Below are 55,026 nucleotides of genomic sequence, written 5' to 3' on the forward strand. Positions count from 1 at the left end.
CCCCGCGTGTCGCCGGCCGACGGCCATGCAGCCGCGACCTGCTCGCGGACCTCGCCGAGCGTCTGCGTGATGGCCTTGGTCTGCGCGATGATCGGCAGGAAATTGCCGTCCCCGCCCCACCGCGGCACCACGTGCTGGTGGAGGTGGGCCGCGATGCCCGCACCTCCCGTGACCCCCTGGTTCATGCCGAGGTTGAAGCCGGAGGGGTTGGAGACCTGGCGCAGCACGCGCATCGCGGTCTGCGTGAGGGCGGCGATCTCCGCGGTCTCCGCCTCGTCGATGTCCGTGTAGTCGGGGACGTGACGGTAGGGGCAGACGAGGAGGTGGCCGGCGTTGTACGGGAACAGGTTGAGCAGCACATAGGCGTAGGTGCCGCGGTGCACGATCAGCGATTCCTCATCGCCCAGTTGCGGCGCATGGCAGAACGGGCACGTCTTCTCCGACGTGACCTGCTCCTGCCCGCCCTTGATGTAGGCGAGGCGGTGCGGCGTCCAGAGGCGCTGGAAGGAGTCGGGCACGCCCGCGAGCTCGAAATCGTCCGTCACCGCCGCATCCCCCGGGTACGCGGCAGCCGCGCCGCTGTCCGGACCGCCCCCGTCAGCCATCAGAGTGTTGCCTCCCTGCTGCGGACCGCCTCCACGATCCGGCGGACGGCCTCGTCCACGGGAACCTGGTTGTCCTGGCTGCCGTCCCTGAAGCGGAAGGAGACGGCACCGGCTTCCTCGTCCTCGCCGCCCGCGATGAGGACGAACGGGACCTTCTCCTTGCTCGCCGTCCTGATCTTCTTCGGGAAACGGTCGGACCCGGCGTCGACCTGCGCGCGGATGCCCTCGGCCTTCAGCTTGTCGACGACGTCGAACAGGTAGTCGTTGAAGGCCTCGGCGACGGGGATCGCCAGCACCTGCACGGGTGCCAGCCAGGCCGGGAAAGCCCCGGCGTAGTGCTCCGTGAGCACACCCATGAAGCGCTCGATCGACCCGAAGAGCGCGCGGTGGATCATGACCGGACGCTGGCGCGAGCCGTCCGCCGCCTGGTACTCGAGTTCGAAGCGGTCGGGCAGGTTGAAGTCGAGCTGGATCGTCGACATCTGCCAGGTGCGGCCGATCGCGTCCCGTGCCTGCACGGAGATCTTCGGACCGTAGAACGCCGCTCCCCCGGGATCGGGCACGAGTTCGAGGCCCGAGGCCTCGGCGACCTCGGCGAGCGTGCGCGTGGCCTCGTCCCAGATCTCGTCCGAGCCGACGGACTTGTCGGGGTTGCGGGTGGACAGTTCCAGGTAGAAGTCCTCGAGCCCGTAGTCCTTGAGCAGGCCGAGCACGAAGTTCAGCGTGCCCGTGAGCTCGTCCTTCATCTGCTCGCGTGTGCAGTAGATGTGGGCGTCGTCCTGGGTCATGCCGCGCACACGTGTCAGGCCGTGGACCACACCGGACTTCTCGTACCGGTACACGGAACCGAACTCGAACAGGCGCAGCGGCAGTTCACGGTAGGAGCGGCCGCGGGACCGGAAGATGAGGTTGTGCATCGGGCAGTTCATGGGCTTGAGGTAGTAGTCCTGCCCGGGCTTGCGCACCGTGCCGTCCTCGTTGAGCTCCTCGTCCACGTGCATCGCGGGGAACATGCCGTCGCGGTACCAGTCGAGGTGGCCCGAGACCTCGTAGAGGTGGCCCTTGGTGATGTGGGGCGTGTAGACGAACTCGTACCCGGCGTCGGTGTGCCGCTGGCGGGAGTAGTCCTCCATCGCCTTGCGGATGACCCCACCCTTGGGGTGGAAGACCGGCAGGCCCGAACCCAGCTCGTCCGGGAAGGAGAAGAGGTCCAGCTCGGTGCCGAGACGGCGGTGGTCGCGGCGTTCGGCCTCGGCCAGGCGCTCCTGGTACGCCTTGAGGGCGTCCTTCGTGGGCCAGGCCGTGCCGTAGATGCGCTGCAGCTGCTTGTTCTTCTCGCTGCCGCGCCAGTACGCGGCCGCCGACCGCGTCAGCGCGTACGCGTTGGAGATGAGCTTGGTGTTCGGCAGGTGCGGACCGCGGCAGAGGTCCTTCCACACGACGTCCCCGGACTTGCGGTCCACGTTGTCGTAGATTGTCAGCTCGCCGGCGCCGACCTCCACCGACGCGCCGTCGTCGTCCGTGGCCCCGCCCTTGAGGCCGATCAGCTCGAGCTTGTACGGCTCGTCCTGCATCGCCTCGCGGGCCTCGTCCTCGGAGACCACCCGGCGCACGAAGCGCTGGTTCGCGTTGACGATCTTGAGCATCATCTTCTCGAGCTGCTTCAGCTCGTCGGGCGTGAACGGCTCCTCGACGTCGAAGTCGAAGTAGAAGCCGTCGGTGATGTACGGGCCGATGCCGAGCTTCGCACCGGGCCGCAGCTGCTGGACGGCCTGGGCCATGACGTGTGCGGCCGAGTGGCGCAGCACCTCGAGCCCCGCGGGGTCCTCGAGCGTGACGCCCTCGACGGATGCACCGTCGGCCACCGCCTGGTCGAGATCCTTCAGCTCGCCGTCCACGCGCATGACGACGACGTCGCGCCGCTCGCCGAACAGTTCCGTGCCGGTGGTGCCCGTGCTCGCCTGCTTCTCTTCGCCGTCGACGATGAGCTTCATGGGCTGGGGCGCTGACACGGGGTCTCCTCGGTGCTGGGGAAATAGGTGCCCGAACGGGCTCGACGGGCCCCGGTGAAGGCCGGGACCGCCGTCCTGATCGTATCGGGTGGTCGGAGGGCCGACCAACAAGCTCGCCGTCGCCCGACCCGCAGGGAACGGTCGGCGCCGGTCAGGGCTCCCGCCGGACCCTCAGCTCGAACTCGATGAACGCCGAGATCATGGCGCGGTAGGTCTGCTCCACGACGGTGGGGTCCACCCCCTGCTTCTCCGCGTAGTCCCGCACGTTCGTGATGACCCGCTCGACCCGCGCCGGGGCACGCACCGAGGCGTCGTCGTGCTTGAGGGTCCCCGCCCGGCGGACGAGCCGCTCCCGACGGGAGATGAGGGCCACGATCTGCTCGTCCACCTCGTCGATGGCCACCCGGACCGCCGCCAACTGCTTCGCATTCTGCTCTTCGTCTGCTTCAGCCATGGCGTGAGCCTACCGGTGCGAGGAATGGCACGGCGCTTGTCCGCGTTGACGAGTCTGCGGGCGCAAGGAGTCGTCCGCAGACCGAGACAGGGTACGGCGAACCCGTGCCCAGACCTGAGGAGCACCGTGGACTACACGCCAGAAGCCGGATCCATTACCATGTTCTCGACCTCGTGGTGCGGGTACTGCCGTCGCCTGAAGTCCCAGCTCGACGCCCAGGGCATCGGCTACAACGAGGTCAACATCGAGGAGACCGAAGGGACCGCCGAACTCGTGGCCTCCCTCAACGGCGGCAATCAGACCGTGCCCACCGTGATCTTCCCCGACGGGACCACCGCCACGAACCCCTCCCTGGCGGACGTCAGGACCAGGCTCGCCGCCTGACGATCGCCTCCCCGCGCCGCGGCAGTCCCCCATATGCTGGGAGCGGTGCGCCCGCGAGACGGGTCACCGCTCCCAGCGGAAGGACAGCGAGAACATGGTGCACAAAGTTCAGGGCGTCGTGGTGCGGGCGAAGGATGCCCCCGCCGCCATCGAGACCATCCTGGTGCCGGACCCGGGGCCCGGTGAGGCGCTCGTCGACATCCTGACGTGCGGCGTCTGCCATACCGACCTGCACTACAAGCAGGGCGGCATCAACGACGAGTTCCCGTTCCTGCTGGGCCACGAGGCCACCGGCGTCGTCAGTGCCGTGGGCGACGACGTGACCACCGTGGCACCCGGCGACCGGGTGATCCTCAACTGGCGGGCCGTCTGCGGCGAGTGCCGTGCCTGCCGCCGCGGCGAACCCCAGTACTGCTTCGACACGCACAACGCCACCCAGAAGATGACCCTCGAGGACGGCACGGTGCTGTCCCCCGCGCTCGGCATCGGTGCCTTTGCCGAGAAGACCCTCGTCGCGGCCGGCCAGTGCACCAAGGTGGACCCGGCTGCGGACGCCGCCGCCGTGGGCCTCCTCGGCTGCGGAGTCATGGCCGGCATCGGCGCCGCGATCAACACGGGCAACGTCTCCCGCGGCGACTCGGTCGCCGTGATCGGGTGCGGCGGCGTCGGGATCGCCGCCGTCGCCGGCTCGAGGCTCGCCGGGGCCACCACGATCATCGCGGTCGACATCGACGACCGGAAGCTCGAGCTCGCGAAGGGCCTCGGCGCCACCCATGTCCTCAACTCGAAGGACGAGGACCCCGTCGAGGCGATCCGCGCCCTGACCGGCGGCAACGGCGCCGATGTCGTGATCGACGCCGTCGGCCGCCCGGAGACCTACAAGCAGGCGTTCTACGCGCGCGACCTCGCCGGCACCGTGGTGCTCGTCGGCGTCCCCACGCCGGACATGACCGTCGACCTGCCGCTGCTCGACGTCTTCGGGCGCGGCGGTTCGCTGAAGTCCTCCTGGTACGGCGACTGCCTGCCGAGCCGCGACTTCCCGATGCTCGTCAGCCATTACCTGCAGGGCAACCTCGACCTCGACGCCTTCGTGACCGAGCGCATCCGCCTCGACCAGGTCGAGGAGGCCTTCGGCAGGATGCACGGCGGCGCCGTCCTCCGCTCGGTGGTGGAGCTCTGATGGCCGCGCGTGTCGAGCACCTCGTCACCTCGGGCACCTTCTCGCTCGACGGCGGCACGTGGGACGTCGACAACAACGTGTGGATCGTGGGTGACGACGACGAATGCGTGGTGATCGACGCACCGCACGACGCCGCGGCCATCCTCGACCGGATCAACGGCCGGACGGTCCGGGCGATCCTCCTGACCCACGCGCACGACGACCACATCCGGGCCGTTGCCGATCTGGTCGACGCCGTCCACGCACCGATCCACCTGCACACGGACGACAGGGAACTCTGGGACATGGTGTACCCCGCCCTGAGCCCCGACCGGTCGATCAGCGACGGCGACACCATCGACGTCGCCGGGGTGACCCTGACCGCGCTGCACACGCCCGGACACTCGCCCGGCTCGGTCTGCTACTACCTCGAGGAGGCCGGCACCGTCTTCACCGGCGACACGCTCTTCCAGGGCGGCCCGGGCGCGACCGGACGTTCGTACAGCGACTTCCCGACGATCATCGAGTCCATCCGCACCCGCCTGCTCACGCTGCCACCGGAGACCGTCGCCCGCACCGGGCACGGGGACAGCACGACGATCGGCGACGAGGCCCCGCACCTCCAGGAATGGATCGACCGCGGGCACTGACGACCGCCGGCGAGGCGGATTCCGGCACATCGAGGGCCCACGACGGCAGGGGATGCCGGCGGTGCGCCCTCGTGGGGTCACAGACCGGGCGCGACGGCACCGGGCGCACGAGGGCGCAGCTGGTCGGCGGTGCGCCGTCGTCGTCGCCGGGCCTCGAACGGGACGTCGCCCCCTGCGCGCCGCTGTCGGTTCTCAGGCGGTGCGCGTGGCCGCGGGGACGTCGAGCTGCACGACGGCGGCATAGGCCGCCAGGAGCGCCGCCTCGACGGCGTCGACCGTCACCCCGGACACGAGGTCCTGCGCGGCGCCCGCCGTCGCCGGCTCCCAGGCGAGGCCGAGGGCCGCATAGACGTCGGTGAGCACCGCCCGCAGGGGTGCGGCGTCCTCGACGACGACGACGGACGAGAACAGCCACGCCCCCGCGACGACGCGCTGGGCCGTACCGACGAGCTTGACCGCGGGTACGCCGCCGCTCCGTCCGTGGACGCTGAACTCGCCGGGGCAGTACTCCCCCGGCACCTCGCCCACGTGCGCGTCGACGCCGAGGTCGGCGAGTACCTGCGCGAAGAAGTCACCGAAGGCGGCGAAGCGCGCCCGGGTGCCCGCGACGGCGTCGTCGGCCGGTTCGACGTGGTCGACGATCAGGCAGCCCCGGTGGTACGCGGCGGCGCGACCGCCCGCCCTGCGGACGAGGGGCTCGAAGCCGTGCGCGGACGCGGACGCGCTCGCCGCGGGGAAGCCGGGCAGCCGCGCGTCCCGCTGCCCGAACGCCACGGTGGGGCTCGGACGATACAGGCGCAGGGTGGCCGGCCGGCTGCCGGCGGCGACCTCCCGCAGCAGGCCGATCCCCCGCTCGAGCTCCCGGGGGGCGTCGTCCGATGCGGGGTCGACGACGAGCGCCAGCCCGGCTGCGCCCTTCCACGGAGTGCTCATCCCCCCATCGTAGGCAGTGGGCGGCCCGCCGGCCGCAGCGCTCACGCAGTCCGCCGCCGGCGTCAGGGGAGGACATCCATCCACAGGTTGGTCTCGTGCCCGTGGTGGGTCGCGGAACGCGGCCGGAGGGCGACGTTCGTGCCGCCAGGCACGTCGAGGAGCCTCGTCCCCGCGCCCAGCAGGACCGGCTCGACGAACACCAGGACCTCGTGCAGGCGTCCGAGCGCGAGGCACTGCCGCGCGATGTCGGCACCGAGGACCGCGACGTACCTGTCCCCCGCGGCCTCCTCCGCCCGGTCCAGCCCGACGGCGACGTCGCTCACGTACCGGACACCGTCCGGTCCGCCGTCGGCGGGCGGGGAATGCGTCACCACGAACTGTGGCCCGGACCAGGTGCCGCCAAAGGCTCCTTCGGCGTCGGTCCCGCTGTTGGGATCGTCCCCGGTGAAGGTGCGGTTGCCGATCAGGAGGGCGCCGATCCGCCCTGCGAGCGCGTCGGCCTCCGGGTTGGGCTGGATGAACGGGGTGAGCCAGGACATGTCGCCGCCCGGTCCGGCGATGTAGCCGTCGAGGGACATGGAGGCGGAGTAGAGGACCCTGGCCATGGTGGACGCCTTTCGCCGATGTCCGGCGCAGCGGAGCGCGGGAGGGCACCAGTGTAGGTCCGGGGCAGCCGGGCGGGTGCAGCGCCCGGGCGCCTTCCACGCACCGACCCCTTGTCCGATCAGCGCCCTACCGGACCAGCGGCCTACCGCATCAGCGGCTTACCGGATCTGCGGGCTACCGGCGCAACCGGGACCGGATCGGTCGTGTCCGGACCGGCGGCTACCGTCCGCCGCCGATGTGGCGGCTGCGCTGCTCGACGCCCGGGATCCCGTAGGGGTAGTCGCTGAAGGTCGGCGTGCTGACCTCGCCGAGGCGGCCCAGTTCCTCGCTCGTCAGCTCGAGATCCGCGGACGCGAGGTTGTCGGCCAGCTGTTCCTGCGTGCGCGCCCCGAGGATCACCGACGTCACGGCGGGTTGCGCCGCCACCCAGGCCAGCGCCACGTGCGAGGCACTGATGCCGCGCTCACCGGCGATGCCCGTCACCGTGTCGATGATGCGCCAGGTCCTGTTCTGCGCGTTGCGCTTCTCCCAGGCCTCCATGCCGCGCTGCGGGTTCTCCCCCAGGCGGGTGGCGCCGGTCGGTTCGGTGTCACGGGTGTACTTGCCGGTCAGCCAGCCGCCGCCCAGCGGGGACCAGGGCAGCATGCCCATCCCGGCGTCGAGCACGGCCGGGACGATCTCCGCCTCGATCTCCCGCACGAGCAGCGAGTACTGCGGCTGCAGGGTGACGGGCAGCGAGTAGCCCCGCTGGCGGGCGATCTGGTACGCCTTCGTGAGCTGCCAGCCCGTGTAGTTGGAGAACCCGTAGTAGCCGATCCTGCCCTGCACCACGGCCTCGTCCAGGAAGCCGAGGGTTTCCTCGAGCGGTGTCACAGGATCCCATGAGTGGACCTGGTACAGGTCGATGTGGTCGACGCCGAGACGCGTCAGGGAGGCGTCGAGGGCGCGGCGGAGGTGGCGGCGGGAGAGTCCGAGGTCGTTGACGTCGTCGCCCATCGGGAACCGGCCCTTGGAGGCCAGGACCATGCGGTCCCGTTCCGCCGGGTTCTTCGCGAGCCACCGGCCGATGATCTCCTCCGAGGTGCCGGCGGTGTAGACGTCCGCGGTGTCGATCAGGTTGCCGCCCGCTGCTGCGTAGTCGGAGAGGATCGCGTGGGACGCCGCCTCGTCCGATTCCGCGCCGAAGGTCATCGTGCCGAGGGCCAGGTGGGACACCGAGGTGCCGCTGTTGCCGAGTTTGCGGTACTCCATGGGTTCTCCTTCGTCTTGCGCCCGGAGGCGCCGTCGTCGGGTGGGGTCGTGCTCGTACCGGCGGCACGAGAAGGGGCGCCGTCGACGGACGGCGCCCCTTGGTGCAGCGATCAGTCGCTGACCGTGACGCCCTTCCAGAAAGCGTAGTGACCGCGGATGGTCTCCGCCGCTTCTTTCGGGTCCGGGTAGGTCCAGGCGGCGTCCGCGTTCCGCTCGCCGTCGATCGCCAGGCTGTAGTAGCCGGCCGTGCCCTTCTAGGAGCAGACGGTCTGCTTGTCGGAGGGGACGAAGTACTCCTGCGCGATCGACTCCGGCGGGAAGTAGTGGTTCCCTTCGACCAGGACGGTGTCCGTCGACTCCGCGACGACCGTTCCCTTCCACACTGCTTTGGGCATGCTTCCTCCTCCTCGGTCCCACGGGCGCATGGGTGCGGTGACCGTTCCTGTTGGCGACGGCGGTCACAGGGGTGCAACGGCCGGGCGCGGCGGAGCATTCCGGCACGGACCGACGGCGTCAGAGTTTCCGGACGGTCAGGATCTGCTCCACGCGGCCGAAGGGTCCGTCGAGGTCGTGCACCACGCTCGAGGTGAGGCCCACCCCGTGCTCCCCGAAGGTCACGCGGGTGTCGAGGCCCAGCCATTCGCCGCGCGGCATGCGGTGGAGGTGGATCTGGAGGTCGACGTTGGGGTACATCCAGCTGTCGCCGCCGGGCGCCACGCGGGTCGCGATGCCGTTGGCGGCATCCATCATGCCGACCAGGCGCACGACGTCGGGGGCCGGCTCGCCGTCGACCATCGCGTGCGGATTCCGCATCCACACCTGCCCCCGCCCCGGGCGGTGTCCGGGGACGACGCGCACCTCGAGGGCCCTGATGAAGCCGCCCGGCCACGCCGTCATGCCCTCGTGCGGTCCGGCGTCCTCCGGTCCGGGGATCCGCGGGTCCTCGACGGCCGCCACGGCCGTGGTGTCCTGGGTGCCGAGCCGCCACGCCTTCGCGACGATCGCCGTCCGGCCGCCGGCCTCCATGCGGGCCTCCAGCAGTTCGATGGTCCGTCCGGGCCGCACGACGGCGGTCCTCACCTCGAACTCGCCGCCCGGGATCATGCCGAAGATGTCGAAACTGAGGCGGCCGAGCTGCATGCCCTCACGAGGCTCGCAGGCGAGCAGGCACTGCGTGAGGAGTCCGGAGATGGGAGCCATGTGCTGCTCCTCCGGGTTCCAGGCCCCCTGCGCGTGGATCGTCGACTCGAATCTCCCGCCGCCGAGGTCGCGGTAGAAAGAATCAGGCACGGGGAACTCCTTCGTCGGGGAAAGCGGGGCTGCGCCGGAGACTGCACCCGGTCACCAGGATCCGGGGCGGCGCACCCGCCCCATGCTAACGGAGCACCTCCGCCCCGGCTGCCCGCCGCGGACCCGTCCCGGTGGCGGTGCGCCGGGAGCCGGAATAGACTTCCGGCGGCCGGGGTTCTGATGATTGACCGGACCAACATCTCCCGTGGCCCGGCCGGGTCCCTCCAGTCGGCCCGGCACCCAGAAGAGCTCCCTCCCGTGGAGCGGCACCAGATCGAACCGAGCGGATCACCATGGCCCAGAGTCCCCCGTCCCGCGTCTCCGACGCGCTTCCCAGCCCGGACGCCGTCGCGCTGCCCGGCACGGCAGTGTCCCCGGACGCCGTCTCCCCCGTCCCCTCGCGCCCCTCCGCAGGCGTCTCCGGCGCACTCCCGGCCCGCGACAGGCTCGTCATCACGCTCCTGCTCATCTCGGCGTTCGTGGTCATCCTCAACGAGACCATCATGGGCGTGGCGATCCCGCGGCTCGTCGAGGACCTCGGCATCACCGTGGGTGCGGGCCAGTGGCTGAGCACCGCGTTCATGCTGACCATGGCCGTCGTGATCCCCGTGACCGGCTTCCTGCTCCAGCGCTTCAACACCCGGCCGGTGTTCATGGCCGCCATGAGCCTGTTCAGTCTCGGCACGCTCATCGCCGCGCTGGCGCCCGGCTTCGAGGTCCTCGTGGTCGGGCGGGTGGTCCAGGCCAGCGGCACCGCGATCATGATGCCCCTGCTCATGACCACGGTCATGACCCTCGTACCGCCCGCCTCGCGCGGCAAGATCATGGGCAACATCTCGATCGTCATCTCGGTGGCGCCCGCCCTCGGCCCCACCATCTCGGGTGCCATCCTCAGCGTGCTCGACTGGCGCTGGATGTTCTGGCTCGTCCTGCCCATCTCCCTCGCGGCCCTCGCCGTCGGGTCGGCGAAGATGCAGAACGTCACGACGCCGCGGAAGTCGGCGATCGACGTCGCCTCCGTCATCCTCTCCGCCCTCGCCTTCGGCGGCATCATCTACGGCCTCAGCCAGCTGGGTGAGGCCTCCACCGGCAGCGCCGTGCCCGCGTGGCTGCCGCTCGCCGTCGGCGTGGTCGGCCTCGGGCTCTTCGTGGCCCGCCAGCTCGTGCTGCAGCGCCGCGACGCCGCGCTGCTCGACCTCCGGGTGTTCACCTCGCGGAACTTCAGCATCTCCATCGTGGCGATCGCGGTGAGCATGATGGCGCTCTTCGGCACCATCATCCTGATCCCCATCTATGTCCAGACCGTGCTCGGGATGGACCCGCTGGTCTCGGGTCTGCTGCTCCTGCCCGGCGGCCTCGTCATGGGGCTCCTCGGTCCCGTCGTCGGCCGGATCTACGATCGGCGCGGCCCCCGCGTGCTCCTGGTCCCGGGCGCATTCCTCGTGAGCGCGGTGTTCTGGTCCATGACGCAGGTGACCGAGACGACTCCCGTCGGCCTGGTCCTCGTGGCGCATGTGCTCCTCAGCGTGGGCCTCGCCCTGATGTTCACGCCCCTGCTGACGTCCGCGCTCGGATCGGTCAAGCCGCACCTGTACTCCCACGGCAGCGCCGTCTTCGGGACCGCACAGCAACTGGCCGGAGCCGCCGGCACCGCACTGTTCATCTCGGTGATGACCATCCGGAGCACGTCCCTGCTCGGGGAGGGCGTGGCGCAGGATGCCGCGCTCGCCGGCGGTATCCGGGCGGCGTTCCTGTACGGCGCGGTGATCTTCCTGCTCGCCGTCGTCGCCTCCTTCTTCGTCCGTGCGCCGCAGGAGGCCGGGGACTCCCCGGCCCCCGTGCACTAGGAGCCGGAGGTCAGGACGCCGGCTGGCGGAGCTCGATGAAGCCGTCGGCGGTGACCCGGGTCTCGTAGACGGGCTGCGGCACGGCCGCGGGACCGCGGTGGTTCCTGCCGTCGTCGAGCCTGAACATGCTCTGGTGCCACGGGCAGGTGATGCACCCGTCCTCGATGGTGCCCTCCGCCAGGGGACCGCCGAGGTGGTTGCAGACGCTGTCCATCGCGGTCAGCCTCCCCTCGTGCCGCAGCAGGAGGATGGGCACGCCGTTCGCCTCGACCGTGTGGCGTCCGCCCTCGACGACGTCGGAGTCGCTCGCCACGCGCGTCCAGTCCGTCGGGGCCTCGTGCCAGGCGGTGCGGTTCACGTTCACTCCGTTCGCATACGCCAGGTGGCCGCCGAGGAACGCGCTGAACAGCATGGAGCCGAGGCCGCCCAGGCCGAGGACGACGCCGAGGGCGCGCCGGTCCTTCGCGCGCGCGACGGCGGAGGCGGTGTACAGCAGGACGGCGAGCGAATTCCCGGCCGCGTGGACGATGCCCACGCGGCGCTCCTTCTCCTGCGTGTCCGACCAGTCGTGCAGTCCCGTGACGGCCGTGGGGACGGCGGAGAGGATGCCGACCGTCACGAGGAGGTCTGCCGCCTTCCGCGAGTCCCTGCCTCCGGCGAGATCCAGGAACGAGGCCATGCTCCAGGCCCCGGACGGGACGACGATCAGCATCGGGTGCAGATGGTGGCCGATGGCGGTCCCGCTCAGCAGGTTCCGGATGGCCCGGGGATTCACGGCCTTCGCGACGACCGCCGCGACCGGGTCGGCGATCCTGTCCAGCGCCTTGGCCTGCTCGAGTCCGTCCAGCATCGCGTGCACGAGGTTCATCCGTTGCTCCTTCAGGTCCGGGACGGCGTCGCGCCGGTCCAGCGGGTGGCCGCGGTGCCGCCCGAACCTACCGTCGCAGCAGGCATCGCGCCTGACAACCAGACGCGACGCTGCCGCGATCCGCTTGGCGGGGGCGGGGATCGGTGCGAGAATCCCGGAACAGCGGGCGCGGGAGGGCCCGTCAGGGCGCTGAGCTGACCCGGCAGCACCGCGCCGGCGCGAATCCACCGCCTCCCTGTCCTTGTCCCGCCCCGCCGTCCCGCCCCCGCAAACCCGCCCCCGGAAGGAGCGCCCGTGCCCGCCGTCCCGCTGCACCTCTCCGGCCATCCGGACCTCGCGCTGTCCGCCGATTGCGGGAGCTGCTTCGCCCTCTGCTGCTCCGCGCTGGGCTTCGAGCGGTCGGCGGACTTCGGGCACGACAAGCCGGCCGGCCGGGCATGCCACAATCTCGCGGCCGACTTCTCCTGCACCATCCACTCCCGGCTGCGGGGCGAGGGCTACAAGGGCTGCACGGTGTTCGACTGCTTCGGTGCCGGACAGCACGTCGCCCAGGGCCTCTTCGGCGGGCGGAGCTGGACGGCGCACCCGGAGGTGCGGGCATCGATGTTCGCGGTGTTCCCGGTCGTCCGGCAGCTGCACGAGGTGCTGTGGTACCTCGACGAGGCACGGCAGCTCGGTCGGTCCTCGCCCGCCGTCCCGCGGGGCGCAGCCGCCGCCGTCGCCTCGCTGGTCACGGAGACGGCGGGCCTGGCACGGCTGGAACCTGCGCAGCTCGCCGCCATCGACCTCGCGGAGCTGCGCAGGCGGGTGGGCGAGGCACTGAAGGACGTGAGCGCCGCCGTCAGGACGGCCGCCGGCGGCAGGGGCGTGCCCCGGCGGTTCGTACCGGGCGCGGACCTCCTCGGCGCCGACCTGGCCGGGCAGGCGCTGCAGGGCGCGAACCTCCGTGGCTCCTACCTCATCGCCGCCGACCTCTCGGGCGCCGATCTCCGGTGGGTGGACCTGCTGGGCGCGGACCTGCGGGACGCCCGGCTGCACGGCGCCGACCTCTCGCGCGCACTGTTCCTCACCCCGATGCAGGTCGCGGCCGCCACGGGCGACCACCGGACACGCCTCCCCGGACGCATCGACCCGCCCGCGCACTGGCGGGCCTGACCGCTTCCAGGCTCCCGGGGCCGACGGTGCCGGGAGACACGTCCGCGGACCACCCGCCGGGTTGCCGGGGAAACCCTAAGTCGGCTTATGGTTGGGGCATGAGCTTCAACGACAACGCCCGGTTCGATCCGTCCCGCGTGAGCGACCGGCGTGGACGTGGCCGGGGCGCCGCCGTGGGCGGCGGAGTGGGCGGCGGCCTCCTCCTGATCCTCTCGCTGATCTTCGGACCAGGAGTCGTGGACCAGCTGGGGCTCACCGAAGGCAACGCCGTGCCGCAGGAACAGGGCAGCGATGCGGAGCCCGCGATCAATGCGTGCCTCACCGGCGTCCAGGCCAACGAGCAGCTCGACTGCCGCATCCTCGGCACCGCGGAGAGCCTCGACAGTTTCTGGGGCCCCTACCTCGACCAGTTCGGCGTGCGCTACACCCAGCCCGGGGTCGTCCTGTTCACCGGGCAGACCGATACCGGCTGCGGCACGGCCACGAGCGCCGTCGGCCCCTTCTACTGCCCCACCGACGAGCAGACCTACTACGACACCGCGTTCTTCGACGAGCTCGTCACCCAGTTCGGCTCGTCCAGCGGACCGCTGGCGCAGGAGTACGTCGTGGCCCACGAGTTCGGGCACCACATCCAGAACCTGATCGGTACGCTCGGGGCCGCGCAGCAGGACCCGCAGGGCCCGGAGTCCGGTGGAGTGCGCGTCGAGCTGCAGGCCGATTGCTTCGCCGGGATGTGGGCGGCGCACGCGATCTCGGTCCCCGACCCTGAATCCGGCGAGCCGTTCCTCCGCTCCTTCTCCGACACCGACCTCGGAGACGCCCTGTCCGCGGCCTCCTCCGTGGGTGACGACCGCATCCAGGAGTCGATGAGCGGCCTCGTCGACCCCGAGGGCTGGACCCACGGATCGAGCTCCCAGCGCCAGGCCTGGTTCTCGCAGGGCTACGAGACGGGCGACCTCGAATCCTGCGACACCTTCGCCGCGCGCGACCTCGACACCCCCTGAAGGACCTTCCCGTGACCGATCGGCTCGCCGTCGTCGTACCCGTCTTCAACGAACAGGACATCGCCCTCACGCTCGGGGCGCTCCACCGTCAGCTGGACAGGGCGGACCTGCACGTGTACGTGGTGGACAACGCGTCCACCGACGACACCGTGCAGCGGGTCCGGCGCTTCGCCGTCGCGCACCCGTCCCTCGGGATCACGGTCGTCACCGAGCTGCAGAAAGGCACCGGCGCCGCGTGCGACACCGGCTTCCGCCGGGCGATCGCGGACGGCTTCACGCTGATCGCGCGGACCGACGGCGACAGCGAACCCGAGGAGGACTGGAGCCGCCGCATCTCCGGACTGTTCGCCTCCCGGCCCGACGTGGCCCTGATCGGCGGGACGAGCGTCCCGCTGAGGGACAGGTACTACCGCCCGGGCGACGGCCTGCTCATGCCGGGCGCCCTCCGGCTCCTGCGCGTCCTCATCGCGGCGAAGCACCTCGATGCCGCGTACCTCCGCTTCGTCGCGGGTCACAACATGGCCGTGCGGGCGTCCGCGTACCTCGAGACCGGCGGGTTCGAGCGCACCTCGATCGACGAGCGCGACGAGGACATCGATTTCTCCGCCCGGGTGGCCCACCGGCTCGGCCTCACGGCGGTGCTCATCGACCCCCGGCTCCGCGTGGCCACCTCCATGCGACGCGTGCGGCGCTACGGGCTCAGCCTGATGGGCCTGCACCACCTCGTGCCGGCACTGCGTGGACGGCTCGTCCGCACCATCGACGTCCGTTAGCCCGCGCCGCTCGACCGGACCAGGATGACGGCCTCCTCGACCTCGGCCACGCGCCCCTGCCGGGCGCCCGAGACGAGGCGGACGGTCCTGCGGAACGCGGCGTCGTCGCCCTCTCCCGATCTGAACGCCGGCAGGTGTGCGAGGACCGCGGCGCGGCGCAGCCATGCGTCGTCCGCCGCCGCCCACCGGTCCAGGACCGCCTGCGCGCGGACGGCGTCCGATCCCGGCAGGCTGAGGATGAGGGGCCCGACGACGTCCACCGCGAGCGGGTCGACGAGTTCGGGCATGTGCGCCGATCGGAGGAAGCCCTCGATCCGGGTGAGGTCGGAGGACCGCAGGAGGCGGACGGAGGACTGCAGGAGCACGACGGCGGCGAGCCGGCGCTCGAACACGGGGCGGGACCACAGGTCGGAGGCGAGGGCGGTGACGCCGTCGTGCCCGAGGCCCGGGTAGCGGCGCCCGGCATTGCGGATGGTGCCGCGCACCGCGCCGACGGACGCGCCGTAGTACTCGAGGTGCGCACCGTACCGCTGCTCGAACTCCTCGGCCCGCTCCCACGAGCTCTCGTACTGGAGCGCCTCGTCGATGAAGCCGGCAGGGCCGCCTGCATCCTCGAGCATCAGGCGGGCATCCTGCGCAGCGTGAGGTAGGAGCCGACGGCGAGCAGTGCGGACACGAGGATGGCCCAGAGGGTCAGTCCCAGCGAGCCGGTGTCGAGGATCCACTGCCGCACCTCCGGCCAGGCCTGCTGCCACGTCACGAACGCGGTGAGGCCCACGATCACGAGACCGATGCCGATCAGGACGATGGTGAGCACCGCCGTGCCGTACCGCTTGTAGATCGTGGCCGACCAGAAGCCGAGGATGAAGAACAGCATGGTGAGGACGAAGTACGTGAGGCCGGCGGCGAGCGGTCCCCCCTCCCACACCCATGCCAGGTAGGCGAAGTAGCCGTTCATCCCGTAGCCCCCTGTGGACTGCTCGATCAGCCCGAGGAACGTGAACAGCAGGGACATGCCGAGCCCGCTGACCGCGGCGGCTGCGAGGGAGCCGAGGTAGAACTCCCTGCGTGTCAGGCTCAGCGCCTGGGAGAAGGGGAAGGTGAGAGTCATGGCCTGGATCCCGACCACGAGGAAGTACCACAGCGGCGCCTGCGATCCTCCTCCGGTCTTCACCCCGCTGACCCCTGCGCTCTGGAGCATCCAGTAGATGAGCATCGTGAGGACCCAGGCTCCGGCCAGGACGAGGGCAGGCACCCAGAGGAACGTCTGTGTGTTGACGAACTGCAGGCGCACCACGTTGCGCGTGCGGTCGCGCACTGCGGCAGGACGCGTGACACCGCCGGACTCGAGGGTGGTCATCGGAGGGTTCCTTCCTGTGATGCCGGGGCGAACGCGTCACGGCCGGGGGTTCTCTGCTGGGTGAGGCGGACGATGAGCTGCTGCAGGGAGACGGGCGCCAGGTCCAGTCCGTCCGCGGCGAACGCGGCGCGCTCACCGTCGTCGAGCCGACCCAGGAAGGTCACTGAGCTCACGCGGCCGAGGCTGTCCCGGTGGATGACCTCGCGGCCGCGGAGAGCCCTCTCGACAATGGCGGCGTCGCCGACCACGTTCGTGGCCTGGGCGCGGGCGTCCTCCGTGGACTCGTCCATGATGATGCGCCCGCCGTCGATGACGAGCACGCGCTCGATGAGGTTGGATACCTCTTCGATGAGATGGCTGGACAGGAGCACCGTCCGCGGATGCTCCGCGTAGTCGGTCAGCAGCCGGTCGTAGAAGGTCTGGCGTGCGACGGCGTCGAGACCGAGATACGGCTCGTCGAAGAAGGTGATCTCCGCGCGGGAGGCGAGGCCGATGATGACGCCGACGGCCGAGAGCTGTCCGCGGGAGAGCTTCTTGATGGTGCGCTTCAGCGGCAGCTGGAACTCCTCGACGAGGTCGTCGGCGAGATCCTGGTCCCACCGCGGGAAGAACAGCCGAGCGGACGCGAGGGCATGGCGCGGTGTCGCGTCGTCGGGGTACTTCTGGCTCTCGCGCACGAAGCACAGGCGGCTGAGCACGCCGGCGTTCTCGTAGGGGTCCTCGCCGAAGACGCGGACCTGCCCGCTCGTGGGCAGGTTCTGCGCGGTGAGGATGGACATGGCGGTGGTCTTCCCGGCACCGTTGCGGCCCAGGAAGCCGTAGATGGCGTCCCGCTGGATGTCGAAGCCGACGTCGTCGAGAGCGAGGACGTCCTTGTAGCGTTTCGTGAGGTGACGGACCTCGATGACAGAGTCCATGGTGTCCTTCGATTCGACTGACGTTACGGAGTCGCCGGTTCGGCACCGGCACGGATGAGGTTCGCGACGTCGTCGGGCCCGAGCCCGAGCCTGCGTGCCTCGATGAGGAGCGGCTGCACGTAGCGGAGCGCGAACTCGCGGCGCCGCTCCGCCAGGAGCAGATCCCGGGCGCCGGCCGCGACGAACATGCCGATCCCCCGGCGCTTGTAGAGCACGCCCTTTTCGACGAGCATGTTCACCCCCTTCGCCGCGGTGGCCGGGTTGATGCGGTGGAAGGCGGCGAGCTCGTTGGTGGACGGTGCCTGCGCCTCCTCGGCGAGGGAGCCGTCCACGATGGAGTCCTCGACCTGCTCGGCGATCTGCACGAACAGGGGTTTCCCTTCCTCGATCACCGTGACCTCCGCCCCTGCTGGTTAGTTACTTAAGTAGTGAACCCCCTTGGTAGGGCTGCGTCAAGCGTCAGTAGAGGAAGATGTCGAGCCACTCCCGGTTGTGCGCATGGACCAGGACGAGGAACAGCACGAAGTCGAACAGGAGATGCACGCAGATGATGTAGGAGAGCGATCGGGTCCGGGTGAAGATGAACGCCTGCAGGAGCGCGAACGGGAAGATGAACAGCGGCGCCCAGGCGTGGAACCCCAGCTCCCACAGGAAGGACGTGAAGAGCACGGCCTGCAGGACGTTGGCCTGTGCCATGGGCAGGTGCCGGCGCAGCAGGGCGAAGACGGTGCAGATGAAGAAGAGCTCGTCCCAGATGCCGAGCCCGTTGGTACCGATGAACAGGCGGGTGATCGTGGCCGGTTCCGACGCCGCCGGCCAGTTCGTGTAGACACCCGTGCCGAGCATGTACACCGGGAGCAGGGCGTACCCGATCACGACGACGACGGGCAGGTACCACTTCTCGGCACGCGTCCACGGCATGCCCGTGCGCACGGGGAACGTGATGGCGTGATCGCGGTAGGCGAAGCGGGAGACGGCGTAGGGCACGCCCACGGCGAGGATCATCGCGGTGCCCATGACCGCCATGTGCTCCGGACTGATGTCGGTGGTGATGGGGACGACGCTCATCACCGAGAGACCGAAGGCGACGAGCAGCAGGTCGCGGAAGAGGGCCCTGTTCATCACCGCCGCCGCTCCGAGCGCCACCACGAGGAGCGCATAGCCGACGAGCGGCTGGTGCAGCACGAACAGGACGGGGCCCGCGAGGGACACCAGGCCAGCCGGGACCAGTGCCGGTGACGGCAGGCTCCAGGCGCCCTGCTTCCAGGCCGCCTGCCGCGTCGCCTCCGTCCGCCCGGGGGCCGGGGGCCGTCCTCGCTGTGCCAACCGATCACGCTCCTGATCCCGGGGTGACCCCACTGCCCCTGCCCCGCCGGTGCGGGCGCTCCCCATTCTTTCGCCTGGCGTGCGGCCGGTCCACTGCCGCCGACCTCCGGGATGCACGGTGCAAGACTGGGGCCATGCGTGAGCTCGTCATCCTCGGTACGGCATCGCAGGTACCCACCCGTACCCGCAACCACAACGGCTATTTCCTCCGCTGGGAACGCGAGGGCATCCTGTTCGACCCCGGCGAGGGCACGCAGCGGCAGATGCTCCTGGCGGGCGTCCCGGCGTCGAGGATCACGCGCATCTGCCTGACGCACGTCCACGGGGACCACTGCTTCGGCCTTCCCGGCGTGTTGTCCCGCATGGTGCTCGACGGCGCCGCGCACCCGGTGCACCTCCACTTCCCGGCGTCGGGCGCCGACGTGGTGCGCGCCCTGGTCGGCCTCGCCACGCCCGGACTGGACCTGCGCCTGCACCCCCAGGGCGAAGCCGGTGCGATCGCGCCCGGGATCGAGGTGGAGCCGCTCCGCCACCGCATCGAGGCGTACGGCTACCGCGTCACCGAACCGGACGGGCGGGCCTTCCTGTCCGAGCGGCTCGCTGCCGCGGGCATCTCCGGACCCGACGTCGGCCGGCTGCAGCGCGAGGGTTCCCTCGGAGGCGTCCGCCTCGAGGACGTCAGCGCGCACCGGCCAGGCCGCCGCTTCGCGTTCGTCATGGACACCGCCGTCTGCGACGGCGCCTCCGCGCTCGCGGACGGCGCCGACCTCCTGGTCGCGGAATCCACCTTCAGCGACGGCGACGAAGCCCTCGCCAGGCAGTACCTGCACCTCACGGCGGGGCAGGCCGGCGCGATCGCCGGAGCCGGCGGAGTGGGGACACTCGTGCTGACGCACTTCTCGTCCCGGTACGACGACGTGGAGGTGCTCGCCTCGCAGGCGCGGCGCACAGCCGGTCCTGCGGACGTCGTCGCCGCGTACGACCTGGACCGCATCCCGTTCCCGCGGCGCGGGGTGCACTGATCGCTCCTCCTCGCGGCACCGCGCACGTGATCCGGTGACCGCGTACGATGGGGACCGTCGTTTAGTAGTGAGCGGTGCATTCTTCCAGACCGCCGCGTTCCGGTGCAGTGTCGCCCGGTGAAGCACGATCTCCTCTCTAGGAGCACGATGAACGACCGTTCCCCCTCTGTCGCACCCGAGAACTCCCTCCACGCCTCCTCCGTCGCCGGGCTCGAGGACCCGGTGCCCGGTTCGCCTGCACACACCGCGATCTTCCTCCAGAACCTGGTGCTGGACAGCAAGGACGTCAACCAGTTCCTGGTCGATCTGGCCCATGTGGCCGCCCGGCACCTGTCCACACCGGAGCACGAGGTCTTCTGCGGCGTCACCCTCCTGCGCCCCCGGCATGCCGAGACCCTCGCGAGCAGCAGTCCCACCGCCCTGGAACTCGACCAGGTCCAGTACGCGTTCGGCGACGGGCCCTGCCTGACGGCCGCCCGCACCCGCCGGCTCGTCCAGGTCCGCGACACACGCGCGGACGGGCGCTGGCCGGAGTACTTCGCCGCCGTGGCGGACCACGGGATGATGTCGATCCTGGGCGTACCCATCCCCCTCGAGGGAGAAGCCGACTGCGGGTTGAACCTGTACTCCGGCACCGTCGACGGCTTCGGGCCCGAAGCCGTCCGGGCCGCGGAGGTCTTCGCGCGTGAAGCATCGAGGTCGCTGCGCCTGGCGGTGCGGATCGCCCACCTCTCGGACAAGGCGGAACACCTCACGTCGGCGCTGGAGTCGAGGACCACCATCGACCTCGCCGCGGGCATCGTCATGGGGCAGAACAAGTGCAGCCAGTCGGTGGCGGTCACCATCCTGAAGTCGGCGGCGAGCCGCCGCCAGGTCAAGCTCCGCGACCTCGCGGCGGAACTGGTGTCGACGGTCACGGACGAAGTGCCGGTCACGCACTTCGACTAGCCCGCCGACGCGCCGGGAGTCCTTCCGGCGGATCGGGGTTCTCACTACACTGATCCGCATGACCGGGCAGGAACCGCCCCCGCCTCCGACCGCTGCGGCCCGCCACGGCGGCGCTGGTCTCCCCGACACTTCCCCCGGCGCCGCCGTCGGGGTCGATGACGACCGTGAGACGGGGATCGACAGGTCGGCCCGCGGTCCGAAGGAGCGGTCGCGGACCTTCGCCGGGATCCTCGTCAACACCGCCCTCGCGAACATCACCACCAGCTACCTCTGGTTCGCCCTGACGTTCTGGGTGTACCTCGAGACGCGCAACGTCATCGCCACGGGTGTGGTGGGCGGTGCGTACATGCTCCTGATCGCCCTCTCCAGCATCAGCTTCGGCACCTTCGTGGACCGCTTCCGCAAGCTGGCCGTGATGCGCTTCGCCGCCGGCTTCACGCTGGTGATGTTCCTGCTGTCCGGCGCGATGTTCCTGGTGACGCCCACCGCATGGCTCCTGGACCTGACGCAGCCGTGGTTCTGGGTGTTCACGCTGGTCATCCTGATCGGCGCGGTCGTGGAGAACATGCGCAACATCGCGCTGTCCACCACGGTCACCATCCTGATCGAGCCGGACCGGCGGGCCAACGCGAACGGACTCGTGGGCATGGTGCAGGGCCTTATGTTCATCGTCACCTCGGTGCTCTCCGGGCTCTCGATCGGCCTGCTGGGCATGGGCTGGACCATCGCCGTCGCCATCGTCCTGACCGCCCTGACCGCTCTCCACCTGCTGACGCTGCGCATGCCCGAGGAGGTCCGTGTCGCCACGAGCGACGCCCACGGCGGCTTCGACCTGCGCGGGTCCTTCGCCGCCGTGATGGCCATCCCCGGCCTCTTCGCGCTGATCCTGTTCTCGACGTTCAACAACTTCGTGGGAGGCGTCTACATGGCGCTCATGGACCCCTACGGCCTGGAGCTGTTCTCCGTGGAGATGTGGGGCACGCTGTTCGCCGTCGGTGCCACGGGGTTCATCGTGGGCGGGGCGCTGATCGGCAAGTTCGGGCTCGGGTCCAATCCGCTGCGCACCATGCTCCTCGCCGTCATCGCGATGGGCGTGCTCGGCGCCGTGTTCACCCTTCGGGAATGGGGATGGCTGTACATCGCGGGGATCTGGGCGTACCTGGTGCTGATCCCCTTCATCGAGGCAGCCGAGCAGACGGTCATCCAGCAGACGGTGCCGCTCGAGCGGCAGGGCCGCGTGTTCGGGTTCGCCATGGCCTTCGAGTCCGCGGCAGCCCCGGTCACCGCGTTCATGATCGCGCCGATCGCCCAGTTCTGGATCATCCCGTACGCACGCTCGGCCGAGGGCGCGGCCCGGCTGGCCCCGCTGCTGGGCGAGGGCACGTCGCGCGGGATCGCCCTGGTGTTCCTGGTCGCCGGGATCATCATGATCCTGGCCGCCGTCGCGGCGTTCTTCACGCCCGTCTACCGCCAGGTGTCAGCGTCGTACGCCCGTGCGGCCGCGGGCTCGGAGGGCTCGGAGCAGGAGGGATGAGCGCTCCCCCACCGCCGGGAGGGGGAGCCCCGCGGGTGAGGACGGCGGCGCAGGACGACGCCGGCACGGTCGGCGGACTCCTGTACGCCTTCAACACGGAGTTCGACGCCCCGACGCCGACCGCGCAGCTGCTCGGCGAGCGCTTTCGCCGGCTCCTCGCCCTGGACGACGTGCTCGTGGTCCTCGCCGAGGACGACGGCGGGCCGACCGGGTTCGCCTTCCTCACGCTGCGTCCCACGCCCTACTACGAAGGACCCCTTGCGCAGCTGGAGGAGCTGTACGTGCGACCGGGTCGGCGCGACCAGGGGATCGGCACGGCGCTGCTCGCCGGGTCGATCGAGCGCGTGCGTTCCCGCGGCGCCGGGGAGATGCACATCGATGTGGACGAGGTCGACGTCGACACCCGACGGTTCTACGAGCGTCACGGGTTCCTCAACATCGAGCCGGGCGCCGACTACCGGATGCTCTGCTACATCCGGGAGTTCTGACCCGAGGCCCACTGGGGGGATGCATGGCCGCACCGGTCCGTGACCTGTCCGAGGGTCCGGCAGATGCGGGCTGACATGGTTCAGGCAGGTCAGACGCCGAACTCGGCCGGGATGCGGCCGGCCAGGACCGCCTGGCGGAGGTGCTCGTAGTCCTGCTCCGTCTGATCCGCGTAAGCCCTGGCCCAGGCCGTGACCGCCTCGTCGAACCTGTCGCTCCTGCCCAGATAGCCCGCGATGAAGGCACTTCCCGGGCTCTGGGAATGCGCCCGGGCGAGCATCGAGCCGCACAGGGCCCCGTAGTCCACCGATTCGCCGACGTCGAGTTCGGCGAGGCGGAAGGACCCCTTCATGTCCCGGAACTGGCGGATGTAGAAGTCCCGCGATCGTCCGTCGGGTCCTTCGACGCCACTGATCCAGCCCAGGAAGGGATCGGAATGGGCCTGCAGGATCCGGTGCGCACCCACGACCCGACTGCCTTCCCCGTGCGTCACCAGCAGATCGGTGATCGGCCCGGCCGGCTGCGCCAGCCCTCCGTGCGTTTCCAGCACCGACTTCTCCGCCTCCTTGGCCTGCATGAAGAGCGGCTCCCCCGCGGGCCCTTCGAACATGAGGATCCAGCAGCGCGTCCCCACACTGCCGACCCCGACGATCCGGAGGGCGTAGTCCACCAGCCTGTACTGGCTGAGTAGGAGCGCCGTATCGGCACGCAGCGTGCTGCGATACCGTGCTGCCAGGTGTTCGATCAGGGGGAGGTCCATGTCATCGGGATGCCGCATGATGGGTGGCTGATCGATGATCCGCGGTTCACCGTCGGTCGTCCGGGAGGACAGCCTGGTCAGCGCCTGCTCGGACGTCCGCCGTCGAGCCTTGGTGCTCTCCTCCCTGATGTGCCGGCCGGCCATCGCCTTGGTCGTGCGGAGCAGCTCCGCGTCCACGTGGAAGTAGTAGCGATCGGCCGCAGTGCCCCGATACAGCTTCCGGAGGGCTGTGCGGTAGCCGCGCAGGCAGGCCTGCGTCGCTCTCCGGCACTCGTCCTCGGTGTGCGAACCGTTGCGCCCGTTCAACCAGACGCTCGCGGCCAGACGCTTGATGTCCCATTCCCAGGGCGCCGGATACGCTTCGTCGAAGTCGTTGAGATCGAAGACCAGCCGTCGCTCCGGGCTGGCGAAGAGACCGAAGTTCGCCAGGTGCGCGTCGCCACAGGCCATCACGATCTGTCCGGTGACCTTCGCCCGGCCCAGGTCCTGCGCCATGACGGCCGCGGCCCCGCGGTAGAAGGCGAACGGGGACTCCAGCATCCGTCCTATGCGCACGGGCGCCAGCTCGGGCAGGCGGGTCCGCTGCTGGTGCTCGAGGAGGTCGACGACGTCCCGCCGGGAGGGCGTGTAGTCGGCCTGCTCGCGTCGTGGCATCGCCCGTCGGGCGTCCCGTCCCGCTGCGCGGGCGCGGACCACGGAGTCGCTGTGCCGTGACCCGACCCGCTTCGACGGCTCTGCCGGCCTCTGATCGCCCTGCGGCCCCGCCGGACTGTCGACATGCATCCCCGAATGATCCCACAGTCCTTCGAGCTCGGGAATGGACCGTGCCACTGCACTCGGCGTGCACCGTGTGGTCGACACCGAGCGACGGGCAGGGCTCGCTGCCGCCGGGTCGATCCACACCCCGCCCCTGCGACGTCAACTCATCCTTCGGGGATGAGGACAGCATTCCGGTGGTCGGCGAGGATGAACCCCGTCCGGGACATCCGCAAGACCTTCCCCAAGGGGCCCGCCGTGGCAGTGCCGTCAGACGAACCGGAGGCGACCGCGAGGAAGCCCTCCCGGCCGACTGCCGTCGTGGCCGTGGGCATGAGCATCGCGGTCTGGTGGCCGTCCTTCACCCTGGGCGCGTGGGGGGTCCTGTTCTTCGAACAGATCCTGAGCGTATGGGCTGCCGCGACGGCTGCCCTCCTCGTCGTCCTGATCCGCCGCCAGGACGACCCGCACCGGCTCGGTAAGGCCGCTGCCCTGTCCGTCCCGTCGCTGTGGCTCGTGCTCGCGATCTTCTTCAGGGGCGACAGGGAGTTCCTGGGGCCGCTGGTCGACACCCTCGGCGGGACCGTCGCGATTCTCGGGCTACCCGCCACGATCTGGGTCCTGGCCCGCATCGTCTGGCCCGAATTCGGGGGGGATCTACCCCTGAAGTGGCGCATCATCGTCGTCGCCGCGGTGATGGCCATCGCCGCCACCTGCTTCGTGCTCGGCCGGAACCACGCCGCCTTCCTCACCTGTGAGGACTTCACCATCAGCGGCAACTCGGAGCCGCCGGGCTGCACCCCTCGGCCCTGACGGCCTGCGCCGGCTGGGCCACCACCGTGGGATGTCTCTACGCCGGCCCGGCCGGTGAGTCCTTGACCCCCGCAACCGCTTCCCGATGGATCAGCATCTCGGGCGCCCGGGACACCAGAAGCCAGGCCGGCAGGATGGCCACGCAGAGAACGGGCAGCACCCCGGCGTCACCGACGACGACGACGGCGATGAACAGCGCGATCCAGCCGTCGCGTGCGACGGGCAGCACGACGCCGAGGATCCCGCAGGCCAGCGCCAGACCGAGCGGGATCGCCGGAAAGACGGCACAGGCCGCCAGTCCCGCAGCCGTACCGATGAAGACCGCCGGGAAGATGCGGCCACCCCGGAAACCGGCGGCCGCAGCCACGACGAGGGCCGCGAGCTTGACCGCGATGATGAGCATCAGCTCCACGGCGGAGTAGTCGCCTTGATTGCGGATCAACTCGCCCATCTGGCTCGCGCCCTTGAAGAGGGTCACAGGCCCACCGAGGACACCGAGGACACCGAGGACGGCACCGCCCAGCGCGATGTAGATCGCAGGGTTCTTCAGGCCGTGGAAGAACCGGTGCGCGTGCGGGAACGCGTACACGGCGCCGAGACCGATGAACGTGGCGACGACGGTGACGAGGATGCCCGCCAGCAGGTCACCCGCACCCGGGGTGCCGAGTTGCGGCAACCCCGTCTCCGGCAGCTGGGGGCCATCGAGCCATCGCATCGTGATCGTCCCCGCGCCCGCCGCCACCAGGGGGAGGAAGAGCCGGTCCCAGAGAGCCCCTCCACCCTTGAATCCGGCGACGACACCGGTGAAGACGAGAGCGGCTGCCACGGGCGTCCCGAAGAGCGCACCGATCGTTCCCGCTGCCGTGACCATGACGACGAGCTCCGTAGGGATGTCCGGCCACAGCCGACCGAGAAGAGCCACGAGGACGGCCGTATTGAACGCGATGATGGGGATCTCGGGGCCGAGGCTGACGCCGCCTGCCAGACCGATCACCGTGACCAACAGCAGACTCGGCACGGCGAACAGCCGAAGCGGCGGTGCTATGAGTTCGGTCGTCGCCGAGTCGGACCCGCCGTGGCCCGGCGCGAACTGCACGATCAGGCCGATCACGACGCCCGTCAGCGTGAGGATGCCGAAGATCCACCACCCGGATGCAGGATCCACGTTCCAGGCGTCCGGCAGGGTTCCCCACAGCAGGTGCTCGATGGCGTGCGCGAGCTCCTCGACGGCGAACAACCCTACGGCGGAGACGGCCCCGACGATCATCGCGGGGATGCACAGGGTGAGGTGGGTCCGGAGAGGAGGTGCCTCATGAGCGGTGTCAGTGGCCACGGCGTCCGACCTCCCGACGCACGGTGATCCGGCCGAGCCCATGCTCAGCCGACGGCGGAGAAGGCCGATGTCCGCCGCCGGGGACCGGGGGCTCTGCTCGATCCGCTCCCGATTCGCTCCGGTTCATCTCAGGAGAACTCCTGTCCCCGTACCCGGGGGGCTGCGGCGAGGACGGGCTCCGAGGGAGGTCGGGTGACTGCCGGTCGGCACGCGAGCTCGACGAGGAGTATCAGCAGCACGACGACGACAAGCGTCCAGGCGGCCACGGCCGCTGTCGGGTCCGGCCAGAAAATGAGGAGGAGCAGTGCAAGGGCGACGACCGTGCCTTCGATCACGCGCCGATACCCCGCCAGCGAGCGCTGCCACGGTCGGTGGCTCCCTGTGGCGCCTCGGCCGGCCACGGCATCCCCGGCGCGTGCCAGACCGCGGCGGAGCTGCCGGGCTGTTCGTGATGGGCCGAGAAGGAAGGCGACGAGGGCTATCAGGAGCCCGACGACGAGGACGAGTCGCAGGCTGGTCCTCAGCGGTGAGATCAGCGTGTCGAGAAGACTTTCGGCCGCCGCCGGTGAGAGCACGTCGGGCGGGACGACGGAGAGGTAGACGCCCCGACCGACGCCCAGCGCGAGGGCGAGCAAGGCCATCGCCGCGACGGATGCAAGGCCGATCGCACCGGCGAGGCGCCGTCGTCGTCCACGGGGTGCGACCGCGATGGCTCCGACGGCGCTCAGGACCGTCAGCCCGACGAGGAAGGGCGCGGCACGGTCCAGCGTGTCGAGGGCCTGAGCGGCCCTGGCCAGTTCAGGCGATCGGAAGAGCGTGATGCGGGCGTCCGTGTCGGGGATCCTCGCCGCGATGCCGACTCCCTGCTGGAGGAGCCTGTCCTTGACCTCGCTGACGATCTCCCGCGAGGAGATGGTGACGGCACCGCTCCCGTCGATCGCGACGCGTCCATCGGTTCCACCCTCGGCCAGATTCACCAGGGCCTGGTGGGCCGTCCGGTTCGCCCGGATCCACAGGTCCTCGAACCGGGGACTCTCGACGAACCGCGTCACCGCCGTGTCGACGAGGGACTCGAACTGTTCGGCGATCGCCGGTGCGAGCCCCGTGATGACGGGAGCCACCCGGGGCGTGTCCCGGGTGAGCTCGGTCAGGGCGTCCCGGGTGGTTCCCTCGATGTCCGCAGCCCGGGTGATCTGTTCGGTGACCTGGGCGGCGATCTCGCGTTGGACTGCGGGTTCCACCGCCAGAGGGGCGACGGTCGCCACGTACCGGTCGGTGTCCAGCAGCTCAGCGCGGAGATACATCGCGGGTACGGCGACGAGTGCCGACACCGCGGTGAGGACGACGAGGACGACGGCGGCGGCCCATCGCCAGGCCCGTGTGGCAGATCCCTCCGGGTGCACGGTCGCGGTCTGCCGGGCCGCGTCCCGTTCCCTCTCGAGCTCGGCGACCTGATCCCTGAGGCGGGTCAGTTCCTCGCTCTCGGCAGTCAAGACGTCTCCGTCCACCTGACCGCCCGACCCGGTACGCCCGCGCTGGACGGGGGGAACGTCCGATCGCCCCGCTCCGATCTCCATGGAATGCTCCCTCCGGTCACGGAACTGCAGCCCTCGAATACTCCTCGAATACTCCCCGCACGGTGGCTGTCCGGCCTCACCCGCTCAGGATGATCTGTCGACTTCCCCTGCGTCGGACCTCGTTCTCATCCGGAAGGGGTGAGGCCGCCGTGCCACCCCGGAGCAACAATGGCTGCAGCAGCCGTGGGACGGGCAGCGGAACGGTCGTCAACCTACGAGGGAGCCTCCCGTGTCAACATTCCACAACCTTCTGGCCGGACCCTTCGCGACGGGGGTGATGATCCTGGTGCTGACGGGCTGCGGTTCCGGTGCGGCGACCGAGACGCCGTCCAGCACCAGCAGCTCGACCAGCAGTTCGAGCAGTGCACCGGGAGAAGCGGGCGCCGCGCGTCTCTGCGACGCCGCGACGGCGTTCGACGGTGCAGTCACCGATTTCAAGGCCACGCTCACGCCGGAGGTCACTATCGAGCAACTCCGCTCGGCACGCGACGAGGTCGTCAAGACCTACAACGACATGGACAGGGCTGCGGTGGAGGTCGCCGAGGACCGGATGACCGCCGTCGCCGCGGCTGAACGCAAGCTCGAGAAGGCCGTCGACGACGTCCGAGACCAGGCCACGGTACCCGAAGCAGTCGAATCCCTGCGGACCGAAGCGTCGGACCTCCAGACCGCGGTCACCGACCTCGCGAAGGAGGTCGAGTGCTGAGACCCAGATGATCCGGGACACGACTACTCGACCGAGAGCCGGCCTCCCCCACTTGCGACCGCGTTCACGCAGAACACCGCCGCACCACTGCGAGCATGGGAAATAACATGAACTTCTTCGAAAACTTCTGGGACGTCGTCTGGTGGCTCTTCTGCTTGTACGCGTTCGTGGGCTATCTCTACGCCCTCTTCGCCGTAATGGGCGACGTCTTCCGTGACCGGGAGCTCAGCGGGTGGCTGAAAGCGATCTGGCTCGTCGCCCTCGTTTTCGTACCGTTCCTGACGGTACTCATCTACCTGGTCGTCCGGGGCAACGGCATGACGGAGCGGTCCCTGGACAGCGCCCGCCAGCGGCAGGAAGCGAACGAGGCCTACATCCGGAGCATCGTCTCCCCGAGCCCCAGCGACGAGATCACGAAGGCGAAGGGCCTCCTCGACTCGGGAACGATCACCCCGAGCGAATTCGACGCGATCAAGTCGAAAGTATCCGTCTGACCTCGACCGGCCAGGGGCCTCCCGCCACCGCGGGGGCCCCTGGACCGTGTCCGGGCGAGCCCCCGACAGTGGCGCCTCCCCCACCGCCCCACAGGCGGCGTTCGCCCGGCGCGCGGACGCTCAGGCCTCCCCGCGGGGCTGCCGGGCGGCGAAGAGGAACACCTTCGCGATCAGCGCCAGGACCCCGAGGCCCGCGATCATCTGGACCGTCACGACGGCACGGGCCAGGTCGCTCTTCGGCGTGATATCGCCGAATCCGACCGTCGTGAGAACCGTACTCGTGAAATACAGGCCGTCCATCCTGCTGAGCGGTTCGCTGAACGACGCGGGATCGGCCGTCGACAGAGCCGTATAGAGCACCGAGAAGAGGCAGAGGAACAACACGACGGTCTGCACCACGGCTTCCACCGCACGGACCACGGGTGCATGGGCGCCGGCCACCAGGCGGACCTGCAGGGTCATGGCCACAAGGAACACCACGGCGACGACGACGAGCCGCAGCCATGCGGCCACAGGATTGTCCTCGTTGAAGCCTCCAACCGGCATCACTGCATACAGCAGGAGCGTCAGGCCCACCACTGACCCCGTGCGGGCAACCGCGGCCAGGAGCAACCGACGCCGGGTGCTGCGGTCGAGGTGGACGAACAGCACCGGGCGCTTCAGGTCCCGCCGCCGGATCATGAGCCATGGTATCCCTCGAGCCAGCGCGGCGAACCGCCAGGGAACCCTCGAACCCGCAGTGCGCGGGGAAGCAGAGGATGTCCGCCGAGGTGGCGCCTCCCTGTCCGAGCCCCTCTCATCCTTAACCTCTCATCCTTAAGGGGTGAGACCCCGGCGTTTCGCCGCGTAGACAATGAATGCAGCATGTGCGTGCCGTCAGATGGGCTGCGACACGGTCGTCAAGATCCGGGGGTGCTCGGTGGTCGCCTCTTTCCAGGACCCTGAGAGGGCTGCCTTGCTGGTGCTGGCGGTCCATCTCGTCCTGATCGCGGTAGCGGCTGTCTTCCTGTCCACGAACCGTCGGCCGTCGTCGGCCATCGCCTGGGTGCTGGCCATCGTCTTCATACCCGTGCTCGGGGCCCTCGCCTTCCTGCTCGTCGGGAATGCGAAACTGCCCAGCGCACGCCGCGAGAAGCAGCGTGAGGTGAACGCACGGGTCCTCGAACGGGCCGAGGAGCCGCCCCCGGTCACCCACGACGACGAATGGCCGGAATGGCTGCACTCCGCCGTGAGGCTGAATCGGAACCTCGGTGCGCTCCCCATGGTCGGCGGCAATACCTTCGAACTCCTCGACGACTACGCCGGCACCCTCGACTCCATGATCGACGCCGTCGACGCCGCTGACACCTACGTGCACGTCGAGTTCTACATCCTGGCCCGCGACCACACCACGGCGCCGTTCTTCGATGCGCTTGCACGCGCGACGGCACGGGGAGTCCACGTCAGGGTCCTGTCGGACCACCTCGCCGGCCTTCTGTACCCGGGGCGGAAGGAGACCCTGGACTTCCTGCGACGGGCCGGCGCCGAGTATCACCCGATGCTGCCGCTCATGCCGCTGAAGGGGAAATGGCAGCGCCCGGATCTCCGCAATCATCGGAAGATCGTGGTGATCGACGGCGAGGTGGGTTTCATGGGGTCGCAGAACCTCATCGATTCCAGTTACAACAAGGAGAGCAACAGGAAGCGCGGGCTCACCTGGCAGGAACTGATGCTCCGGGTCGAGGGACCGATCGTGCGCGAACTCGATGCGGTCTTCGCCACGGATTGGTACAGCGAATCGGGCGACGAACTGAGGCTCGGCCCGGCGTCGGTTGCAACCCGTAACGGACGGCCACTGCTCGACGCCCAGGTGCTGCCGAGCGGGCCGAGCTTCGACAGCGAGAACAATCTCAAGCTCTACACGGCGCTGATCCACAAGGCCGAACACCGCATCAGCATCACCAGCCCCTACTTCGTACCCGACGAATCCATCATGATGGCCATCGTGACGGCCGCAGCGCGGGGCCTCGACGTCGAGTTGTTCGTCTCCGAGGTGGGCGACCAGCCCCTGGTCTACCATGCGCAGCGGTCCTACTACGAGGCGCTGCTCCGCGCGGGCGTCCGCATCCACCTCTACCGCTCCCCCAAGGTCCTGCACTCGAAGCACTTCACGATCGACGAGGATGTCGCCGTGATCGGTTCGAGCAACATGGACGTGCGCTCCTTCGCCCTGAACATGGAAGTCTCCGTCCTGATCCACGGGCCATGGCTGGTCGATTCGATGCGGCAGGTGGAGGACGGGTACCGGGCGAAGAGCACCGAGCTCCTTCTCGATGACTGGATGCGACGGCCCAGGAAGCAGAAGGCGCTCGACAATCTTGCCCGGCTCACCGCATCCCTGCAGTAGAAGGAGAATCCGATGGTGCCGGAACTCCCCGGTCCTGACCAGCGACCCGCCCTACCCCGCAGCACCACGCTCCTCCTCGCGCTCGGCGGAGCGACGGTGGCAGCCTTCGGGATCGCCGCGATCCGGGATGTCTTCACCCCGGTGTTCCTGGCGTTCGTCCTCACGCTCTGCGTGCACCCTCTCCGGAGCCGGATGCAACGGCGCGGGATCCAGCGGGGCCTCGCCACGATGACGTCGATCGCCGCCGTCTTCGCCCTCCTTCTCGCGTTCGGCATGGTCCTGGTCTCTGCTCTCGCTCAGTTCTCCTCGCTTCTCCCGCAGTTCGCGCCGCAGCTGGATCGGGTGGGCGCGGCCGTGTCGGAGGCGCTGGCATCGGTGGGCTTCGGCCCGGGACAGACAGACCCGGTCCAGGAGGGGTTCACGCCCGGTGGGATCATCGGTTTCATCAACGGGCTGCTGGGAAGCGTCACGACGGTGGTGAGCGCCCTCGTGGTCGTCCTGACGATGCTGATCCTCATGGCTGTCGACGGGTCCCGCGTGTCAGCGCTCCTCACTTTCCTGACTCCCCACCGCCCGGCGCTCGTCTCCGCGTTCGTCGGTTACGGGGCCGGCGTCCGCCGCTACATGGTCGCCACGACGGTGCTCGGCGTCGCCCAGGGCGCGTTCAACTGGCTGGTGCTCGTCCTCCTCCAGGTTCCGGGCGCGCTCCTCTGGGGCCTGCTCTCCTTCATCTGCAGCTTCATCCCCAATGTCGGCTACTTCGTCGCGATCGTCCCGCCGCTGTTCTTCGGGTTCCTCAGCGGAGGGTGGCCGACCGCGATCGGGGTGATCATCGTCTACGGCGTGATCAACAGCGCCATCCAGTCCGTCATCCAGCCGAAGTACATCGGCAATGCAGTGTCACTCAGCGAGACCCTGACGTTCGTCTCCGTGCTCTTCTGGGCCCTGATCCTGGGGCCGGTCGGTGCCATCCTCGCCGTGCCGCTGACCCTGCTGGTCCGGGCGGTCCTCATCGACGCGGATCCGTCGGCGGCATGGCGGAGGGCTCTGACCGGGGACACGTCGGACCTCCAGGAGATCCTCGAGGACGAGGACAGCGAGATACGGACCCGGCGTGCCCGGTGGAGAGCGCGGCTCCCCTCTCCACGCGAGGAGGAGGCATGACGTCTCCCCCCGTATGCCGGCGACGCCGCGTGAGTCCCCCATGCTGAGTCTCCTGGTCAGCCTGTTGCCCCTCGCCCTGGCAGGGGCGATGAGCACGATACCCGCCAGCGTGACCATCATCATCCTGCTGTCCCCGAACGCCCACCGCGGCGCCCTGTCGTTCCTCACCGGCAGCCTCGCCGGGGCCGTCCTCCTGGTGGGTGGTGCCACCATCGGTCTGCGGTTCCTACCGGTCCGCCAGGGCGCGGACCAGAACCTGCAGCTGGCGCTGGTCGGCCTCGTCATTGCTGCCTCGACGATCGCCTACGCCGTCCACCTCCTGGTACGCCCCCGCAGGACGGACAGCGCGGTGCGGGGCAGGCTGCGGGCCCGGGTCGGGTCGGCCCGTCCCTGGGAGTTCCTGATCCTGGGAGTGGCCCTGAACCTGCGGCCGAAAGCGATCCTGCTCTCCCTGACCGCGGGCGCGCTCATCGGGCTCCAGGAGCTCCGGCTTCTCGCAGGGACGCTGGTCGTCCTCGGCTACGTGCTGGTCGCCCACGCGGAGATCCTCCTGCCGATCGTCCTCCGGATGCGGCGGCCGGAGCACGCCGATGCGATGCTGACCGGTCTGGACGCGTGGATGGAGCGCCACAGCCAGACGATCACGGGCGCCACCCTCCTGATCGTCGGGCTGTTCATCGCGGGCTTGAGTGTGGCGCGGCTCTGATGGCGGCGCGGCTCACTGCGCAGCGATCACGCTCATGATGTTGCCCGACGGGTCCGTGAACCAGGCGATGAGCGGGCCGCCCCGCCGGTTCACGCCCCTCTCGTCCGTCATGCCGTCGTAGTGGAGGAAGGCGACACCCCTGGCCGTGAGTTCGTCGACCGCGGCGTCGACGTCGGCCACCGGGAAGTTGAGGACGGTGAAGGACGCGGGTGTGTGGTCCGGGCCCTTGGGATATGCGAGGACGTGGTGGCTGCTCCCCAGCTCGATCGACAGCATCCCGTGATCCTCGCTGACCGACAGTCCGAGGACGTCCTCGTAGAACGCCTTCGCCTCGGGGACGTCGCGCACCGAGAAACCGCTGAACGCCTTCGTCGCATCGATCATGCGACCCAGTGTGCCACCGCAGGTCGGCTGCCGACAGCCCCGCAGGATGTCCGCACCTTTCACTTTTCTCCTGTCGGACACCGGCGACGTGTGGTTGGCTGTTCCTAGGTTACTTAGCAATGCGATGGATGGCGGCACACCGTGCCCTCACCAGCTCATTGACGCCGATGGTGACCAGAAGGTCTCACGCACATGCTCACTGCCCCGATCCCGGCCGTGTCCCCCTCACCGCCTCCGTTCGTCGCGCTCCCCGTCGACGATCTCGACCAACGCGCCGGCGAACCGGGGGCGCTGCTCGTCCGGGTCGGGCAGGGTGATGTGCAGGCGTTCGACGACCTCTACAAGCAGACCTCGCGCCGCGTCTACGGAATCGTCCGCAGGATCGTCTGCGATACCGAGATGAGCGCCGAGACGACGCAGGACGTCTTCCTCGCCCTCTGGCAGGGCGGAGCAGCGCGCTTCGATCCTGCCCTGGGCACCGGGATGTCCTGGATCATGACGCTCGCGTACCGGCGCGCGGTCGACAAGGTCCGCGCAGAGGAATCCCACCGCACCAGGGACCTCCGGTGGGGCATCAAAAACCAGGACGTCGACTACGACCAGGTCGCCGATGCCGTCCTGCACCGACTCGAGACGGAAGCTCTCAGGGGGAGTCTGAGCAGCCTGTCCGGTGTGCAACGCGAAGCGATCCATCTCGCGTACTACGCGGGAATGACCTACGCCGAGGTCGCCGCGTATCTCGGGATCCCCCTACCCACCGCCAAGACCCGCATCCGGGACGGCATCAGGCGACTCAGGACCTCCCTGCAGGACGCGGCCTGAGCCGACCTCCGGTCCGTGGATCGGCGTCGAGCCGGCGAACCGCGGATGCGACCTGATGGCCTGATCGGAGCGCCGTGACGGCTGCGCCTGCCCTGGCGGCTCACGCGATGAGGCACGAAGAAGCGCCGACAACTCCCCCCGGCCGCCGGCTGCTTGAAGACCGGGAGGAATCCCACGTTCGTGCACGAGGCTCGTCGGTGTGTCCGGCGGAGTCCCGCGAACGAGGTCGGGGGAACATCTTCAGGGTGTTCCCAGTATGTACCCCCGGGTCACCAGCACCTGACCGGACGCATCAGGTTTCCCGCAGGCAGTGCGCCGGTCGTGCAGCGTAGGCCCGTCATCGTCGTCCGAAGAGCCCGAGGCTGTACGCGAGCAGGAGGCACGACATCGCCGCCCCGGCGAGGACGGCGGACAGGAGTGCGCCGGTCGTCGTGCCGATCACGAGGCCGGCGCCGCCGAGGACGACGAGCGTCCCGCCCAGCGTGTAGAACATGCGCTCGGTGAATGCCCAGGCGAACGGCAGGAAGTGCACACCCACGACCAGGGTGATCAGTGCCGGCTGGAGATGCCCCGCTCCGGCCTCGCCGAGCAGGCGGGTGCCCGCCGCGATCGCTGCGAACTCGGCCACCACGCACAGGACGTAGACGCCCATCTGCCGGAGGCCCGCAGGGACGAGCGGCCCCAACGGACGCGGACTGACGAACAGGAACCAGAGCGTTGCCGCCACGGTCACGAGGACCAGGACGCGGGCACCGACGGCGAACAGGTCGGAGAAGCCGGGCGTGTAGCCGAAGACGAAGACACACGCTCCGACCAGTCCGATCAGCGTCCCGAACCGCCTGGGATCGACGAAGCGGGGTGGGGAGTCCGCGGGCAGGCCACGCGGGGCGAGGTCCATCATGGCGCCAGCCTGCCAGAGGTGCGGGAGAAGCAACACCCCTCGCGCGTCGACGTCGTGGCGGCCCGGGTCGCCGGCGCGCAGGTGGAGTCAGTCGGCAGGGTCGGCTGTGCGTTTGGCCGGGCGATAACCGGCGACCGCGGCCCGGACGTCGCCCTCCTCGTGCCCGCCCTTCTTGCCGAACGGCAGCAGCTTCAGCAGCGGGTGCACGATCGCCAGGACGGCGAGGCCCCAGGCGAAGCCGAGGACGGCCGAGCACAGGGTGTTCACGAGCCAGGCCAGGAAACCGCCGACCACCGGGATGCCGGCGAAGGGGGCCTCGAGGGCGTGGACCAGGTCGTACGGAAGATGCCAGCCGAGGTCGTAGGCCCCCTGCAGCATGATGTGGCCGCCGACCCACAGCATGGCGATCGTGCCGACGAGGGTGATCGCGGTCAGCACGGTGGGCATCCCCCGGACGAGCAGTTCGCCGAAGCGCTGGGAGCCCGCGGAGTCCTTCGTCGTCAGGTGCAGACCGAAGTCGTCCATCTTGACGATGAGGGCTACCGCACCGTAGACGAGCACCGTGATCGCGAGCGCGACGACGACGAGGATGAGCGCCCGGACCCACAGGGACTCGTCGGCCACCTCGTTCATCGAGATGACCATGATCTCGCAGGAGAGGATGAAGTCGGTGGTGATGGCGCCCTTGGTGACCTTGGCTTCCGCTTCCGGGCCCCGCTCGACCGCCGGCGCCTTCTCGGCCTCGGAATGGCCGCTGAACTTGTGCCAGACCTTCTCGGCACCCTCGTAGCAGAGGTAGGTGCCGCCCAGCATGAGGATGAACGGGATGATCGCGGGGACGAAGGCGCTCACGAGCAGCAGCGCCGGCAGGATGATCAACAGCTTGTTCCGGAGTGAGCCCCAGAAGATCCGCTTGATCATCGGCAGTTCACGGGACGGGTCGGCCCCGGACACGTACTGCGGGGTGACGGCGGCGTCGTCGATGACCACCCCGGCGGCCTTGGCTCCCGCCTTCGCGGCACCGGCAGCGACGTCGTCGATCGACGCGGCTGCTATGCGCGTCAGCGCTGCGACGTCGTCCAGCAGGGCGACGAGACCCCCGCTCATGGTCGACTCCCGGACGGCTCGGGGACGGACGGCTGGGAGTGGGAGCCTCGGGTGAGGCGGCTGATCGGCATGCTTGGATTATAGGGCGGCGGCGTGGTGCATCGCCCGACGGGGCGTCGTCGCGCGGCGTTCCTCCTGTCTTCCCGCACCCCGAGCGGGAAATGGGACAGAATGCGGTCATGGACATCACTGACAACGGACCGAACCCGAACGCCTTCGACATCGAGAGTGCTGCGACCGAGAACTCCGCCTACCGCCGCGTCGCCTGGACGGGCAGGCACCTGCAGGTGACACTCATGTCGATCGAGCCCGGCGGGGCGATCGGCCTCGAGGTGCATCACGGTACCGACCAGTTCCTGCGCATCGATGCCGGGAAGGGCCGCGTGAAGATGGGGCCCTCGAAGGACGACCTCTCGTTCCAGCAGGACGTCGAGGACGGCTGGAGCATCCAGGTGCCCGCCGGTACCTGGCACGACGTCGAGAACACCGGGGACGAGCCACTGCGTCTCTACACGATCTACGCGCCCACGCACCACGCGCAGGGCATCGTGCAGGAGACCCCCGAGGCCGCCGAGAAGGACGAGGAGCAGGGCCGCGACGAGCCACCGTCGTGGGTCGAGGAGGTTGACGACAAGGGCGAGGAGAGCGCCTGAGCAGGCGCACCGCGGACGGTTCTGCAGACGTGCGTCGACCGCCCCCTTGCTGGACGGGCGGTCGACGGCGCTTCCTACTCGGGGTCTCCCGTCAGCTCTTGTCCAGAGCCTCGGCGAGCATCACGATGATGCCGCTGGGGCCGCGAACATAGGTGAGTTTGTAGGCGTCCCCGTAGGTCGCCACGCCGCGCAGGGGGTAGCAGCCGTGCCCGGCGGCGATCTCGAGTGCCCTGTCGATGTCGTCGACCGAGAACGCGACGCGGTGCATGCCGATCTCGTTGGGGCGGGTGGGTTGCGTCTCGATCGCGTCCGGGTGGAGGTACTCGAAGAGTTCGAGGCGCCCCTTCCCCTCCGGAGTCTGCAGCATGGCGATCCTGGCGTGGTTGCCGTCGAGGCCGACCGCGGTGTCGGCCCACTCTCCGCTGATGGTGTCGCGGCCGAGGACAGTGAGCCCGAGGTCGGTGAAGAAGGCGATCGCTTCTTCGATGTCGCGGACCGCGATACCGACGTTCTCGAGTTCGATTGGCATGCGGCACACGCTACCAAGAGCCGGCAAGCCCGTCCCCCCGGAGCAGCAACGGTCACCGATAGCCGTCTCCCGCTGCGGTGTGCCTGCCGTCCTTCGTCACCTGCCCAGTGCGGCTGCCAACCTCCCGGTGTACAGCGTCGCGACAGCATCGTGCCCGGCCTGCGCCAGGTGGACATCATCCAGGTACTGGGCATTGGCATCGCTGGCGAGGCCCGCGACGGAGATGAAAGTGACACCCTGACTCGCAGCATTGGCGGCCAGGACACCGTCGATGTGACGGCGCTGGACGTGCTGGGCGTCGTTGCGGGACATGACACCGTTGATCACGATCCTGCTCTGCGGGTACATCAGCTTCAGCTTCGCCCAGAGGGCCGAGCTGTCGGCGATGACCTGCGCGTCGGTCTTCCATGTGGTCGCGTCGTTGCCGCCCATGGAGACCAGGACCAGGCCGGGAGTTCCGCCCGGGAAGGGTAGGAGTCCCTGCTGGACTGCCGTCCAGCCGGTTCCACCGGCCCAGGGGCTGGAGGTGGAGTAACCCAGGCCACCGAATGCCAGGTGCGAAGCCTGATCGGTGTAGCCCACGGCCCGGGCGCCCTGCTCGCTCCAGGAGTTCCCGTCGAGCTGCGAATCCCCGTAGAGCACCACCGACGTCGCGGTGGCCACCACATCGGTGAACGGGTACACGGGTCCTCCCGGAGGCACGGTCGCGGGAGCCGCGTTCGTCGTGATCACGCCCCTCTCCAGCTGGGTGTGGGTGCCGGCGGCGTCCTTCCAGGTGTCGGTCGTCGGCCAGCCGTACCTGCCGAAGTCCTGGGCCAGCGTGTTGAAGTGGGCGGTGTCGATACTCCTGGGACCGGTGTTCCAGGCCCAGGTGATCACGCCTCCCTGGAAGCGCTGGTAGAAGCCGCCTTGCCAGGCGACCTTGGGGCTCGTCGGCATGCCCAGGTAGGACTCCGGTCCGCCCTTGTTCTCGTAGGAGGTCTGGATGTGGCCGCCCGTGGTGGAGTTCGTCCCGCTGGCGGCCGACCAGTAGACCTTCCCACCCTCGAAGTCCTGCCGCACACCGTTCCTGACGGCGATTTCTTCGGATCTGGGATAGCCGAGGAAGCCGCGCTCGTACCGGGTGGCCGCGTAGTAGCCCTTGATCGCGCCTGCGACGACCCGTGCGCCCGTCGCCGGCGACCAGTACACGTAGCCGTTCTGGAAGTTCTGCACCGCCCCACCACGGACGGTGAGCCCGAATTCGTCATCGGTGGGGAAGCCGAGGAATCCCCTCGTCCACCCGGAGGCCGCGTACCGTGCACCGATGGCGTAATTGAGCACCATCTGAGCGCCGGTCCTTTGCGTCCACAGGATGTAGCCCTTCTGGAAGCGCTGTGAACAACTGACGGCGTCGCAGTTCTTGCTGCCGATCGGATTCCCGAGCTTGGCGCGGTTGGCGTTCCACTTGGTGTAGGTCAATCCGTCGACGGTATAGCCGGCGACATTGATCATGGGCAGGACAACGGTCTGCGCGGGAACCGCCTGCGCAGGGGGCGCAGCGCCGATTCCGGCCAGCAGGATGCCGCCTGCCACCACCAGCGAGGTCAGTGCGGATGCGCTCCGGCGTGGAAGGCGCCGGTGAATCAGCGAAGTATGGACAACGTTGGCCATGGATTCCCCCGTTTGTGGGCTCGTTGAAGGAAGACTACTCGGTGCCGGGCGGGGCGCCAATGGCAAGTGAAGCGAATCCCTCCTGATGCTTCGGAGAACTCATCCGGTCATTCAGGGCTGGGCATCGGGCGGTGTCTGATGCACGCTGGTGAGGCCGCGCGGGGTGAGCTGCATGTCCTGCAACTGGGTGGCCAGTACACCGGCCAGGCGATCATGACCGGCCTGCGTCAGATGCACCGTGTCGGCCATCTCGGCACCTGCCTGGAAACGGGTCAGCCAATCGCCCGGGCTGATGAAGACGAGGCTGCGACTCATGGCGAAGGCGCCCAGAACGCCGTCCACCTCAGCGCGTCGTCCGCCACCATGGGCGACTCCTGTTGCGAGGGTCCCGATCATGACGATCTTCGATGAGACGTACGTCCGGCTGAGCGTGGAGACCACCGCGTCGGCGCCTCCGATGATCTGCTCATCGGTAGCACCCAGCGCCGCGTCGTTGCCTCCGCCTTGGACGACGATGAGGGCAGGATCCACGCACGGCAGCACCCACTGTCCCTGGAGGAGCGCCGAGGGGTAGTTGGTCGCGCCGCTGTCGTTCATGGCGACGAACCCTGTTCCACCCGCCCCCACGAAACGGACGTGGTATCCCACTCCTCGCAGCGCGGCCTGCGTCCAGGTCCGGTCGGCGGCGACCCCGGCCGCACCACTGGACTGGGAATCACCGATCAGCAGGGCTGTCCGACCGGGATCCGGCAGTTCCAGCCCGGGCCCTCGGCTGATGGGGTCGATGCACGGTGCAGGAGGCGGTTCGGGGGCGGGCGGGGGTACGACGGCTACCGTCGGGCTCGCGGATGCCGCCGGGGCCGCTGTGGCAGCCTGCGCGGTAGGCGACGGGTCGGCCGATACCGTGGGCGAGGTTGCGGTCCTCGCCGAAGGAGAGCCGGTACCGCCGCCGTCGGCCGCTGTCGCCATGAGCAGAATCCCGGCGGCCAGACTCGCGCCCATGGTCATCGCAGCCCGGAATCGTCTGTGTCGTGTCCTGTGAATGGTGTCCCCCTGCAGCATCCGAACCCTCCGAGTCCGCCATCGATGCGACGGACGTCGGTCAGAGCAGTATCGGCCGCGGAGCTCGAACCGGTGCCGAGGGCCTCACGACTCTCCAGCACTGTTCCGGACATCAGAATTCCCGGAGAACCGACGAGGGCCTCGCGGACGAACACCTCCGCAGAATAACCCGGAATACGCGAAAGAGTGATTCGCAGGCCTCGAAGTGGAACGCGTAGGGAGGCGGAGCGCCTAAGCGACAGCGCCGATGTCGGGCACGAACCCGAACCGTATCTGCGGGAGTTTCTCGAATGCAGGCTTCGCGAACCAGTATCCCTGGAACAGGCGGATGCCACGTGTCTTCAGGAACAGGAACTCCGCCTCGGTCTCGATGCCTTCTGCGAGCACTGTGATGCCGAGGTCCTCGGCGATTCCCACGATGCCCGCGACGACGGCCTGGCGGGCCGGGCTGCTCTCCACTCCCCGGACGAGCTTCATGTCGATCTTGATCAGGTCCGGCTGGAACTCGACGAGGAGTCCCAGTCCCGCATGGCCGGCACCGAAGTCGTCGATGGCGGTGGTGAAACCATGCTTCCGATATTCGGTGATGATGTTCGTCAGGTGGGCGGTGTCCGCAACCTCCTCGTTCTCCGTGAATTCGAACATGATCGACGACGTCGGGAAGCTGCACCGGGCAGCTGCGAGCAGCGTCGCCCGAAGGCAGGCAGCCGGTTCGTAGACCGCATTGGGCATGAAGTTGATCGACAGCTTCAAGTCCTCGCCCGCGGGGAACAGGCGCGATGCCAGCTCGATCGCCTTGACGCGGCAGTCCTGGTCGAAGCGATACTTCTGCTCCGGTGAGACCTGCGACAGGACCTGGGAAGCCCCCTCCCCCGACAGGCCTCTGACGAGCGCCTCATAGCCCCACACGCGGTCGTCGACGGCGTCGTAGATCGGTTGGAAAGCCATACTGAACTCGAAGTCGAGCCTTGTGGATGTCGCGCAGCCGTTGCATGCCATGCAGAACGCCCCCTCACTGGTCTCGTCCACCCTAGGACACGCGGTGCAGCACGGCCTCGAGGCACGGCGAGGCATCCACCGCGTGCAGGATCGGCCGACGTGCTCTACCGACCTTGGAGAGCGTCGAGCCACCGAGGGACAGATTGCTCCTCCCCCGGTGGCCGTGTCACGCAGCGGTGATGACGAGGGCGGTGCTGTGGCCGCCGAACCCGAAGGCGTTGGTGATGGCAGCTGTCGAGCTCGCACACCCGGTCGTGGCGTCGATGACGTTCAGGTGGATCCCGGGGTCGGGGTTCTCGAAGTTGAGGGTGCCGGGGAGTTGCCCCGTCCTCAGGGCCTGCAGGGTGACGATGGCACCGAGCGTCCCGGCTCCGCCCAGCAAGTGCCCTGTCATGGACTTGGTGGAGGTGACCGGCACCTCGTTGCCGACCACGGTACTGATCGCACCTGCTTCGAGGAGGTCACCGACAGGCGTGGAGGTGGCGTGGGCGTGGACGAAGTCGATGTCCGACCCCGTGAGCCCTGCCGCGGCGAGCGCCTTCTGCATGACCCGGTGCTGGATGGCTTGGTCGGCGGCCACGATGTCCCCGGCATCGGAGGTGACGGCAGTCCCGGCGACCCGACCGAGGATCTCGGCTCCCCGCGCCCGCGCGAAATCCTCCCGCTCGAGGACGATGATGCCGGCGCCCTCTGCCATGACGAACCCGTTCCGGTCCCGGTCGAAAGGCCGCGAAGCCGCCGCCGGGTCGCCGCCACTCGTCGAGAGGGCCCGAAGTTGAGCGAAGCCGCTGATCGCCAGCTCGTTGACGCATGCATCGACTCCCCCGGCCACGACGACATCCACCGCGCCCGACGCGATCATCTCGACACCCTGGGCGATCGCTTCGGCCCCCGAGGCGCAGGCACTCACGGGGGTACGGGCACCTCCCTGCGCGCCGATATCGATCGACACCCACGCCGAAGGTCCGTTCACCATGATCTGCGTCAGCGTGTGCGGCGAGACCCGGCGCGACCCTCCGGTATCCAGCGTCCGGAGCTGGGACAGCACGGTACCCAGACCGCCGTAGCCCGAGCCGATCACGACAGCGAGCCTGTCGGGTTCGACGGCCGGGCGGCCGGCCTGCTCCCAGGCCTCCCGCGACGCGACCAGTGCCAGGTGCCCACAGCGATCCATGCGCCGGAACTCCCTGGTGGACAGCGAAGCTGCGGGATCGGCCGGGACGAGCCCGGCCACGCGCACCGGCAGCTCCTGCGCCCATGGCTGGTCCAGGGCCGCGATTCCGGACCGACCCTCGAGAAGGCCGTCCCAGGTTTGGGCGACCGTCCCTCCGAGGGGGGTCATCGCACCCATACCGGTCACCACTACCCCACGCGCACTCTCGACCACAGCAATCCCGTCCTTATCCGTCGAACAAAAGCGTCCGGCCCGCTCGCACCACCTGCTGCCGGCTACCGGGACCTACTCCAGTACCTCACGAAAGGGCACCCGATCCACGACAACCGCGTGTCCCGCGCAGGGTTTACATGACTCCTCCCCGTGTCGCAGCCTCGTCGGCCGGATCCGCACCGGGAGCTCGGGCGACTGCCGGCTCCGTCTCCGGGCATGTCGGGCTGGTGTCGTTCTGCATCTCCCGCCATCGTGCAAGGGCAATCGAGGAGCGCCCTGTTGCTTCCCCCGCTCGACCCGACGCACCGACAATGAACGAGAGGAACAGGGCAACGGAGCTCTCGGGAGGAAGCATGACGTCGGATCATCTGGAACGGGTTGCTACTGTCGCGCGGTCCACGGGCGACTCCGTCGACGCGGACCCGCCGGCGGAGCTCCAGCGGGCGGTCGCCTCGGCTGTCAGTAGCGGCGTGCCGCTGGCCCTCGTCGCTGCCGTCGCCGACCTGCCGCTGCTTGCCGTCCTGGACGCCGTCGACGCGTTGGCCGCGTCGCAGCCCGGCAGCGTCTGACCCGACCGCGCCCGCCGGCGGGCGCGGAGCCAGCCCTTCGTCGGCAGCCTGCACCGGCGGTGCAGGCGAACGGCAGGACCTGTTCCGCGACGCGATCGGGGCGGTCCGACCTGCAGTACTACAGTGGGGATCCACCCACCAACGACCCCCGCGGACCACTGCATCGATCCGACCACTGCGGATCCTCTGCTCGCGTCCCAGGGATGGCTACAGGAGAATCGCATGGCTGCCAGCCGGAATCCACTCGATGAGTTGCGCGAGACCCTCGGCCACCTGGCCGATCAGCTCAAGCTTCCGGGCTCCGAGCGGATCGACGACCGCGTCGGAGAGTTCTTCAGCACGCGGCCCGGCCCGGCCCGGCCGCTCTCCGAGGTGCAGGCCGAGCTCGACGCCCTGGTCGGCCTGGAGACGGTGAAGGAACAGGTGCGGGCGCTCGTCGCGCTGCTCCAGGTCCAGGCCCGCCGCAAGGCGCACGGCCTGCCGGAGGTCGCCACATCGCAGCATCTGGTGTTCCTCGGAAATCCCGGCACCGGCAAGACGACCGTGGCGCGGCTCCTGGCCGAGATGTATCGCGCGGTCGGGCTGCTGCAGAAGGGCCATCTGGTCGAGGTCGATCGGTCGGGCCTGGTGGGGCAGTACGTCGGTGCGACGGCGATCAAGACGGACCGGGTCATCCGCCGGGCGCTCGACGGCGTCCTGTTCATCGACGAGGCCTACGCCCTGACACCGGAGGACGGCCGGATGGATTTCGGCCCCGAAGCGATCGAGGTCCTGCTCAAGCGGATGGAGGACCATCGCCACCGCCTGGTGGTCATCGTCGCCGGCTACCCGCGGCTGATGGAGTCGTTCCTGCTGTCCAATCCCGGCCTGCGCTCCCGGTTCGCGCGCGAGATCACCTTCCCCGACTACTCGGTCGATGCGCTCGAGACGATCTTCAGCCAGATGCTGGCCCAGCACGAGTACACGCTGGAGCCGGGCGCGGATCAGATGCTGCGCCGCATCCTCGGGAACGTCCACGCCGGCGAGGACTCCGGTAATGCGCGCTTCGCCCGCACGCTGTTCGAGCAGGCGCTCAACCGGCAGGCGCTGAGGTTGTCGCTCGATGCGGACCGGAGTCTCGATGCGCTCGATCGTGATGACGTCATGACGCTCACCACGGACGACCTCGTCCAGGCCGCGCAGGCTCTGGGCGAGCAACCGGAGCCGGAGGTCGAGTCCCGGCCGACGCCCGAATCGAAGCCGTCGGGGTGGTGGCGCTGGCTGCTGTCCTCCGATCAGTAGGACGGATGCCTCCCGCCGGGCGGAAAGGTCCTGCCGCCCGTCGGCCGTCGCCCGTGCCACAGAACATGGACCCAGGTCGCTAGTGGCCGACCCTGGACAGGACTAGGTTACGGGCATGCGTTTCCACCGATCCGTGCCGCGGCCCTCTGCGTCTGACTGACCAGTTCCGCGGTGCTGACGACTGAAGGAGCTGCTCGTGACGGGAAGCACCGCACTATCGGGCCGCCGCGCACTCGCCGTCGGCGCCAGTGCCACCAGCCTCGCCGCCGCGGTCCTGCTGACGGGATGCCTCGGGGCATCGCCCGGCGCTCCACCCACGGCGTCCTCGACGGCTGCCTCGACTGCCTCCTCGGCCGCCGAACGCCCTGCCGCGCCGCAAGGGGAACTACCGGGCAGCCTGCGGACCGGTCTCCAGGAGACCGTCGAGCAGACGATGGCCGAGTACGGGGTGCCCGGCGCTGCCGTCGGCGTCTGGATCCCCGGGGAAGGCACATGGACGACCGTCGCCGGTACGGCCGACATCGAGAACGCCGTCGCCGTGGACGCTGCGATGCAGTGGCCACTGCGTAGCATCACCAAGTCCTATACCGTGACGGTCGTCCTGCAACTCGTCGACGAGGGGGTGATCTCGCTCGACGACACGATCGACGAGTACGTCGAGGGTGTGACCGACGGCGACCGGATCACCCTGCGCCAGCTCGCCGGGATGACCAGCGGCAACGCCGACTACACCAACGAGGACTTCGTCGACGCGTTCTCCGAGGATCCGGAGCGCATCTTCACCCTCGAGGACCTCAATGGGTTCATGCTGGGCAAGCCCGCCCAGTTCGCACCGGGCGCAGAGAAGGTCTACACCAACGCGAACACCAACCTGCTCGGCGCCGTCGTCGAGCAGGCGACAGGGCGACCGTTCGACGCCGTGCTGCAGGACCTCATCCTCGAGCCGCTCGGTCAGGCCGACACGGAGTACATCGTCGACGAATCGACGTGGGACACCGCCCACCCGGTGGGCTATGCGCCCGACGCCGAGGGGCCCGAGCCGCAGGCACCCAACCTGTCCGTCTTCGGGCCCGCAGGATCGATGGTCTCCACGCTCGACGACGGACGCGTGTGGGCGGAGACACTCGCCACCGGCGCGCTGCTCGAGGAATCGACCCAGGCGGAACGCCTCGTCGGGGCACCCCTCGACGCCGGCCCGCCCTATGATCTCTACGCGCTCGGCATCGGCGGGACCGGGGGCTGGTGGGGTCACAACGGTGAGGGCTTCGGCTTCACAGCCGCCCTCTTCCACCAGCCGCACACCGGTGCATCCATCGTGGCCTTCATGAACCTGTCCAACGAGACCTCCGGCGCCCATCCCGCCGATCAACTCTTCCGTCGCCTCGCGGCCGTGATCGAGAGTGGAGCAAAGCCATGATCCGACGTCTTCGGAGAACGACAGCAGCGGCGGCTGCGCTGGTGCTTCTCGGCGCAGGAGCGACGGCCTGCAGTGTCCAGCCCGCCTCCGACGACGGGCGAGCCGCGTCGCAGGTGCCGGCTGCGGCGCTGGAGGTCATGGACCAACCGGAGTACGCGAACGGCCGGTGGCAGATCAGGGCCACCGACCTGGACACGGGTGAGGTGCTCGTCGACCTCGACGGGGACAGGATGGCCGAGCCGGGCTCGTTCGTGAAGACCTACAGTGCGGGTGCGGCGTGGCTGACCTGGGGGCCGGATCACACCGTCACCACCCCGGTGAAACGGATCGGCGAGGTCGTCGACGGGGTACTCCAGGGCGACCTCGTCCTCGTCGGGAAGGGAGACCTCACGATGGGCGGGCGGACGAAGCCCGATGGCACCGTCGACTACACGGATCTCGACCACAACGATGCCAACCCGATTCCCGGGGCCACGCTCACGACGGAGGACCCGCTGACGGGATTGAACGATCTCGCCACGCAGGTCAAGGCCTCCGGGATCGACGCGGTCAACGGAGCCGTCGTCGTCGATGATCGACTCTTCGCGGGCGAACTGGCGGGAGAGCCGATCACCCCGATCATCATCAACCAGAACCTCCTCGACCTCCAGATCACGCCGGGAGAGGCCGGCGAACCGGCGACGGTCGAGCTGACCCCTGCCGTCGGGCCGTGGCGGGTGGTGAGCGACATCCGGACCGTTGCTGCCGGCGAACGGGCAGAAGTGACCGATCCCGTGTCTGCTGGGGGCGGTGAGATCGTGATCAGCGGTACGATCGCCGCCGACAGCGACCCCCAGCTGAAGGTGCTCGTGCTGGAGGACCCCGCGACGTTCGCCCGCACGGCGTTCATCGAGGCACTCGGGAGGGCCGGCGTCTTGGTGCCCGACGACGCGACCGCCGTGAACTCGACCGCCGCCCTCGCGCCGCAGGCCGAGATCGACGCGCTTCCGTCCGTGGCCGAGCTCGAGTCACTGCCGCTGGCGGAGGAAGCCACCTATGTCATGAAGATCAGCTACAACCGCGGTGCGCAGACCTTCGTCTGCCTCCTGGCCGTGGAGACCGGCGAGGACGACTGCAGCACCGGCATGGGCGAGGCCGGCCGCATCTGGAAGGAGGCCGGCCTTGACACCACAGGGGCCTCCCTGATCGACGGCTCGGGCCTGGCCGGCAACTACATCACGGCCGACAATGCCGTGCAGGTCCAGGCGATCATGGCGGACCGTCCGGACGCGGGGCGCTGGCGGGACACCCTTCCGGTCCTGGGCGTGGACGGCTCACTGTCGACGGTGCAGGTCGACAGTCCCGCTGCCGGGAAGGTGTTTGCCAAGACCGGCACCCTGGCCGGCGGCGACTCGTTCAACGGACGCCTCCGACTCGCCACCAAGACGCTCGGGGGCGTCATGGAGACCGAGAGCGGCCGGAACGTGGCGTTCACGATCATCATGAACCAGGGGTTCGCAGACGGCATCGAAGGGGTGTTCAAGGCGAACGACGACGTCGGGGCGGTGGCGGCGGCCATCCAGCAGGGGTTCTGACCGGACGGGCGCCGACCTCGAGGCCCAGGTTCGTCAGCGACTCAGCGGTGCCGTAAACATGGTCACAGGGCGTTCTCAGCAGCGATGTGGGCATGGCCGTAACGGCCGAGGAGGAGGACGCAGCCGAGCATCGTGAAGGAGAGCAACGTCTGTCCGTTGGGCACGGGCGCTGTCGCGCCGATGACGAGCGCTGCGACGAGCATCAGGACCTGAGTGATTTTCAACGTCGGTATCCGGCCGCTTGTCGGGTGCGGCTGAGGACGGAGTCGAGGACCCATAGGGGTGCCTTCGACGTCGAGGCCTGCGCCTTCCGTCCGTGCAGGAGGGACGTCTCCGCGGAGTGGGCGACTCGGGCAGATGAGCATCTCGGGAGCCCCGGACAGATCATCCTCTGCCGCCGCAGGCCGGCGGAGGATCCGGACCTGAGGGGCCCGCACGGCCGAACCAGGGCTGCGTGCCGGCTTTCGGTGGAAGGTTCGCCGACATCGGCCGTGCGCCGTCAATGCTTCGGCGTGGAGCTCGACCCGTTCGTTCGCCCCGACGGGCGCCCCCCAGGCTCGCTCGTCCAGCTCGTCCAGCTCGTCCAGCTCGTCCGCGCTAGGAGCTACCGGCACCGACCTGGTGGCCTCCGACGGAAGATCCAGGGCACTGGCGATGTCGTCCACCCGGGGCTGCAGCTCCAAACGCTGCGAGGCGGTCTGCAGCCGTGCCTTGATCGCCCAATCCGTCACCGTCCCGTTGCCCGGCAGCGGTGCCGGCGACAGATCCAGTGCGCGGTGCAGGAGCGGGTAGGCGACCGCCGGGGGCGCAGAACCGGCTTCGCGGACCAGATGGTGGAACAGGTCGAGATCGGAGTCGGTGAGCGCAGGATCAAGGAGATAGCCGCCGTTCCTGCTCCGCAGCGGCCCGGTTCTCGTCCGGCCGGGCTGGACGAGTCGTCGCACGTGGGAGACGTAGCTCTCAAGCGTTTGCAGCACACCGTCCGGCGCTTGGTCACCCCAGCGGAACTCGATCAGCCGGTCGATCGAGATCTCGGCGCCGGTGCCCCGCAGCAGTATCTCCAGGATCTGCCGTGGCTTGCACCCACCCCTATCGGTCGACGTCAGGACAATATCGTTGCGCCGCACTTCGAAACTGCCGAACAATCGAACAGAGACGATCGGTGTGACCCCAGCGGTCGGTTCCATGCCATGCTCCGGTATCGAATATCGCGTCGCAAGCAAACGCTCGAGAGTGGAGAATTCACCGTCCGAAGACGCTCCCCTGCTGCCACGCCAACTGTGGCATCCGCTAATTGCGCCGAACAATGAATTCCGTCACTCGACTTCCACCGGACCATCGATTCGCGGGGTCCCGCGACTTGCACCGGAGTAACAGCGAGTGGCACGCAGGTACCGATCCGGCAGCCAGGCGAGTAGCCGCTCGGTGCCCGAAGCGACAGATACTTGCGGGAGCCCAGCCGAACTCGCCGGCCGGTGTGACAGGCGGACCTGAGGTGATGGCCCAGCTCAATGCCGGGGCCGCGTCTGCCCTACCGCCCCGGCACGGGACCCGGAGAGGGAACTCGAAGAGGCCGGCGGGATGGACGCCGTCCCCATGAATTCCCGGGATCGTCGCATCGCGTCATTTTCCTCCGGCCGACCCGAGGGGGCTCAGGCGTCGGAGAGCTTACGGTCATCCAAACCTTGGCGCGCTGCAGGGTTTTCGAGTACCGCCTGCGCGGCGCGCGCCCGGGAAAGAAGTCGGTCGAGTCTGTCCAGGTCCAGTGCAGCGGCAGTGTGCATCCGTTGAGCATCGTCCTGATTGTAGGACCCGGTTCCGAGGTTCCGGAGCGCGTAGTGAACCGTTCGGGCCAGCGCGATCCGTTGGTACTCCAGTGAAGCCACGTGTCGTCGGACCGCTGTGAGGTCGGCAGGAATGTCCGTGCCCACGTCGTCCTCGAGGTGGGTCGAGGGAAGTTCGACCTCGTGGAAATGGAACTGTCCTGATTTCTTCATCATTTCTTTTCGCTATCGGTAGTTCACCCGGACCCGGTGTCCGCCGCTGATCCTGCTCGGGATCACCGCAACGCTCGAGATTCTCAGGTGTATGCGATGACCGGCGGGATTTACCTGCCAGAGTCGGGGCCGCGCAGATCGACAGTCTCCAAGGCGGCAGCGGTGAAGGTCCGAGCCTCGATTGTCGGCGGATCACAGGTGGGCCGAGGGTGCCTGAAGGACAGGTGTCAGGCGGCGCCGGGCTTCTCCACCACTTCATCATGAGGAGTCGATGGACAAAGGTCCGTGATCAAACCCGTTCCGGCGCATTCACGGATGGCATTGATCCCCTCGACGGCGGACGCCTTGTCGGAGAACTGCCCGGAAACGGCTACGACCTCCCCATCGGGAGCCTTCAGTCTGAACACGAAGGCAGTACCTTCGTCCTGGAAAAGCTCGAACGTCCCGGCCATGGCTGCCTCCTGTGGTCGCCCGGGCAGAAGGACCGCTCGGGCTCGTCATCTGATTCGGAGTGTCCCGGTGCTTACCAGTCGATACGACACCGGGACAAGCCCCCAAATGTGACCCCAGCCACACGCTTCATATGGTATATGTCTCATCCTGTACTGGCGAGTAACCCCGCCGAGAGCCTGCACTCCATGCCGCGCAGGATGCGTACCGGCTACCGCCGCTTGTCCGCACCCTGCTTCTACCTCGAAAAAGGGCACTGTTGGGCCGGCTCGAGAAGGATCGACACCGAGGCCGGCGGAGCATCGTTCCCAACCTGGTGAACGGCTCTTCCACGGGAAGAGAACAGCCGCATCGGAGAAACTCCGATGCGGCTGTCCAAGCTTCAGGCCGAGCCCGTGCTCCACGGCGATCCCCGTCACAACCGGGCGACGCGCGCCGACGAATCCCTATCTGCTCCAGTTTCCGGGGGTTGATCCGTCAGGTTGGGTTCTCACCCGAGAACCTAGAAGTCCCAGTCCTCGTCCTCGGTGTTCACGGCCTTGCCGATCACGTACGAGGAGCCCGAACCCGAGAAGAAGTCGTGGTTCTCATCGGCGTTCGGTGACAGCGCCGAGAGGATCGCCGGGTTCACGTCGGTCACGGAGGCGGGGAACATCGCCTCATAGCCGAGGTTCATCAGCGCCTTGTTGGCGTTGTAGTGCAGGAACTTCTTGACGTCCTCGGCCAGGCCGACGGAGTCGTAGAGGTCGTGCGTGTACTGGACCTCGTTCTCGTACAGCTCGAAGAGCAGCTCGAACGTGTAGTCCTTGAGTTCCTGGCGGCGCTCCGGCGTCGCGCTCTCCAGCCCGCGCTGGTACTTGTAGCCGATGTAGTACCCGTGCACGGCCTCGTCGCGGATGATCAGGCGGACGAGGTCGGCCGTGTTCGTCAGCTTCGCACGCGAGGACCAGTACATCGGCAGGTAGAAGCCGGAGTAGAACAGGAACGACTCCAGCAGCGTCGAGGCGACCTTGCGCTTCAGGGGATCGTCGCCACGGTAGTAGTCCGTGACGATGTGCGCCTTCTTCTGCAGGTTCACGTTCTCCGTGGACCACCGGAACGCCTCGTCGATCTCCTTGGTGGAGGCCAGCGTGGAGAAGATCGACGAGTAGCTCTTGGCGTGGACCGACTCCATGAACGCGATGTTCGTGAGGACGGCCTCCTCGTGCGGCGTGAGGGCATCCGGGATGAGGCTGACCGCTCCGACCGTGGCCTGCACGGTGTCGAGCAGCGTGAGGCCGGTGAAGACGCGCATGGTGAGCTGTTGCTCCTCGGGCGTCAGGGTGGCCCACGACTGCACGTCGTTCGACAGCGGCACCTTCTCGGGCAGCCAGAAGTTGTTCACCAGGCGGTTCCAGACGTCCACGTCCTTGTCGTCCTGGATACGGTTCCAGTTGATGGCCTGGACCTGGTCGACGAGCTTCAGCTTCTCGCTCATGGTGTGTTCCTTGCTTGGGTGGTGTAACGACGGGAAGGACTGCGGGGAACTACATCTAGTTGCCTAAAGCATGCAACTGACGCAGCCCTCGACCTCGGTCCCTTCCAGCGCGAGCTGGCGGAGACGGATGTAGTAGACGGTCTTGATGCCCTTGCGCCAGGCGTAGATCTGCGACTTGTTGATCTCGCGCGTGGTGGCGGTGTCCTTGAAGAACAGCGTCAGGGACAGGCCCTGGTCCACGTGCTGCGTGGCAGCGGCGTAGGTGTCGATGATCTTCTCGTAGCCGATCTCGTACGCGTCCTGGTAGTACTCCAGGTTGTCGTTGGTCAGGTACGGGGCCGGGTAGTACACGCGGCCCAGCTTGCCTTCCTTGCGGATCTCGATCTTCGACGCCACCGGGTGGATGGACGACGTCGAGTTGTTGATGTACGAGATCGACCCGGTCGGCGGGACGGCCTGCAGGTTCTGGTTGTAGATGCCGTGCTCCATGACCGAGGCCTTCAGGGCACGCCAGTCCTCCTGCGTGGGGATGTGCACGTCGGCGAACAGCTCACGCACGCGCGGCGTCGCAGGCTCCCACACCTGATCGGTGTACTTGTCGAAGAACTCGCCGGAGGCGTACTTGGACTTCTCGAAACCGGCGAAGCGGCGTCCGGTCTCGATGGACATCAGGTTCGACGCCCGGATGCAGTGGTACACCACCGAGTAGAAGTAGATGTTCGTGAAGTCCAGGCCCTCGTCGGAGCCGTAGTGGACGCGCTCACGGGCGAGGTAGCCGTGCAGGTTCATCTGGCCGAGGCCGATGGCGTGCGAGGCGTCGTTGCCCTTGGCGATCGAGGGCACCGAGCTGATGTGGCTCATGTCCGAGACGGCGGAGAGGGTGCGGATCGCGGTCTCGATGGTCCGGCCGAAGTCGGGCGAGTCCATGGTCTTCGCGATGTTCAACGACCCGAGGTTGCAGGAGATGTCCTTGCCCACCTGGTCGTAGGACAGGTCCTCGTGGTAGGTGGTGGGCTCGGAGACCTGGAGGATCTCGGAGCACAGGTTGGACATGATGATCTTGCCGTCGATCGGGTTGGCCCGGTTCACGGTGTCCTCGAACATGATGTACGGGTAGCCGGACTCGAACTGGATCTCCGCGAGGGTCTGGAAGAACTCACGGGCCTTGATCTTGGTCTTCTTGATGCGGGCGTCGTCCACCATCTCGTAGTACTTCTCGGTGACCGAGATGTCGGAGAACGGCATGCCGTAGACGCGCTCGACGTCGTACGGGGAGAACAGGTACATGTCCTCGTCGCGCTTGGCCAGCTCGAACGTGATGTCGGGGACGACGACGCCGAGGGACAGCGTCTTGATGCGGATCTTCTCGTCCGCGTTCTCGCGCTTGGTGTCGAGGAAGCGGTTGATGTCCGGGTGGTGGGCGTGCAGGTACACCGCTCCGGCACCCTGGCGGGCACCGAGCTGGTTGGCGTAGGAGAAGCTGTCCTCGAGGAGCTTCATCACGGGGATGACGCCGGAGGACTGGTTCTCGATCTGCTTGATCGGCGCGCCGACCTCGCGGATGTTGGTGAGGGCGAAGGCGACGCCGCCGCCGCGCTTGGAGAGCTGCAGGGCCGAGTTGATGGACCGGCCGATCGACTCCATGTTGTCCTCGATGCGGAGCAGGAAGCAGGAGACGAGCTCGCCGCGCTGGCGCTTGCCGGCGTTGAGGAAGGTGGGGGTGGCGGGCTGGAAGCGGCCGTCGATGATCTCGTCGACCATCTGCGTGGCGAGCTGCTCGTCGCCGCGCGCCAGGTGCAGGGCGACCATGCAGACACGGTCCTCGTAGCGCTCGAGGTAGCGCTTGCCGTCGAACGTCTTCAGCGTGTACGAGGTGTAGTACTTGAAGGCGCCGAGGAAGGTCTCGAAGCGGAACTTCTTCGCATAGGCGCGCTTGAAGAGGTCGCGGATGAAGTTCATCGTGTACTGGTGGAGCGTCTCCCGCTCGTAGTACTCGTTCTTCACGAGGTAGTCGAGCTTCTCCTCGAGGTCGTGGAAGAACACGGTGTTGTTGTTCACGTGCTGCAGGAAGTACTGGTGCGCAGCCTCACGGTCGGCGTCGAACTGGATCTCCCCGTTCGCGCCGTACAGGTTGAGCATGGCGTTCAGCTCGTGATAGCCCATGTCCTTGAAGCGGTCCACCGCGGCTGCGGGTACGCCCGTCTCCGTCTCTGCAACACTCATGTCCAAAACTCTTCCAATCCTTTGGTTACGCGGTCCACGTCCTCGGACGTGCCCATGACTTCGAATCTGTACAGCACCGGCACGTCGCACTTGGCGGCGACGATGTCAGCGGCAAGGCAGTAGGTCTCACCGAAGTTGGTGTTCCCGGCCCCGATGACCCCCCGGAGGAGATCGCGGTTCTGCTCGTTGTTCAAGAACTTGACGACCTGGCGGGGTACCGCACCCTTGCCGGTGATCCCCCCGTACGTGGGGAGGACCAGGACATAGGGGCCGGTGGCCCGCAGCGTGGGCTCCTTCGTTAGCACCGGCATGCGGGCGGCCCGGATTCCCAGCTTCTGCACGAAGCGGTGGGTGTTGTCGGAGACCGACGAGAAGTAGATCAACGGGGCATCGGTGACCGGCCCCTCCGTAGCCCCGATCGGGGGTACGGAGGTGGCCTGGTCGTCCACGGCGAGGGCGCTCATGCTGATGCCGCGCTGTAGGGACCCCGGAGGGTTCCGGTCAGGCTACGGAGCTGACGAGGGAGTCGGCGAGGGCACTGATCTTGTCGGGGCGGAAGCCGGACCAGTGGTCGTTGTCGGTGATGACGACGGGGGCCTGCATGTAGCCCATCGACCGGACGCGCTCGAGCGCCGTCGGGTCCTGTGAGATGTCGACGCTCTGGTAGGCGATGCCCTTCTTGTCCAGAGCGCGGTACGTGGCGTTGCACTGAACGCAAGCCGGCTTCGTGTAAACCGTGACGGTCATTTCTTGGTCCCCTTTTCCTCATACGGCTGCTGATCTTCCACCAGCAGCGTGCTGTCGGGGCATGAGCGGCGCGGCCCCGGAAATGGGGAAGAAATCTGGGGTTTCTCGCACCTTGCGGCTCATGCTGTGCAGCGACTGTTTCTGTCCCTCGATACTACATCTAGTACGGACCGTTGGGACAGACCCCTACATGATGTATTACAAGTATGGCATTCGGGGAGTGAGTAGTCCACACGATGTCCACAGATCAGCCCCCGGCGGAAGCCCGGAAACCCGCCGATCCGGCCCTGTTCGAGGGCCTCGGTCCACATGGTGTGGAGTACTTCCACACAGGCGCAAGAAATTCTCGTGTCGTGTTCTTCCGGCGTGTCGCGTCGGCCGCGGCAAGGTGCGGGTACGCCGGCGCTGCGTCTCCGCAGCGGGCTCCTCGTCCGCCCCGGTAGGCTCGACCTCCGGACGGACGAGGAGGAGGTGCTGCATGGTCAACCCGGTCCACCTGCGGACGCTGCTCGAGG

56 protein-coding genes and 1 pseudogene (2 of these 57 running past the window's edge) are annotated in these 55,026 nt (G+C 68.6%); 24 read left to right on the forward strand and 33 right to left on the reverse strand.

The window, feature by feature from the left end:
• The 3 genes from ACX80K_RS03530 to ACX80K_RS03540 form a co-directional block, all read right to left on the reverse strand.
• Window positions 1–605, reverse strand: the 5' portion of a protein-coding gene (locus tag ACX80K_RS03530) for an HIT family protein (RefSeq protein WP_459270468.1). The gene continues 13 nt to the left of window position 1, outside the view; the window shows 605 of its 618 coding nt (coding positions 1–605); its start codon is at window positions 603–605; its stop codon lies beyond the left edge, outside the window.
• Complete coding sequence (gene thrS, locus ACX80K_RS03535) at window positions 605–2,599, reverse strand: threonine--tRNA ligase (RefSeq protein WP_459270681.1); 1,995 nt, start codon at window positions 2,597–2,599, stop codon at window positions 605–607. Before thrS ends, ACX80K_RS03530 begins: the two co-directional genes overlap by 1 nt.
• Before the next feature lie 169 nt (window positions 2,600–2,768).
• A complete protein-coding gene (locus ACX80K_RS03540) occupies window positions 2,769–3,071 on the reverse strand; it encodes a chorismate mutase (RefSeq protein WP_459270469.1) in 303 nt (100 codons plus the stop codon).
• A gap of 126 nt (window positions 3,072–3,197) precedes the next feature.
• Here ACX80K_RS03540 and ACX80K_RS03545 point away from each other — a divergent pair, with 126 nt between their 5' ends.
• The 3 genes from ACX80K_RS03545 to ACX80K_RS03555 all read left to right on the forward strand — a co-directional run bounded on the left by ACX80K_RS03545 (window position 3,198) and on the right by ACX80K_RS03555 (window position 5,264).
• Complete coding sequence (locus tag ACX80K_RS03545; RefSeq protein ID WP_459270470.1) at window positions 3,198–3,455, forward strand: mycoredoxin; 258 nt, start codon at window positions 3,198–3,200, stop codon at window positions 3,453–3,455.
• Window positions 3,456–3,549: 94 nt separating this feature from the next.
• On the forward strand, window positions 3,550–4,635 hold the full coding sequence (locus tag ACX80K_RS03550; RefSeq protein ID WP_459270471.1) for an S-(hydroxymethyl)mycothiol dehydrogenase: 1,086 nt from the start codon (window positions 3,550–3,552) through the stop codon (window positions 4,633–4,635).
• Window positions 4,635–5,264, forward strand: a complete 630-nt coding sequence (locus ACX80K_RS03555; RefSeq protein WP_459270472.1) for an MBL fold metallo-hydrolase — start codon at window positions 4,635–4,637, stop codon at window positions 5,262–5,264. Before ACX80K_RS03550 ends, ACX80K_RS03555 begins: the two co-directional genes overlap by 1 nt.
• Window positions 5,265–5,456: 192 nt before the next feature.
• Here the strand turns inward: ACX80K_RS03555 and ACX80K_RS03560 are convergent, their stop codons facing one another.
• From ACX80K_RS03560 to ACX80K_RS03580, 5 genes and pseudogenes are all read right to left on the reverse strand, one after another.
• A complete protein-coding gene (locus ACX80K_RS03560; RefSeq protein WP_459270473.1) occupies window positions 5,457–6,197 on the reverse strand; it encodes a lipoate--protein ligase family protein in 741 nt (246 codons plus the stop codon).
• Window positions 6,198–6,259: 62 nt separating this feature from the next.
• The gene (locus tag ACX80K_RS03565) at window positions 6,260–6,802 is read right to left on the reverse strand and encodes a dihydrofolate reductase family protein (RefSeq protein WP_459270474.1); all 543 of its coding nucleotides are present in this window, start codon (window positions 6,800–6,802) and stop codon (window positions 6,260–6,262) included.
• A gap of 220 nt (window positions 6,803–7,022) precedes the next feature.
• Entirely contained in the window at window positions 7,023–8,054 is a 1,032-nt protein-coding gene (locus tag ACX80K_RS03570; protein ID WP_459270475.1) for an aldo/keto reductase, read from the reverse strand.
• Window positions 8,055–8,164: 110 nt separating this feature from the next.
• A pseudogene (locus ACX80K_RS03575) lies at window positions 8,165–8,479 on the reverse strand (DUF427 domain-containing protein).
• A gap of 88 nt (window positions 8,480–8,567) precedes the next feature.
• Window positions 8,568–9,344, reverse strand: coding sequence for a thioesterase family protein (locus ACX80K_RS03580; protein WP_459270476.1), 777 nt, complete (start codon window positions 9,342–9,344; stop codon window positions 8,568–8,570).
• Window positions 9,345–9,637: 293 nt separating this feature from the next.
• Between ACX80K_RS03580 and ACX80K_RS03585 the strand changes: the two genes are divergently transcribed.
• Window positions 9,638–11,191, forward strand: coding sequence for an MDR family MFS transporter (locus tag ACX80K_RS03585; protein WP_459270477.1), 1,554 nt, complete (start codon window positions 9,638–9,640; stop codon window positions 11,189–11,191).
• A gap of 10 nt (window positions 11,192–11,201) precedes the next feature.
• Here ACX80K_RS03585 and ACX80K_RS03590 read toward each other — a convergent pair whose 3' ends face one another.
• Window positions 11,202–12,059 carry a Rieske (2Fe-2S) protein gene (locus tag ACX80K_RS03590; RefSeq protein ID WP_459270478.1) on the reverse strand — a complete coding sequence of 286 codons (858 nt, stop codon included), beginning with the start codon at window positions 12,057–12,059 and terminating at the stop codon, window positions 11,202–11,204.
• Window positions 12,060–12,353: 294 nt separating this feature from the next.
• Between ACX80K_RS03590 and ACX80K_RS03595 the strand changes: the two genes are divergently transcribed.
• The 3 genes from ACX80K_RS03595 (at window position 12,354) to ACX80K_RS03605 (ending at window position 14,991) form a co-directional block, all read left to right on the forward strand.
• Window positions 12,354–13,214 (forward strand): pentapeptide repeat-containing protein, encoded by an 861-nt coding sequence (locus ACX80K_RS03595; RefSeq protein ID WP_459270479.1) that lies wholly within the window; start codon window positions 12,354–12,356, stop codon window positions 13,212–13,214.
• A 98-nt stretch (window positions 13,215–13,312) separates the two neighbouring features.
• Window positions 13,313–14,218 carry a KPN_02809 family neutral zinc metallopeptidase gene (gene ypfJ / locus ACX80K_RS03600; protein ID WP_459270480.1) on the forward strand — a complete coding sequence of 302 codons (906 nt, stop codon included), beginning with the start codon at window positions 13,313–13,315 and terminating at the stop codon, window positions 14,216–14,218.
• A gap of 11 nt (window positions 14,219–14,229) precedes the next feature.
• Window positions 14,230–14,991: a glycosyltransferase family 2 protein gene (locus ACX80K_RS03605; protein ID WP_459270481.1), complete on the forward strand. Its 762-nt coding sequence runs from the start codon at window positions 14,230–14,232 to the stop codon at window positions 14,989–14,991.
• On the opposite strand, the gene ACX80K_RS03610 is transcribed toward ACX80K_RS03605, so the two are convergent.
• The 5 genes from ACX80K_RS03610 to ACX80K_RS03630 all read right to left on the reverse strand — a co-directional run bounded on the left by ACX80K_RS03610 (window position 14,988) and on the right by ACX80K_RS03630 (window position 18,594).
• A complete protein-coding gene (locus ACX80K_RS03610; protein ID WP_459270482.1) occupies window positions 14,988–15,611 on the reverse strand; it encodes a DNA alkylation repair protein in 624 nt (207 codons plus the stop codon). The two genes, ACX80K_RS03605 and ACX80K_RS03610, sit on opposite strands and share 4 nt — an antisense overlap.
• A complete protein-coding gene (locus ACX80K_RS03615) occupies window positions 15,611–16,351 on the reverse strand; it encodes a hypothetical protein (protein WP_459270483.1) in 741 nt (246 codons plus the stop codon). Before ACX80K_RS03615 ends, ACX80K_RS03610 begins: the two co-directional genes overlap by 1 nt.
• Window positions 16,348–17,268: an ABC transporter ATP-binding protein gene (locus tag ACX80K_RS03620; protein ID WP_459270484.1), complete on the reverse strand. Its 921-nt coding sequence runs from the start codon at window positions 17,266–17,268 to the stop codon at window positions 16,348–16,350. The genes ACX80K_RS03615 and ACX80K_RS03620 overlap by 4 nt, the downstream gene beginning before the upstream one ends.
• Window positions 17,269–17,291: 23 nt before the next feature.
• A complete protein-coding gene (locus ACX80K_RS03625; protein ID WP_459270485.1) occupies window positions 17,292–17,660 on the reverse strand; it encodes a GntR family transcriptional regulator in 369 nt (122 codons plus the stop codon).
• A gap of 67 nt (window positions 17,661–17,727) precedes the next feature.
• On the reverse strand, window positions 17,728–18,594 hold the full coding sequence (locus ACX80K_RS03630; RefSeq protein WP_459270486.1) for a CPBP family intramembrane glutamic endopeptidase: 867 nt from the start codon (window positions 18,592–18,594) through the stop codon (window positions 17,728–17,730).
• A 134-nt stretch (window positions 18,595–18,728) separates the two neighbouring features.
• Here ACX80K_RS03630 and ACX80K_RS03635 point away from each other — a divergent pair, with 134 nt between their 5' ends.
• From ACX80K_RS03635 to ACX80K_RS03650, 4 genes are all read left to right on the forward strand, one after another.
• Window positions 18,729–19,616: a ribonuclease Z gene (locus ACX80K_RS03635; RefSeq protein WP_459270487.1), complete on the forward strand. Its 888-nt coding sequence runs from the start codon at window positions 18,729–18,731 to the stop codon at window positions 19,614–19,616.
• A gap of 147 nt (window positions 19,617–19,763) precedes the next feature.
• The gene (locus tag ACX80K_RS03640) at window positions 19,764–20,564 is read left to right on the forward strand and encodes an ANTAR domain-containing protein (protein ID WP_459270488.1); all 801 of its coding nucleotides are present in this window, start codon (window positions 19,764–19,766) and stop codon (window positions 20,562–20,564) included.
• 58 nt (window positions 20,565–20,622) lie between these two features.
• Window positions 20,623–22,098 carry an MFS transporter gene (locus tag ACX80K_RS03645; RefSeq protein WP_459270489.1) on the forward strand — a complete coding sequence of 492 codons (1,476 nt, stop codon included), beginning with the start codon at window positions 20,623–20,625 and terminating at the stop codon, window positions 22,096–22,098.
• Window positions 22,095–22,586, forward strand: coding sequence for a GNAT family N-acetyltransferase (locus ACX80K_RS03650; protein WP_459270490.1), 492 nt, complete (start codon window positions 22,095–22,097; stop codon window positions 22,584–22,586). Before ACX80K_RS03645 ends, ACX80K_RS03650 begins: the two co-directional genes overlap by 4 nt.
• An 89-nt stretch (window positions 22,587–22,675) precedes the next feature.
• Here the strand turns inward: ACX80K_RS03650 and ACX80K_RS03655 are convergent, their stop codons facing one another.
• Window positions 22,676–24,127 carry a DUF2252 domain-containing protein gene (locus tag ACX80K_RS03655; protein ID WP_459270491.1) on the reverse strand — a complete coding sequence of 484 codons (1,452 nt, stop codon included), beginning with the start codon at window positions 24,125–24,127 and terminating at the stop codon, window positions 22,676–22,678.
• Between the two features lie 153 nt (window positions 24,128–24,280).
• On the opposite strand from ACX80K_RS03655, the gene ACX80K_RS03660 reads away from it, so the two are divergent.
• Window positions 24,281–24,913 carry a hypothetical protein gene (locus ACX80K_RS03660; RefSeq protein ID WP_459270492.1) on the forward strand — a complete coding sequence of 211 codons (633 nt, stop codon included), beginning with the start codon at window positions 24,281–24,283 and terminating at the stop codon, window positions 24,911–24,913.
• A 37-nt stretch (window positions 24,914–24,950) separates the two neighbouring features.
• Here ACX80K_RS03660 and ACX80K_RS03665 read toward each other — a convergent pair whose 3' ends face one another.
• Together ACX80K_RS03665 and ACX80K_RS03670 are read right to left on the reverse strand one after the other, a co-directional pair.
• The gene (locus tag ACX80K_RS03665) at window positions 24,951–26,246 is read right to left on the reverse strand and encodes an ion channel protein (RefSeq protein ID WP_459270493.1); all 1,296 of its coding nucleotides are present in this window, start codon (window positions 26,244–26,246) and stop codon (window positions 24,951–24,953) included.
• A 128-nt stretch (window positions 26,247–26,374) separates the two neighbouring features.
• Entirely contained in the window at window positions 26,375–27,739 is a 1,365-nt protein-coding gene (locus tag ACX80K_RS03670; RefSeq protein WP_459270494.1) for a hypothetical protein, read from the reverse strand.
• Between the two features lie 313 nt (window positions 27,740–28,052).
• Between ACX80K_RS03670 and ACX80K_RS03675 the strand changes: the two genes are divergently transcribed.
• Both ACX80K_RS03675 and ACX80K_RS03680 read left to right on the forward strand, forming a co-directional pair.
• On the forward strand, window positions 28,053–28,529 hold the full coding sequence (locus ACX80K_RS03675; protein WP_459270495.1) for a hypothetical protein: 477 nt from the start codon (window positions 28,053–28,055) through the stop codon (window positions 28,527–28,529).
• 107 nt (window positions 28,530–28,636) lie between these two features.
• Complete coding sequence (locus ACX80K_RS03680) at window positions 28,637–29,023, forward strand: SHOCT domain-containing protein (RefSeq protein ID WP_459270496.1); 387 nt, start codon at window positions 28,637–28,639, stop codon at window positions 29,021–29,023.
• 120 nt (window positions 29,024–29,143) lie between these two features.
• On the opposite strand, the gene ACX80K_RS03685 is transcribed toward ACX80K_RS03680, so the two are convergent.
• Window positions 29,144–29,704: a potassium channel family protein gene (locus tag ACX80K_RS03685; RefSeq protein WP_459270497.1), complete on the reverse strand. Its 561-nt coding sequence runs from the start codon at window positions 29,702–29,704 to the stop codon at window positions 29,144–29,146.
• A gap of 238 nt (window positions 29,705–29,942) precedes the next feature.
• Here ACX80K_RS03685 and cls point away from each other — a divergent pair, with 238 nt between their 5' ends.
• Genes cls through ACX80K_RS03700 form a run of 3 tightly spaced genes read left to right on the forward strand, consistent with a single transcriptional unit; the run spans window position 29,943 to window position 33,279 of the window.
• The gene (cls, locus tag ACX80K_RS03690; protein WP_459270498.1) at window positions 29,943–31,409 is read left to right on the forward strand and encodes a cardiolipin synthase; all 1,467 of its coding nucleotides are present in this window, start codon (window positions 29,943–29,945) and stop codon (window positions 31,407–31,409) included.
• Between the two features lie 12 nt (window positions 31,410–31,421).
• Window positions 31,422–32,573, forward strand: a complete 1,152-nt coding sequence (locus ACX80K_RS03695) for an AI-2E family transporter (protein ID WP_459270499.1) — start codon at window positions 31,422–31,424, stop codon at window positions 32,571–32,573.
• A gap of 40 nt (window positions 32,574–32,613) precedes the next feature.
• Window positions 32,614–33,279 carry a GAP family protein gene (locus ACX80K_RS03700; protein ID WP_459270500.1) on the forward strand — a complete coding sequence of 222 codons (666 nt, stop codon included), beginning with the start codon at window positions 32,614–32,616 and terminating at the stop codon, window positions 33,277–33,279.
• Window positions 33,280–33,291: 12 nt separating this feature from the next.
• On the opposite strand, the gene ACX80K_RS03705 is transcribed toward ACX80K_RS03700, so the two are convergent.
• Window positions 33,292–33,663, reverse strand: coding sequence for a VOC family protein (locus tag ACX80K_RS03705; protein WP_459270501.1), 372 nt, complete (start codon window positions 33,661–33,663; stop codon window positions 33,292–33,294).
• Between the two features lie 192 nt (window positions 33,664–33,855).
• Here ACX80K_RS03705 and sigK point away from each other — a divergent pair, with 192 nt between their 5' ends.
• Entirely contained in the window at window positions 33,856–34,485 is a 630-nt protein-coding gene (gene sigK, locus ACX80K_RS03710) for an ECF RNA polymerase sigma factor SigK (protein WP_459270502.1), read from the forward strand.
• Window positions 34,486–34,822: 337 nt separating this feature from the next.
• Here the strand turns inward: sigK and ACX80K_RS03715 are convergent, their stop codons facing one another.
• Both ACX80K_RS03715 and ACX80K_RS03720 read right to left on the reverse strand, forming a co-directional pair.
• On the reverse strand, window positions 34,823–35,386 hold the full coding sequence (locus tag ACX80K_RS03715) for a hypothetical protein (protein WP_459270503.1): 564 nt from the start codon (window positions 35,384–35,386) through the stop codon (window positions 34,823–34,825).
• 87 nt (window positions 35,387–35,473) lie between these two features.
• On the reverse strand, window positions 35,474–36,493 hold the full coding sequence (locus ACX80K_RS03720) for a DUF808 domain-containing protein (protein WP_459270504.1): 1,020 nt from the start codon (window positions 36,491–36,493) through the stop codon (window positions 35,474–35,476).
• Between the two features lie 179 nt (window positions 36,494–36,672).
• On the opposite strand from ACX80K_RS03720, the gene ACX80K_RS03725 reads away from it, so the two are divergent.
• The gene (locus ACX80K_RS03725; RefSeq protein WP_459270505.1) at window positions 36,673–37,146 is read left to right on the forward strand and encodes a cupin domain-containing protein; all 474 of its coding nucleotides are present in this window, start codon (window positions 36,673–36,675) and stop codon (window positions 37,144–37,146) included.
• Window positions 37,147–37,237: 91 nt separating this feature from the next.
• Here ACX80K_RS03725 and ACX80K_RS03730 read toward each other — a convergent pair whose 3' ends face one another.
• The 5 genes from ACX80K_RS03730 to ACX80K_RS03750 all read right to left on the reverse strand — a co-directional run bounded on the left by ACX80K_RS03730 (window position 37,238) and on the right by ACX80K_RS03750 (window position 42,776).
• Window positions 37,238–37,675, reverse strand: a complete 438-nt coding sequence (locus ACX80K_RS03730; RefSeq protein ID WP_459270506.1) for a VOC family protein — start codon at window positions 37,673–37,675, stop codon at window positions 37,238–37,240.
• Window positions 37,676–37,771: 96 nt separating this feature from the next.
• Entirely contained in the window at window positions 37,772–39,328 is a 1,557-nt protein-coding gene (locus tag ACX80K_RS03735; protein WP_459270507.1) for a GDSL-type esterase/lipase family protein, read from the reverse strand.
• A 111-nt stretch (window positions 39,329–39,439) separates the two neighbouring features.
• Window positions 39,440–40,390 carry an SGNH/GDSL hydrolase family protein gene (locus ACX80K_RS03740; RefSeq protein WP_459270508.1) on the reverse strand — a complete coding sequence of 317 codons (951 nt, stop codon included), beginning with the start codon at window positions 40,388–40,390 and terminating at the stop codon, window positions 39,440–39,442.
• A 231-nt stretch (window positions 40,391–40,621) separates the two neighbouring features.
• On the reverse strand, window positions 40,622–41,338 hold the full coding sequence (locus ACX80K_RS03745) for an EAL domain-containing protein (protein WP_459270509.1): 717 nt from the start codon (window positions 41,336–41,338) through the stop codon (window positions 40,622–40,624).
• Window positions 41,339–41,555: 217 nt separating this feature from the next.
• Window positions 41,556–42,776, reverse strand: a complete 1,221-nt coding sequence (locus ACX80K_RS03750; protein WP_459270510.1) for a beta-ketoacyl-[acyl-carrier-protein] synthase family protein — start codon at window positions 42,774–42,776, stop codon at window positions 41,556–41,558.
• 353 nt (window positions 42,777–43,129) lie between these two features.
• On the opposite strand from ACX80K_RS03750, the gene ACX80K_RS03755 reads away from it, so the two are divergent.
• From ACX80K_RS03755 to dacB, 4 genes are all read left to right on the forward strand, one after another.
• A complete protein-coding gene (locus tag ACX80K_RS03755) occupies window positions 43,130–43,345 on the forward strand; it encodes a hypothetical protein (RefSeq protein WP_459270511.1) in 216 nt (71 codons plus the stop codon).
• A 222-nt stretch (window positions 43,346–43,567) separates the two neighbouring features.
• Window positions 43,568–44,626, forward strand: a complete 1,059-nt coding sequence (locus ACX80K_RS03760) for an AAA family ATPase (protein ID WP_459270682.1) — start codon at window positions 43,568–43,570, stop codon at window positions 44,624–44,626.
• 196 nt (window positions 44,627–44,822) lie between these two features.
• Entirely contained in the window at window positions 44,823–46,043 is a 1,221-nt protein-coding gene (locus ACX80K_RS03765) for a serine hydrolase domain-containing protein (RefSeq protein WP_459270512.1), read from the forward strand.
• On the forward strand, window positions 46,040–47,617 hold the full coding sequence (gene dacB, locus ACX80K_RS03770) for a D-alanyl-D-alanine carboxypeptidase/D-alanyl-D-alanine endopeptidase (protein ID WP_459270513.1): 1,578 nt from the start codon (window positions 46,040–46,042) through the stop codon (window positions 47,615–47,617). The genes ACX80K_RS03765 and dacB overlap by 4 nt, the downstream gene beginning before the upstream one ends.
• A gap of 62 nt (window positions 47,618–47,679) precedes the next feature.
• Here dacB and ACX80K_RS03775 read toward each other — a convergent pair whose 3' ends face one another.
• The 7 genes from ACX80K_RS03775 to nrdH all read right to left on the reverse strand — a co-directional run bounded on the left by ACX80K_RS03775 (window position 47,680) and on the right by nrdH (window position 54,511).
• The gene (locus tag ACX80K_RS03775) at window positions 47,680–48,804 is read right to left on the reverse strand and encodes an AfsR/SARP family transcriptional regulator (RefSeq protein ID WP_459270514.1); all 1,125 of its coding nucleotides are present in this window, start codon (window positions 48,802–48,804) and stop codon (window positions 47,680–47,682) included.
• A gap of 465 nt (window positions 48,805–49,269) precedes the next feature.
• Window positions 49,270–49,617 (reverse strand): hypothetical protein, encoded by a 348-nt coding sequence (locus ACX80K_RS03780; RefSeq protein WP_459270515.1) that lies wholly within the window; start codon window positions 49,615–49,617, stop codon window positions 49,270–49,272.
• 224 nt (window positions 49,618–49,841) lie between these two features.
• Window positions 49,842–50,066 (reverse strand): YegP family protein, encoded by a 225-nt coding sequence (locus tag ACX80K_RS03785; protein WP_459270516.1) that lies wholly within the window; start codon window positions 50,064–50,066, stop codon window positions 49,842–49,844.
• A 500-nt stretch (window positions 50,067–50,566) separates the two neighbouring features.
• Entirely contained in the window at window positions 50,567–51,541 is a 975-nt protein-coding gene (nrdF, locus tag ACX80K_RS03790) for a class 1b ribonucleoside-diphosphate reductase subunit beta (protein ID WP_459270517.1), read from the reverse strand.
• Window positions 51,542–51,604: 63 nt separating this feature from the next.
• A complete protein-coding gene (nrdE, locus tag ACX80K_RS03795) occupies window positions 51,605–53,764 on the reverse strand; it encodes a class 1b ribonucleoside-diphosphate reductase subunit alpha (protein WP_459270518.1) in 2,160 nt (719 codons plus the stop codon).
• Complete coding sequence (gene nrdI, locus ACX80K_RS03800) at window positions 53,761–54,228, reverse strand: class Ib ribonucleoside-diphosphate reductase assembly flavoprotein NrdI (protein WP_459270519.1); 468 nt, start codon at window positions 54,226–54,228, stop codon at window positions 53,761–53,763. The genes nrdE and nrdI overlap by 4 nt, the downstream gene beginning before the upstream one ends.
• Window positions 54,229–54,265: 37 nt before the next feature.
• Window positions 54,266–54,511, reverse strand: a complete 246-nt coding sequence (nrdH, locus tag ACX80K_RS03805) for a glutaredoxin-like protein NrdH (protein WP_104179485.1) — start codon at window positions 54,509–54,511, stop codon at window positions 54,266–54,268.
• 478 nt (window positions 54,512–54,989) lie between these two features.
• Between nrdH and ACX80K_RS03810 the strand changes: the two genes are divergently transcribed.
• On the forward strand, window positions 54,990–55,026 hold the beginning of the coding sequence (locus ACX80K_RS03810; protein WP_459270520.1) for a LysR family transcriptional regulator. 917 nt of this gene lie beyond the right edge of the window; 37 of the gene's 954 nt are visible here — the first part of the coding sequence; the start codon lies at window positions 54,990–54,992; the stop codon falls past the right edge of the window.

The organism is Arthrobacter sorbitolis, assembly GCF_054510995.1.

Excerpts from the sequence above, each read along its gene's own strand:
- ACX80K_RS03615 (WP_459270483.1), bottom strand. The coding sequence starts at position 16,351 with ATGACCACCCTCGAGTCCGGCGGTGTCACGCGTCCTGCCGCAGTGCGC.
- ACX80K_RS03660 (WP_459270492.1), top strand. The coding sequence starts at position 24,281 with ATGAGGACAGCATTCCGGTGGTCGGCGAGGATGAACCCCGTCCGGGAC.
- ACX80K_RS03570 (WP_459270475.1), bottom strand. The coding sequence starts at position 8,054 with ATGGAGTACCGCAAACTCGGCAACAGCGGCACCTCGGTGTCCCACCTG.
- dacB (WP_459270513.1), top strand. The coding sequence starts at position 46,040 with ATGATCCGACGTCTTCGGAGAACGACAGCAGCGGCGGCTGCGCTGGTG.
- ACX80K_RS03655 (WP_459270491.1), bottom strand. The coding sequence starts at position 24,127 with ATGCATGTCGACAGTCCGGCGGGGCCGCAGGGCGATCAGAGGCCGGCA.
- ACX80K_RS03650 (WP_459270490.1), top strand. The coding sequence starts at position 22,095 with ATGAGCGCTCCCCCACCGCCGGGAGGGGGAGCCCCGCGGGTGAGGACG.
- ACX80K_RS03695 (WP_459270499.1), top strand. The coding sequence starts at position 31,422 with ATGGTGCCGGAACTCCCCGGTCCTGACCAGCGACCCGCCCTACCCCGC.
- ACX80K_RS03755 (WP_459270511.1), top strand. The coding sequence starts at position 43,130 with ATGACGTCGGATCATCTGGAACGGGTTGCTACTGTCGCGCGGTCCACG.
- nrdF (WP_459270517.1), bottom strand. The coding sequence starts at position 51,541 with ATGAGCGAGAAGCTGAAGCTCGTCGACCAGGTCCAGGCCATCAACTGG.
- ACX80K_RS03775 (WP_459270514.1), bottom strand. The coding sequence starts at position 48,804 with ATGGAACCGACCGCTGGGGTCACACCGATCGTCTCTGTTCGATTGTTC.
- ACX80K_RS03620 (WP_459270484.1), bottom strand. The coding sequence starts at position 17,268 with ATGGACTCTGTCATCGAGGTCCGTCACCTCACGAAACGCTACAAGGAC.
- ACX80K_RS03785 (WP_459270516.1), bottom strand. The coding sequence starts at position 50,066 with ATGGCCGGGACGTTCGAGCTTTTCCAGGACGAAGGTACTGCCTTCGTG.
- ACX80K_RS03725 (WP_459270505.1), top strand. The coding sequence starts at position 36,673 with ATGGACATCACTGACAACGGACCGAACCCGAACGCCTTCGACATCGAG.
- ACX80K_RS03555 (WP_459270472.1), top strand. The coding sequence starts at position 4,635 with ATGGCCGCGCGTGTCGAGCACCTCGTCACCTCGGGCACCTTCTCGCTC.
- nrdI (WP_459270519.1), bottom strand. The coding sequence starts at position 54,228 with ATGAGCGCCCTCGCCGTGGACGACCAGGCCACCTCCGTACCCCCGATC.
- thrS (WP_459270681.1), bottom strand. The coding sequence starts at position 2,599 with ATGAAGCTCATCGTCGACGGCGAAGAGAAGCAGGCGAGCACGGGCACC.
- ACX80K_RS03735 (WP_459270507.1), bottom strand. The coding sequence starts at position 39,328 with ATGGCCAACGTTGTCCATACTTCGCTGATTCACCGGCGCCTTCCACGC.
- sigK (WP_459270502.1), top strand. The coding sequence starts at position 33,856 with ATGCTCACTGCCCCGATCCCGGCCGTGTCCCCCTCACCGCCTCCGTTC.
- ACX80K_RS03700 (WP_459270500.1), top strand. The coding sequence starts at position 32,614 with ATGCTGAGTCTCCTGGTCAGCCTGTTGCCCCTCGCCCTGGCAGGGGCG.
- ACX80K_RS03640 (WP_459270488.1), top strand. The coding sequence starts at position 19,764 with ATGAACGACCGTTCCCCCTCTGTCGCACCCGAGAACTCCCTCCACGCC.
- ACX80K_RS03550 (WP_459270471.1), top strand. The coding sequence starts at position 3,550 with ATGGTGCACAAAGTTCAGGGCGTCGTGGTGCGGGCGAAGGATGCCCCC.
- ACX80K_RS03760 (WP_459270682.1), top strand. The coding sequence starts at position 43,568 with ATGGCTGCCAGCCGGAATCCACTCGATGAGTTGCGCGAGACCCTCGGC.
- ACX80K_RS03680 (WP_459270496.1), top strand. The coding sequence starts at position 28,637 with ATGAACTTCTTCGAAAACTTCTGGGACGTCGTCTGGTGGCTCTTCTGC.
- ACX80K_RS03745 (WP_459270509.1), bottom strand. The coding sequence starts at position 41,338 with ATGGCTTTCCAACCGATCTACGACGCCGTCGACGACCGCGTGTGGGGC.
- ACX80K_RS03715 (WP_459270503.1), bottom strand. The coding sequence starts at position 35,386 with ATGATGGACCTCGCCCCGCGTGGCCTGCCCGCGGACTCCCCACCCCGC.
- ypfJ (WP_459270480.1), top strand. The coding sequence starts at position 13,313 with ATGAGCTTCAACGACAACGCCCGGTTCGATCCGTCCCGCGTGAGCGAC.
- ACX80K_RS03685 (WP_459270497.1), bottom strand. The coding sequence starts at position 29,704 with ATGATCCGGCGGCGGGACCTGAAGCGCCCGGTGCTGTTCGTCCACCTC.
- ACX80K_RS03610 (WP_459270482.1), bottom strand. The coding sequence starts at position 15,611 with ATGCTCGAGGATGCAGGCGGCCCTGCCGGCTTCATCGACGAGGCGCTC.
- ACX80K_RS03635 (WP_459270487.1), top strand. The coding sequence starts at position 18,729 with ATGCGTGAGCTCGTCATCCTCGGTACGGCATCGCAGGTACCCACCCGT.
- ACX80K_RS03565 (WP_459270474.1), bottom strand. The coding sequence starts at position 6,802 with ATGGCCAGGGTCCTCTACTCCGCCTCCATGTCCCTCGACGGCTACATC.
- ACX80K_RS03645 (WP_459270489.1), top strand. The coding sequence starts at position 20,623 with ATGACCGGGCAGGAACCGCCCCCGCCTCCGACCGCTGCGGCCCGCCAC.
- ACX80K_RS03585 (WP_459270477.1), top strand. The coding sequence starts at position 9,638 with ATGGCCCAGAGTCCCCCGTCCCGCGTCTCCGACGCGCTTCCCAGCCCG.
- nrdE (WP_459270518.1), bottom strand. The coding sequence starts at position 53,764 with ATGAGTGTTGCAGAGACGGAGACGGGCGTACCCGCAGCCGCGGTGGAC.
- ACX80K_RS03780 (WP_459270515.1), bottom strand. The coding sequence starts at position 49,617 with ATGATGAAGAAATCAGGACAGTTCCATTTCCACGAGGTCGAACTTCCC.
- ACX80K_RS03590 (WP_459270478.1), bottom strand. The coding sequence starts at position 12,059 with ATGAACCTCGTGCACGCGATGCTGGACGGACTCGAGCAGGCCAAGGCG.
- ACX80K_RS03730 (WP_459270506.1), bottom strand. The coding sequence starts at position 37,675 with ATGCCAATCGAACTCGAGAACGTCGGTATCGCGGTCCGCGACATCGAA.
- ACX80K_RS03540 (WP_459270469.1), bottom strand. The coding sequence starts at position 3,071 with ATGGCTGAAGCAGACGAAGAGCAGAATGCGAAGCAGTTGGCGGCGGTC.
- ACX80K_RS03740 (WP_459270508.1), bottom strand. The coding sequence starts at position 40,390 with ATGCTGCAGGGGGACACCATTCACAGGACACGACACAGACGATTCCGG.
- nrdH (WP_104179485.1), bottom strand. The coding sequence starts at position 54,511 with ATGACCGTCACGGTTTACACGAAGCCGGCTTGCGTTCAGTGCAACGCC.
- ACX80K_RS03705 (WP_459270501.1), bottom strand. The coding sequence starts at position 33,663 with ATGATCGATGCGACGAAGGCGTTCAGCGGTTTCTCGGTGCGCGACGTC.
- ACX80K_RS03560 (WP_459270473.1), bottom strand. The coding sequence starts at position 6,197 with ATGAGCACTCCGTGGAAGGGCGCAGCCGGGCTGGCGCTCGTCGTCGAC.
- ACX80K_RS03720 (WP_459270504.1), bottom strand. The coding sequence starts at position 36,493 with ATGAGCGGGGGTCTCGTCGCCCTGCTGGACGACGTCGCAGCGCTGACG.